The sequence below is a fragment of the Streptomyces sp. NPDC092952 genome, assembly GCF_044754785.1.
Classification (GTDB): Bacteria; Actinomycetota; Actinomycetes; order Streptomycetales; family Streptomycetaceae; genus Streptomyces.
This window is the reverse complement of sequence record NZ_JBIVPT010000005.1, coordinates 506,246-562,017: the sequence shown is the minus strand read 5'-3', so window position 1 is coordinate 562,017 and position 55,772 is coordinate 506,246. Positions and strand designations below refer to the sequence as shown.

Sequence of the window (55,772 nt, the reverse complement as noted above, 5' to 3'; positions counted from 1 at the left end):
GCTGCACGCTCCAGCAGGGCGGCAGCGACCAGTGGGGCAACCTCACGGCGGGCCTCGACCTGATCCACCGCCTGGAGCCGGGCGCCGAGGTGCACGCGCTGGCGACGCCGCTGATGACGAAGGCGGACGGGACCAAGTTCGGCAAGACCGAGGGCGGGGCCGTCTGGCTCGACCCGACGATGACCACGCCGTACGCGTTCTACCAGTTCTGGCTGAACGTGGACGACCGGGACGTCTCCCGGTACATGCGGATCCTCAGCTTCCGCAGCCCTGCCGAGCTGGAGGAGCTGGAGAAGGTCACCGAGGAGCGTCCGCAGGCCCGGACGGCGCAGCGCGCGCTGGCCGAGGAGCTGACGACGCTGGTGCACGGCGCCGACCAGTGCGCGGCGGTCGTCGCGGCGTCGAAGGCGCTGTTCGGCCAGGGCGAGCTCGGCGAACTGGACGGAGCGACGCTGGCCGCCGCCCTGTCCGAGGTGCCGCACGCGCGCGTCACCGAGCTGGGCCCGCTGGTGGATCTGCTGGTGGAGGTCGGTCTGGCGCCGAGCAAGTCGGGTGCCCGCCGCACGGTGAAGGAGGGCGGCGCGTACGTGAACAACGTGAAGGTCGTCGACGGTGAGGCCGCGCCGGCCCGCGAGGAGCTGCTGCACGGGCGCTGGCTGGTGCTGCGCCGGGGCAAGAAGAACCTCGCCGCCGTCGAGGTCACCGGCTGACCCCGGACCCGTATCCGCCACGCCGCGGCCGGACGCCCTCGGAGGGTGTCCGGCCGCGGTGCGTGGTGGCGGAGGGTCAGGTTCTGCTCCGGTTGCCGCGGACCGCGGCCCATACCGCGTCCCCGACGGCGACGACGACGATCGCGCCGATGAGCTGGAGGAGGTGGCGGGTCCAGTCGATGCCCTTGGTGTCGTTGACGCCGATCCAGGTGGCGACGGTGTTGCCGAGCACGCTGCCGACGATGCCGCAGACGATCGTCAGCCAGATCGGGATCTTCTGTTTGCCGGGCAGGATCGCCTTGGCGATCAGACCGAGCACCAGGCCCACGATGATTGCCCACAGCCAGCCCATGTCCGCCTCCTCGCGGGGCGCGGCGTCGCGCCCGTACGGACCAGTCTCGGGCCGGGGGCGGAGGACCGCATGCCGGACGCGTCCGCGCGTGGGGCCCTGGTACCGAAATGTACGAACGTGCCCGCCCCGGCCTCGTGAGCGCCGGGGGCCGGGCGTACCGTGGTTGCGGTCCGGTCCGTGAGCGGCCGGAGCGGGTCCGCGGTTCCCCCTGTCCGGTCGGGGGAAGCCGGGGGAAGGGTGAGGGAGACATGGTGCGGAAGCGGAGCGACGGCGAGGTCTTCCGGATCACCGGGGCGCGGCAGGGGCTGGCGGACGATGTCCGCGGCAGGCAGCGGCGCTATGTGATCTCGATGTCCGTGCGGACGCTGTCGGTGGTCCTGGCCGCGACGCTGTGGAACGTCGAGCGGTACGTCGCGATCGTGGCGCTCGCGCTCGGGATGCTGCTGCCCTACGTGGCGGTGGTCATCGCCAACGCGGGCCGGGAGACTCCTCGTTCGCTCCCCTCGACCTTCATCCCGGCACCGATGCGTCCGGCGCTCGACGCGGCGCCGGTGCCCGGGGCGGCCGAATCCGGTTCCGAGGGTGACGGGACGCACGGCGGCGGGGCACCGGCCTGAGCATGGGCCGCCCCGCGGATGACGGCCAATGCTCAAGAAATGCTCAGATCAATCATGAAGTTACGGTGCACCGCACCCCGGTCTGCGTGACATACTTCGAAGCGCGCTCCGCATCCCCCGTCGGAGCGACGGACTGACGCCGGGCAGCTCCCCCCGTGGCTGCCCGGCGTCGCCTTTTTCCTGGTGGTGCGGGGTCCGACATTAGGGTTGAGTCCGTGAACTCCCCTGAGAACGCGGCCGAGAGCGCCGCCGCCGCGCCCATCTGTTCCGCCAAGGGCTGCCGGGCCGACGCGGTCTGGGTGCTCGCCTGGAACAACCCGAAGGTGCACACCCCGGACCGTCGCAAGACCTGGCTGGCCTGCGAGGAGCACCGGGAACACCTGTCGTCGTTCCTCGGTGTCCGGGGCTTCCTGAAGGAGGTCGTGACGCTGACGGAGTGGGAGGCCCGGGCGGAGAACGTCTAGGGCGTGAGCCCTATCCGCCGATCGCCGACATCGGCCGGTCGGGCTGGAGGAAGGACGGGTCGTCCAGGCCCGATCCGGCTTTCTTGCCCCACATGGCGAGCGTCCAGATCCGGGCGATCTCCTCGTCCGGCGCGCCGGAGCGCAGGGCGCCGCGCAGGTCGGTCTCCTCGCGGGCGAAGAGGCAGGTGCGCACCTGGCCGTCGGCGGTGAGCCGGGTCCGGTCGCAGGCCCGGCAGAAGGGGCGGGTGACGGAGGCGATGACGCCGACCCGGTGGGGGCCGCCGTCGACGGTCCAGCGCTCGGCGGGGGCGGAGCCGCGGGCCCCGGCGTCCTCCTCGGTGAGGGTGAAGCGGGTGCGCAGCGAGGCGAGGATGTCGCCCGCCGTGATCATTCCGTCGCGCTTCCAGCCGTGCTGGGCGTCGAGCGGCATCTGCTCGATGAAGCGGAGCTCGTAGCCCTGCTCCACGGCCCAGGCGAGCAGGTCGGGGGCCTCGTCGTCGTTGAGGCCCGGCATCAGGACGCTGTTGACCTTGACGGGGGTGAGGCCGGCGTCGCGGGCGGCTTCGAGGCCGGCCAGTACGTCGTGGTGGCGGTCGCGGCGGGTGAGGGTCTTGAAGACGTCGGGGCGCAGGGTGTCCAGCGAGACGTTGACCCGGTCCAGGCCCGCGGCTTCGAGCGCCGCCGCCGTGCGCTTCAGGCCGATGCCGTTGGTGGTGAGGGAGAGCCGGGGGCGGGGGTCGAGGGCCGCGCACCGCTCGACGATGGAGACGAGCCCGGGGCGCAGCAGCGGTTCGCCGCCGGTGAAGCGGACCTCGGTGATGCCGAGGCGGGTGACGGCGATGCGGACCAGCCGGACGATCTCGTCGTCACTGAGCAGGTCGGGCTTGGCCAGCCACTGGAGCCCCTCTTCCGGCATGCAGTAGGTGCAGCGCAGGTTGCACCGGTCGGTCAGCGAGACGCGCAGGTCGGTGGCCACCCGGTCGTAGGTGTCGATGAGCATGTGGTCCCCCTCCCCCGTTCGCGGTCGCGGGTACCGGCCCCCGCCCGCTCCGGCCGGTATCTCCGGCCGGTCCTTCCGAGCCTACGCGAGAGCGGCTCCGCGGGTGGGGCCCGTTTGGCACGAGGAGGGCGCGGCCGTGTCGTAGGGATCTACGACACGGCCGCGGAGCCGGGTTCCCGCAGGTCGCGGCCCGGGTCAGTGCGCTCCGACGCCGGTGAGGGACTTGACCTCCAGCTCGGCGTACTTGCCCCGGTCGGGCTCCTCCTTGGAGAGCAGGGAGCCGATCCAGCCGAGCAGGAAGCCCAGCGGGATGGAGATAAGGCCGGGGTTCTCCAGCGGGAACCAGGCGAAGTCGACGCCCTTGAACATCGAGGTCTTCGGGTTGCCGGAGACGACCGGGGAGAACAGCACGAGGATCACCGAGCTGGCGAGGCCGCCGTAGATCGACCAGAGGGCGCCCTGGGTGGTGAACCGCTTCCAGAAGAGGCTGTAGAGGATGGTCGGCAGGTTGGCGGAGGCGGCGACGGCGAAGGCGAGGGCGACCAGTCCGGCGACGTTCATGTCGCGGGCGAAGGCGCCGAGGACGATCGCGACGGCGCCGATGAGGACGGTGGCCCAGCGGGCGGCCTTCATCTCCTCCTTCTCGGTGGCCTTCCCCTTGCGGATGACGTTGGCGTAGATGTCGTGGGCGAAGGAGGACGAGGAGGCGAGGGTGAGGCCGGCGACGACGGCGAGGATGGTGGCGAAGGCGACGGCCGAGATCACGGCGAGCAGGACGGCGCCGCTGGTGGAGCCGACGCCGCCGAGGTATTCGGCGAGCTGCGGGGCGGCGGCGTTCCCGGCCGGGTTCTTGGCCTTGATCTCGTCGGGGCCGATCAGGGCGGCGGCGCCGAAGCCGAGCGCGATGGTCATCAGGTAGAAGGCGCCGATGATGCCGATGGCCCAGTTGACCGACTTGCGGGCGGCCTTGGCGGTCGGGACCGTGTAGAAGCGGATCAGGATGTGCGGCAGGCCGGCGGTGCCGAGGACGAGGGCGATGCCCAGGGAGAGGAAGTCCAGCTTGGAGGTGCCGGTGGCGCCGTACTTGAGTCCGGGCTCCAGGAACGCCGCTCCGTGGCCGCTCTTCTCGGCGGCGGTGCCGAGCAGGTCGGAGATGTTGAAGTCGAACTTCAGCAGCACCAGGAAGGTCATCAGCAGGGCGCCCGCGATCAGCAGGACGGCCTTGACCATCTGCACCCAGGTGGTGCCCTTCATGCCGCCGATGGTGACGTAGACGATCATGAGGACGCCGACGAGGGAGACGATGAGGATCTTGCCGGCGTCGCTGGTGATGCCGAGCAGGAGGGAGACCAGGACGCCCGCGCCCGCCATCTGGGCCAGCAGGTAGAAGATCGAGACGACGATGGTGGAGACGCCGGCGGCGGTACGGACCGGGCGTTGGCGCATCCGGTAGGCGAGGACGTCGCCCATCGTGTAGCGGCCCGAGTTGCGCAGCGGTTCGGCGACCAGGAGCAGGGCCACCAGCCAGGCGACGAGGAAGCCGATGGAGTAGAGGAAGCCGTCGTAGCCGAAGAGGGCGATGGCCCCGGCGATGCCGAGGAACGAGGCGGCGGACATGTAGTCGCCGGAGACCGCGAGCCCGTTCTGGAAGGCGGTGAACTGGCGGCCGCCCGCGTAGAAGTCGGCGGCGCTGCGGGTCTGGCGGCCGGCCCAGACCGTGATGGCCAGGGTGGCGGCGACGAAGACGGCGAAGAGCGTGATGATCAGCGGCCGGTGCTCGGTGGTCGAGGAGGCGGCGAGCTGGAGGACGGTGTGCGAGGGATGTGCGGCGCTCATGCGTCGGCCTCCATACGGGACTTGATCGCCTCGGCCTTGGGGTCGAGCTTCGCCGCGGCGTGCCGCGAGTAGAACCAGGCGATGAGGAAGGTGGTGACGAACTGGGCGATGCCGAAGACGAAGGCGACGTTGATGTTGCCGAACACCTTGGTGCCCATGAAGCCGCCCGCGTAGTTGGACAGCAGCACGTAGAGCAGGTACCAGAGGACGAACGCGATGGTCAGCGGGAAGGCGAACGAGCGGTACGAGCGGCGCAGTTCGCCGAACTCCTCGCTCTCCTGCGTCGCGAGGAACGCCTCGGTCGTGGGCCGGTCGGGGCCGGCCTCCCCCTGGGCGGCCTCGGGCGGCGGTGCATCGGTAGCCACGGAATCTCCTCGCGACGCGGGTACGGGTGGTGTCGGACGACGGCGGGTCTCACAGGAGGGTCCGGCGGCGGGCGGAACGGGTGTCGGCGCGCCTTCCCCGACGAACGGCACGGAGGGCGCGGCGCGGCGGTTCACCGGACCGCGTACTTCTCCCGCACGATGTTCGACACCCGTCCGGCCGAATCAGGACGTCCCTACTCATTGATGAGCGGGCATGATCAGCGATAACTTCACTGGTCATGTACGCGACCGGGTGCGCCCGCGTCCGGTCGCCCGGTACGGATGATGTGGAGACCCCATGGCTCATCTGCGTTCCAGACGGACCCGCGCGCTCACGTTGCCCGTCGGACTGGCGCTCACGGCCTCGCTCGGCTTCCTGCCCGCGAACGCCGCCTCCGCCGCCCCCGTGGACGCGCCGTCCGCGGCCGCGGTGTCGACGGACGGCCCGAAGCTCTCCTACGTGGTCAACACGCGAAGCGGTCCCGGGACCGTCAAGCAGGTGACGAAGGCGATATCCCAGGCCGGCGGCACGGTCGTCGCCTCCTACGACAAGATCGGCGTCATCGTCGTCCACACGCAGAACCCGGACTTCGCGCAGACGATCCGCCGGGTCAAGGGCGTCGACTCCGCGGGGGCCACCCGCACCAACCCGATCGTCCCGCAGGCCACCACGGACACCGGGGCCGAGCAGCCGCTGACCGCCGCGCAGGCGAAGGCGGCGGCGGCCGGGGCGACCGCGGACCAGGACCCGATGGAACCCCTGCAGTGGGACATGCCCGCGATCAAGGCGGACCAGGCGCACAAGAAGACGCTGGGCAGCAGCAAGGTCACGGTCGCGGTCATCGACACGGGCGTCGACGACACCCATCCGGACCTGGCCCCGAACTTCGACCGGGCGGCGTCCGCCAGCTGCGCCTCCGGCGCAGCGGACACCTCGGACGGCGCCTGGCGCCCGAAGGCCGGCGAGAGCAACCACGGAACGCATGTCGCCGGGACCATCGCGGCCGCGAAGAACGGCATCGGCATCACGGGCGTCGCGCCGGGCGTCAAGCTGGCCGCCATCAAGGTGGCGAACCCGGACGGGTTCTTCTACACCGAGTCGATCGTCTGCGGCTTCATGTGGGCCGCCGAGCACAAGATCGACGTCACGAACAACAGCTATTACACCGACCCGTGGATGTTCAACTGCAAGAACGACGCCGACCAGGGCGCCCTGGTCGAGGCCGTCGCACGGGCCACCCGGTACGCGGAGCGCAAGGGCGCGGTCAACATCGCCTCGGCCGGCAACAGCGCCTTCGACCTGGCCTCCGACGCGATCGAGGACACCACCAGCCCGAACGACTCGACGCCCGGTTCCCGGACGATCGACCCGTCCGAGTGCCTGGACATCCCCGCGCAGCTGCCGGGTGTCGTGACGGTCTCCGCGACCGGCGCCAAGGGCCTGAAGGCCTCGTACTCGAACTACGGGAACGGCGTCATCGACGTGTCGGCCCCGGGCGGTGACTCGACGGTCTACCAGACGCCCGCCCCGCCGGCCACCAGCGGCCTGATCCTCTCCACGCTGCCCAACGGGCAGTACGGCTACAAGGCCGGTACGTCGATGGCCTCGCCGCACGTCGCGGGGGTCGCGGCCCTCATCAAGTCGACGCACCCGCACGCCTCGGCCGCCGCGGTGAAGGCGCTGCTGCTCGCAGAGGCGGACGCCACCGAGTGCGGTGCCCCGTACGACATCGACGGCGACGGCACGATCGACGCCGTCTGCGAGGGCGGCAAGAAGAAGAACGGCTTCTACGGTGCCGGTGTGGTGAACGCGCTGAACGCGGTCCGCTGGTAGCGGTACGCCCTGACGCGGCGGGAGGGACCGGAGCATGCGGCCGGTCCCTCCCGCAGTCGTTTCCGGCCTCCCTACCGCCGTCCGCCGTCCCGGCCGGGGGCACTTCCCCGAGATGGCACCCAGTGCCATAGTGACCGGATGGTGATGACACGGAAGTCCGGTACGGAGCAGGCGTGGACGGCGCTCGGCGGTGATCCCGCGCTGCTCGAACGGGTCGGGACGGACGGCCCCGAGGGGCTGCTGCCGTCCCGGCTGCCGGTGCGGGAGCTGGCCCGGTCCGCCGTCGCGGTGTGCTCCCTGGCCGCCGCCGAACTGGCCGCGCGCCGCACCGGGCGTCCGGTGGGCCGGGTCGTGGTCGACGAGGCCGCGGTGGCCACGGCGTTCGTCAGCGAACGCCATCTGCGGATCGACGGGCGCGCGCCGGTCTCCTTCGCCCCGCTGTCCCGGTTCTGGCCCTGCGCCGACGGCTGGGTCCGCACCCACGCCAACTACCCGCACCACCGGTCCCGGCTGCTCGGCACCCTGGGGCTGGCGCCGGACGCCCCGGACGGGCTCGCGGTGGAGGCCGTCGCCGCGTCGTTCGCGGGGCGCCGGGGCGAGGAGATCGAGCGGACGGTGTACGCGGCGGGCGGTCTCGCCGTGGCCGCCCGTACCCCCGGGCAGTGGGCAGCCGGTCCGCAGGGCGCCTCGGTCGCGGCCACCGGGCTGGTGGGCCGGGAGCGGCTCGACGACGCACCGGCGCGCGGGGCGGCGGCGCTCACCGGCGATCCGCTGCTGCCCGCCGCCGGGGTGCGGGTCCTCGACCTCAGCCGGGTGCTCGCGGGGCCGGTCGCCACCCGTACCCTCGCGCTGCTCGGCGCGGACGTGCTGCGGATCGACCCGCCGCGTTTCCCGGAGAGCCCGGACGCGCACGCCGACACCGGGTTCGGGAAGCGGTCGGTGGAGCTGGACCTGGCCGCACCGGCGGGGGCCGCCGCCCTCGACCGGCTGCTGTCCGGGGCGGACGTGGTGGTCACCGGCTACCGGCCCGGGGCGCTGGACCGGTTCGGGCTGACGCCCGGTGAACTGGCCGCGCGCCGACCGGGCGTGGTGGTCGCGCGGCTCTCCGCCTGGGGGACGGCCGGCCCGTGGGCGGGACGGCGCGGCTTCGACAGCCTCGTCCAGGTGGCCACCGGCATCGCGGCGGTGGAGGCGGGGGACGGGGAGCGGCCGGGCGCGCTGCCCGCCCAGGCGCTCGACCACGGCACCGGCTACCTGCTGGCCGCCGCCGTGCTGCGGGCGCTGACCGAGCAGCACGACACGGGCGGCTCCCGGCTGGTGACGCTCTCGCTGGCCCGTACCGCCGGCTGGCTGCTCGGCGAACTGCCCGCCCCGGCCGCCCGGGAGGGCACGGGGGCCGCCTACGAGCCGGAGCGGTGGCTGACGGAGACCGGCAGTCCGCTGGGCCGGCTGCGGCACGCGGTGTCACCGGTCGCGTTCGAGGGCGGCCCCGCCGGCTGGTCGCGGCCGCCCGGCCGCCTCGGGGCCGACACCGCCGACTGGCTCACGGGCTGACGGGCTCCGCCGTCCCCTCCGCCGTGCGCCCGGCCGCCGGCCGGGCGCCCAGCACCCCGACGGTCAGCAGGAACTGGGCCGCGAGGTAGGTGGACATGACCCAGAAACCGGGGGCGGGCAGCTGCGGCCAGTCGGCGATGCCGGTGGCGATCAGCGTGTCGGAGAGCAGGAAGAGCGCACCGCCGACGGCCGCGTACCGGCCGAGCGTGCCCGCCCGGTAGGCCATCGCCGCGAGCAGCAGGCTGTAGCAGGTCATCGGAACACGCAGCCCTTCCGGCAGCCCGCTCCACAGCAGTGCGACGACGGTGGCCAGGACGACCGCGTACCCGGCCCCGACCGGCACCGAGGAGCGGGCCCGCCCGAACAGCCACAGGTAGCAGACGTGGCCCACGGCGAAGGAGCCCATCCCCACGAGGAAGCCGAGGTCCGAGTCGAACAGCAGGAAGGTGTCGCCGCCCCAGCCGAACAGCAGCGCGGCGACGAGCAGCCGGGGCCCGCGCCGGGCGACGGCGTACCCGGCCAGCAGCGGCATCAGCAGCGGCTTGGCCGTCTGGTGCGCGGCCGGGAGGTCGGCGAGCACCCCGACGAGGTCGACGGCCGAGGCCACCAGGAAGGCGACGAGCAGCGGGCGTACCAGACGCTCCCGCAGGTCGGGGGCGGTGTCGGTGGTCATCCGGCGGTCTCCTCGGGGGCGGGGGCGGTACGAGCGGTGGCGGTGGCCGGCTGCCAGCCGGGGCCCCGGAAGACCCGTCCGGCCCGCTCGCCCCAGCTGCCCGCCGCCCGCACGTCACGGGCGATCGCGGCGTACTCGTGGGTGGCGACCCGGAGCGGGTTGAAGGTCCCGATGTTCTTGGTGAGGCCGAAGACGGGCCGCTCGGTCTCGGCGGTGAACGAGCCGAAGAGCCGGTCCCAGACGATCAGGATGCCGCCGAAGTTCCGGTCCAGGTAGCCGCCCTGCGAGGCGTGGTGCACCCGGTGGTGGGACGGCGTGTTCAGTACGTACTCGAAAGGCCGGGGCAGCTTGTCGACGCGTTCGGTGTGCACCCAGAACTGGTAGACGAGATTGGCCGAGGAGCAGAAGGCGAGCGCCGCCGGATGGACCCCGCACGCGATCATCGGCAGGTAGAACGGCCAGACGGTCAGCGAGGTCCAGGGCTGGCGCAGCGCGGTGGAGAGGTTGAACTTCCGGCTGGAGTGGTGGACCACGTGGCAGGCCCAGAGGATACGGATCACATGGTGTCCGCGGTGCGACCAGTAGTAGAAGAAGTCCTGCGCGAGCAGCATCAGCAGGATCGTCCACCACAGCACGGGTACGCGGAGCGGGGTCAGTTCGTAGACCGCCGTGTAGATCGCGACGATGGGGACTTTCCACAGCAGGTCGAAAACGAGACTGCCCAGCCCCATGGTGATGCTGGTGACGGTGTCCTTCGCCTCGTACCCGGCGGTCTCCTCGTCCGGGTGGAAGTGGTGCAGGGCCATTTCCAGGACGGTGAGCAGGACGAAGGCCGGTATGGACCAGAGCACGACATCGGGCAGGTTCGGCGGCATGCCTGCACCGTAGAGCCGCAGGTCGGCCGGGGACTAGAGGTGGTTACCAACAAGTATGCGAGACAAGCTGTCAGCAGTCTTTGGAGGCTTCCGCCAAGAAGGGCCGCCCACGCGTCGTACGATCCCTCCGTCAGGGTGTCCGGCGGGGGAGGGAACGCGCTTGTCCGGTCTGGAAGTTGCCCTGCTCCGGCTGGCGACGACGGTCGCTTCCACGGTGGCCAGGTCGCTGCTCGTGAAGAAGCCGGGCGCGGGGCTCGTCCCGGACCCGGTGCGCCCGCTCCCCCGCCCGGCGGCCCCGGACCGGCTGGCCCGGGTCCTCGGCGACCGGCTGGCGGAGTCGTACGCCGGGCTGCCGGAGCACGAACGGCTGGCGGCGGTGGACGCGGTACGGGACGCCTTCGCGGCGGCGGGCGGGCCGACGCCGGAGCGGCTGTTCGCCGTGGACCTCGATCCGGAACGGCTGGCCGCCGAACTGCCGCCGCCCGACGCGGGCCTGTCGGAGCGGGCGGCCGGGCTGTACGGGGAGCTGCTCGTCCGGTGCTGCGCGCATCTGGTGGAGCAGCTGACCGCCGACCCGTCCTTCCTGGCGCGCGCGGCGGTGGAGCAGACCCGCGCGACGGCCCGGACGCGGGAGCTGGTCGCGGACGTACGGGACCGGGTCGGCCCGCGCCCGGACGCCGCCGCGCTGGAGTTCGAGCAGCGGTACGCGCGGTTCATGGCCACGTCGCACGGCCGGATGGGGCTGTTCGGGCTGACGCTCGGGCGGACCGCCGCCGAGTGGCCGCTGGAGACGGCCTACATCAGTCTGACGGTGAGCGGGGGTGCCGTCCGGCACCACGACGGGCTGGACCACCCGGTCGCGGTGACGGTCTCCGTGGAGCAGGCCCTCGCCGGGACGGACCGGCTGCTGCTGCGGGGCCCGGCCGGTTCGGGCAAGAGCACCCTGGTGCAGTGGCTGGCGGTGAACGCCGCCCGCCGCACGTTCGGCCCCGCCCTGGCGGAGTGGAACCGCTGCGTGCCCTTCGTCCTGCGGCTGCGCGCGTTCACCTCGGACGATGCGCTGCCCGTACCGGACGATTTCCTGCGCGCGACCGGGGTCCCGCTGCACGGCGCGGCGCCCGCCGGGTGGGCCGACCGGCTGCTGACCGAGGGCCGGGCACTGGTCCTGGTCGACGGGGTGGACGAGGTCCCGATGCGGCAGCGGCGGCGCACCGAGAAGTGGCTGAAGGACCTGATCACGGCGTACCCGGAGGCCCGGTACGTGGTGACGACCCGGCCGTCGGCGGTGCCGGAGAGCTGGCTGTCCGGTCCGGGTCTCGGTTTCGAGCCGCACGCGCTGCTGCCGATGAGCCGGGAGGACATCCGCCTGTTCGTCGAGCACTGGCACGCGGCGGCCCGCACGGAGTGCCCCTCCCCGGAGGAGCGCGAGCAGCTCGATGTGTACGAGGCCTCGCTGCGGCGCGCGGTGGGCACGCGCCGCGACCTGGCACGGCTCGCGACGAACCCGCTGATGTGCGCCCTGCTGTGCGCGCTGAACCGGGACCGGCGGATGCAACTCCCGCGAGCCCGGAAGGAGTTGTACGACGCCGCCCTGGACATGCTGCTGGTCCGCCGGGACACCGAGCGGGACATCGCCGGGGTCGAGGGCGTCGACCTGACCCGCGAGGAGCAGACGGCGCTGCTGCAACGCCTCGCGTACTGGCTGATCCGCAACGGCCAGGCCGAGGCCGACCGCACCGAGGCCCAGGAGATGGTGGGCGAGTGGCTGACGGCCATGCCCCAGGTACGGGGCGGCGCCGGGGCGGTCTTCGCCCATCTCCTCATCCGGAGCGGCCTGTTGCGCGAACCGGCACCGGGCGCGGTGGGGTTCGTGCACCGGACGTTCCAGGACTACCTGGGCGCCAGGGCGGCGGTGGAGGCCCGCGACTTCGGCGTACTGGTGAAGCACGGACACGACGACCAGTGGCACGACGTGATCCAGATGGCGGTGGGCCACGCCCGGATGGACGAACGAACCCTGCTTCTGAGCAAGTTGTTGCACCGCTCCGAGGAGGAGCCGGAACAGCGGCACCGTCTGGTGCTACTGGCGGCGGCGAGCCTGGACCACGCACCGGAGTTGCATCCCGCTGTGCGCTCCGAGGTCCAGGCGCGGACGGAGAAGTTGCTGCCGCCCCTGGCCCCCGGGGACGCCGACGAACTCGCCAAGGCGGGTGAGCTGGTCCTGGACCTGCTGCCGAAGCCCGGCACCCTGAGCGCGGGCACCGCCGCCGCGATCGTGCGGACGGCGTCACTGGTCGGAGGAGATGCCGCGTTCGAGGTGGCGGCCGGATTCAAGGAGGACGAACGGCCCGAGGTCTCCCGCCAGCTCACGGAGGGCTGGGGGGCCTTCCCAGCCGAGGAATACGCCAGGGAGGTACTCTCCGCCGGTTCCTGGACCACGTCGTACCTGTACGTGCGCAGAGCCGATCAGCTCGACGCACTGCATCACACGCGCCGCGCCCGGCGGGTACACGTGAGCGGCGACCATGCCGATCTCACCCCCCTCCTCCGACTGGACGCCCCGGAAGCGCTCTTCCTGTACGCCAACGATGCGCTGACCGACCTCTCTGTCCTGGCCTCCATTCCCTCACTGACCGACGTTGGGCTCAGCCTCTGTTCGCAGGTGAAGGACCTGGGCCCGCTGGCCGGCCCCGGGTTGAGAAGCCTCCTGCTGCACGAGATCGACTCCGATGTGTCACTCCAGCCACTGCGCGACATGACGGGACTCGAGGACTTCACGGCCCAGCATCCTCTGCTCGTCGAGAGCGCGGGCGAACTGCCTCTCGGGCCTCAACTCGTCAACCTCGGATTCTCCCGCCAGGCCCGGTACCTGAGTCTCGACGGCATCGAGCGCTGGCCGCATCTGGACTCGCTCACGATCGGGGGCCGGACCCAACTCCACCAACTGGAGAGGCAGCCGTCCCTCGCCACGCTCACGGGGCTGGGAGTGCACGAGGTGGATCACTTCGACCCCCGGCTGATTCTCACCCTCACCGGTCTGCAACGGCTCTTCCTGTTCCGCTGCGGCGGCGTCGCCGATCTGACTCCACTGCGCGAACTGCCCGGCCTCAGCTCGCTCCGGCTGAGTCACTGCGCCCAGGACGCTTCCCCGATCGATCTGAGCCCGCTGGCCGATGCCGAGCACATCACTCTCACACTGCTGGGCGACACCCGGGTCACCGGCACCGACCGCTTCCCGCCCGAGCGCATCGTGCGCCTCGCCTGACGGGACTCACACCCCCACCGCCCCCAGCAACTCCCCCGCCGCGTAGGTGACCGCCATCGCCACCGCGCCCCCCGCCATGTTCCGCAGCACCGCCGGGCCGATCCGGGCCTCCCCGAGGCGGGCGCTCCACCAGCCGGTGAACGCCAGGGCCGCCAGCACCGAGACCACGGTCACCGGGAGGCGCAACGTTGACGGCGGGAGCACGATCGCGAGGAGGGGCAGCAGGGCACCGACCGTGAAGGCGAGGAAGCTGGCGCCCGCCGCGTGCCAGGGGTTCGTCAGCTCGTCCGGGTCGATGCCGAGTTCGACCTCCGCGTGGGCGCGCAGCGCGTCGCGTTCGGTGAGCTGGACGGCGGCCTCGCGGGCGATGTCGTGGCTCAGCCCCTTGCCCTGCAGGAGGCCGGTCAGCTCTTCGAGTTCCGCCTCCGGGGTCTCCTTGAGCTCGCGTTTCTCCGTCGCGAGGGCGGCCTGCTCCGAGTCCCGCTGGGTGGAGACCGAGACGTACTCCCCCGCGGCCATCGACATGGAGCCGGCCAGCAGTCCGGCCAGGCCCGCCGTGAGGAGGGCGCCCCGGTCGCCGGTGGCACCGGCGACGCCGACCACCAGGCCAGCGGTGGAGACCACACCGTCGTTGGCGCCGAGGACCGCGGCGCGCAGCCAGTTCAGCCGTGCGCCGAGTCCGTTGCCGTGCGGTTCGTGGTGTCCCCGGGTATCCGTCACCCGGGGATGGTCTCACCCCGGGCGGCGCGTCGGGGGGTACCGGCCCGGTCGCCCCGCGGGGTGTCGCGCGGCGGGGCGGCCGCCGGGTCCGGCCGTTCCCGAATAGGAGACTGTCAGTGGCGGCCCGTATTCTCTGTGACCATGCTCGACGACCGCCAGACCGCAGCACCGTGGCCGACCGCCTACCCGCAGGGGTACGCGGTCGTCGACGTGGAGACCACCGGACTCGCCCGGGACGACCGGATAGTGTCCGCCGCCGTCTACCGTCTGGACGCGCAGGGCGATGTCGAGGACCACTGGTACACCCTGGTCAACCCCGAGCGTGATCCCGGCCCGGTCTGGATCCACGGGCTGACCAGCGACGTGCTGGAGGGCGCTCCGCTCTTCCCGGAGATCGCCGCACAGCTCTCGGAGCGGCTCGCCGGGCGGGTGCTCGTCGCGCACAACGCGGCGTTCGACTGGTCGATGCTGGCCCGGGAGTACGCGCGGGCCTCGGTCGTCGCCCCCGTCGAGCAGCGGCTGTGCACGATCGCGCTCGCCAAGGAGCTGCGGCTGCCGCTGCCCAACCACAAGCTGGAGTCGCTCGCCGCGCATTTCGGTGTCGTGCAGCAGCGCGCCCACCACGCGCTGGACGACGCCCGGGTGCTGGCCGAGGCGTTCCGGCCGAGTCTGCACGCGGCGGCGCGGGACGGGGTGCGGCTGCCGCTGCTGGAGTGCCGGCCGCTGACCGAGTGGTCGGAGTCGCCGGTCACCCCGAGGGTGGGCTACCAGTCCTCGTACGGTCACGGCAGCTGGCGCACCTCGCGCAAGCGCCCGCCGTGCCCGTACCCCAACCCCGGGCGGTACGAGAAGGAGAAGCCGCTGATGCAGGGCATGCGGGTGGCGTTCTCCGGTGACACCTCGATAGACCGCGAGCTGCTGGAGGACCGGGCCGTGGAGGCCGGGCTGCATGTGGCGACGAGCGTCTCCCGGCTGACCAGCCTGCTGGTCACCAACGACCCGGACGCGGCGACGTCGAAGACGGTCAAGGCCAAGTCGTTCGGCACCCCGATCCTGGACGAGAGCGCCTTCACCCACCTGTTGCGCGACGTGGCCCCGGCGTCGGGCCGGCCGGCCGCTCCGCCGTCGGCGGCCGCGCCGTCATCGGAGTGAACCGGCGCGACTCGCCCGCCCGCCGCTCGCCCGTCGCCGTCCTCCCGTCCCACCCTGTGGCGCATGGCACGTTGTGAGGTTTGCGGAAACGACTACGGCATGTCCTTCGAGGTGCACGCGCAGGGCGCGGTGCACGTCTTCGACTGCTTCTCCTGCGCCATTCACCGGATGGCGCCCATCTGCGAGCACTGCCGGGTCCAGATCATCGGCCAGGGCGTCGAGGTCGACGGGCACTGGTTCTGCGGGGGTCACTGCTCCCGCGCCGAGGGGCAGGTGGGCATCATCGACAAGGTCTGAACCGACAAGGTCCGAGCGGCGCCCCTCCCGCCCCGCGCCCGCTTCCCCCACCCCTGCGCACGGCGCCCCACGACGCGGTTGTACGGTCGTGGGGTGTACCGCTTCCTGTTGACCCGGCAGTGGCTGGCTCTCGCCCTGCTCGTCCTCGTCCTGATTCCCACGATGGTCGAGCTGGGCTTCTGGCAGTTGCACCGGCACGAGCACAAGGTCGCGCAGAACGCCCTGATCTCCCGCAACCTGAAGGCGAAGCCGGTCCCGGTCGCCTCGCTCACCTCCCCGGGTCACACCGTCCCGCGCTCCGACTACTGGCGGACGGTGACGGCCACCGGTACGTACGACAGCGAGCACGAGGTGGTGGTGCGCCGCCGGACCGCGGCCGACGGCCGGATCGGCGTCCATGTGCTGATCCCCTTCGACCTCAAGGGCGGCGGCACCGTCCTGGTCAACCGCGGCTGGGTGCCTTCCGCCGACAGCCAGAGCGCCTTCCCCGACGTCCCGCTCGTCCCCGAGGGCGAGGTGCGGATCACCGGACGGCTCAAGGCCGACGAGACGACCAGTGCCAGCGGCATCAAGGACATCTCCGACCTTCCGGACCGTCAGGTGATGCTGATCAACAGCGCCCAGGAGGCCGAGCGGATCTCCCGGCCGGTGTTCGGCGGCTACATCGAGCTCACCGCACCCGAGCCCCTCGGCGGCCTCCCGGAGCTGATCGAGGCGCCGGACGACGGCTCGATCGGTCCGCACATGGCGTACGCCGTGCAGTGGTGGCTCTTCGCCGCCGGTGTCCCGGTCGGTTACGTGGTCCTGGCCCGCCGCGAGAAGCGCGACCGGCTGGAGGCCGCGGCGAAGGAGGCCGCCGGGGAGCACCCCGTCGAGCCGGAGTCGCCGGAGAAGCCGGAACCCGCCACGGCCTGAGGTCCGGCCCGCCGCGCCGGTGGTGTCCGCCGGATGCCGGGCACGGCGTCCCGGCCGGGTGACCCCTGCCGTCCGGGTCTGCTTAACCGGGCGCGGCGCCGGGAACACGGCAGTACGTGACCCCACTCATCGAGGACTACGCCCTCATCGGCGATCTCCAGACGGCCGCCCTGGTCGGCAGAAACGGTTCTGTCGACTGGTTGTGCCTGCCCCGCTTCGATTCGGGTGCCTGCTTCGCCGCGCTGCTCGGCGACGAGGAGAACGGCCACTGGCGGATCGCCCCGCGCGGCGCGGAGGTCTGCACCCGGCGCGGCTACGCGGGTGAGTCCCTGGTCCTGGAGACCTTCTGGGAGACCCGCACCGGCACCGTCAAGGTCATCGACTTCATGCCGCACCGGGACAGGGAACCCGAGGTGATGCGGATCGTCGAGGGCGTCAGCGGCACCGTCGAGATGGGTTCGGTGATCCGGCTGCGCTTCGACTTCGGCTCGGTGGTGCCGTGGATGCGCCGCTCGAAGGGGCACCGGGTGGCGGTCGCCGGACCGGACTCCGCCTGGCTGCGGAGCGAACCGCCGGTCAAGACCTGGGGCCAGCAGTTCTCCACCTGTTCGTCGTTCACCGTCGCGGCGGGCGAGAAGGTGGCGTTCGTCCTGACCTGGCACCCCTCGCACTCGCCCCGCCCCGAGCTGGTCGACCCGTACGAGGCGCTGGAGACGACGCTGTCGGACTGGACCCAGTGGTCGGCGCGGTGCAGGTACCGGGGCCCCTACCGGGAGGCGGTGATCCGCTCGCTGATCACGCTGAAGGCGCTGACCTTCGGCCCGACCGGCGGCATCGTGGCGGCGCCCACCACCTCGCTGCCGGAGGAGATCGGCGGCGTACGGAACTGGGACTACCGCTTCTGCTGGCTGCGGGACTCCACCCTGACCCTGGGCGCCCTCCTCTCGGCCGGCTACCTGGAGGAGGCCGCCGCCTGGCGGGACTGGCTGCTGCGGGCGGTCGCCGGGGACCCGGCCGACCTCCAGATCATGTACGGGCTCGCGGGCGAGCGCCGGCTCCCCGAGGCGGAGCTGCCGTGGCTGGCGGGCTACGAGAACTCCGCCCCGGTCCGGATCGGCAACGCGGCGGTCCGCCAGCGCCAGCTCGACGTGTACGGGGAGGTCATCGACTCGCTGCGGCTCGCCCGCGAGGCGGGTCTGGACGACAAGCCGCACGCCTGGAACCTCCAGCTCAGTCTGCTCGGCTTCCTGGAGTCGACCTGGCGCGAACCGGACGAGGGGCTGTGGGAGATCCGCGGCCAGCGCCGGCACTTCGTGCACTCCAAGGTGATGGCCTGGGTCGCCGCCGACCGCGCCGTACGCACCCTGGAGGGCGATCCCTCGCTGTCCGGTGACGCCGACCGGTGGCGGACCATGCGGGACGCGGTGCACCGGGAGGTGTGCGAGAAGGGGTACGACCCGGTGCGCAACACCTTCACCCAGTCCTACGGCTCCCGGAACCTGGACGCCGCGACCCTGCTGATCGCCCGTTCCGGATTCCTGCCGCCGGACGACCCCCGGCTGGCCGGGACGGTCGACGCGGTCCGGGCCGAGCTGGGCCGCGGCTGCCTGTTGCGCCGCTACAGCACCGACGGCGCCTCGATCGACGGGCTGCCCGGCAGCGAAGGAGCCTTCCTGGCCTGCTCGTTCTGGCTGGCCGACGCGCTGGTCATGACCGGGCGGAAGGCGGAGGCCGAGGAACTCTTCGAGCAGTTGCTGGAGCTCCGCAACGACGTGGGGCTGCTCGCCGAGGAGTACGACACCGCCGCCCGCCGCCAGCTCGGCAACTTCCCGCAGGCGTTCAGCCACATCGGTCTGGTCGGCACCGCCATGGCGCTGGCCGGTGAGGACACCCTGGAGCCGGACGCGGCAGGATAGGGGCATGGATCTTGGACTGAAGGACCGTGTGTACATCGTCACCGGAGCGACCCGGGGGCTGGGCAACGCCACGGCGCGGGTGCTCGCCGCCGACGGCGCGAAGGTGATCGTCACCGGCCGTGACGCGGGACGCGCCGAGGAGGCCGCCGCCGAGCTGGGGCCGGACGCGGTGGGGCTGGCCGCCGACAACGCCGACCCCGACTCCGCGCGACGCCTGGTGGAGGCGGCACACGAGCGGTTCGGCCGGCTGGACGGCATTCTGATCAGCGTCGGCGGCCCGGCCCCCGGGTTCGTCGCCGACAACACCGACGAGCAGTGGCAGTCGGCCTTCGAGTCGGTGTTCCTGGGGGCGGTGCGGCTCGCCAGGGCCGCGGCGGCGGTGCTCGGCGAGGGCGGGGTGATCGGCTTCGTGCTCTCCGGTTCCGTGTACGAGCCGATCGCCGGGCTCACCATCTCCAACGGGCTCCGCCCCGGTCTCGCCGGTTTCGCCAAGTCGCTCGCCGACGAGCTGGGTCCCCGGGGCATCCGGGTGGTGGGCGTGCTCCCGGCCCGGATCGACACGGACCGGGTGCGGGAGCTGGACGCCCTGTCGGGCGACGCGGAGGCGGCCCGGGCGGCCAACTCGGCGCGGATTCCGCTGCGCCGGTACGGCACCCCGGAGGAGTTCGGCCGGACCGCGGCGTTCCTGCTGTCGCCCGCGGCCTCGTACCTAACCGGCATCATGCTGCCGGTCGACGGCGGCTCCCGGCACGGCTTCTGAGAGCCTGTCGGGTGACCTTCGACCGATGGGCGGACGCGGTCTGGTGCGTGCGATTCCAAGGCGCCGGGATCGCGCGTGCCAGGCCGCGTCCGCCAGGTCAGAGGCCGCCCGACAGGCTCTGAGCCACCGCCCGCGTGCCGGGGATGGTCAGCTCACCCGCTCGGCGCGGTGTCCGACCGCCCTCAGCCGCACCTCGGCCGGCAGCTCGGCCAGTCCCGCCGAGTCGCGGGCGTGGGCCAGCGTCTCGTCGGTGAAGCGGCCGAGCACCTCGTCCGGGGCCGCGTGCGGCTCCATCAGCAGGGCGATCCGGGCCCGTGGCGCGGACCGCCTGCCGGTCAGCGCGACCTGGGCGTGGGCCACCCCCTCCAGCGCCCCCGCCTCTGCGGCGACCGCCCCCTCCAGGGCCCGGCCGCGCAGCAGCGCCCCCTCGCCGTCGCCGCTGTCCACCAGCACCTCGGCGAGGCGGGCGCGGCGCGCCTGGGCCAGCAGCCACCACAGGGCGAGGACGACCACGACGGCGAGGACGGCGATGACCGTGGGCCACCACCAGCCCTCCCCGCGCCAGCGGTTCCGGTCGGCCACGGAGAGCAGCACGTCGCCCTTGCCCCGCCAGGGCCACCAGGACGGTACGGCGAGTCCGGTCCCGGCGGCGAGGACCGCGCCCCCGCCGCAGACCAGCACCAGGCCGGCCAGCCCGAGCAGCACCCGGTTGACGGTCCTGAGCATCGACGTCACCCCTTCTTCGCCGGTCGGCGCACCCGCACGGTCAGGCTCGACGGCCCGGCCAGCCCCAGCTCCGTGACGCCGGTCCGGAGCACGGCCTCCAGATCGGCCCGTACGTCGTCGAGTGCGCGGAAGTGCGACACGGCGTGCACCGCCGCCCGGCGCCGGCCCATCCGGACCCGCACCGACTGCACCCCGGCGATCTCGACGGCCCGGTCGCGCAGCACCAGGGCGGCGGCGGAGCGGTCGAGGGCGGCCCGGACGCCGGGGCGGTCGCGGCGCATCGGCAGCAGGGCGCGCAGGCCGGGGGTGGCGGCCAGCAGGAGCAGCCACAGACCGATCAGCACGGCGAGGGCGGCGGCACCGAGCAGCCAGGTATCGGCGAGCGGACGCTCGGCCAACTGGTCGGCGAGGACGCGGCGCCACCGCATCGCGGGGCGGCCGGCCCGTACCGACGCCACGTCGTAGAGCAGCAGCCCGCTTCCGCCGAGGACCACGAGCGCGAGGAGCGCCGCGGGGATGCGGCGCGGCGACCAGAAGCGGCCGGCCCGGCCGCCCGCCGCCCGTCGCGCGGGGGCCGGTTCACGGGCGGTGGACGAGGAGGACCGGTCGAGCTGGAGGACCTCGCCCCGCCCGGTTCCGGCCGCGTCGGGGGACGGTGTGCCGTGCCCGGGCGCTTCGGGTCCGGTCACCGGATCCACCCCCGTGCCGCGGCGCCCGCTCCGGTCGGATGCAGCCGTTCGACCTGTACGGCCACCTCGGGCACGTCCATTCCCGCCAGGGCCTCCACCCGTTCGACGACCCGGCGCCGCACCGCGCCGCACCGGGGGCCGATGTCGCAGGGGTAGCCGAGCTCCAGGCTCACCCGGACGCGGGCGGTGTCCCGGTGCACGGTGACCGTGGCACGGGGTGCGGCGCATCCCTCGGGCGGCCGGCCGACCGCCTCCTTCGCCGCCTGCGCGGCGAGCTTCGCGATCACCCGGTCGGCGATCCGGGTCTCGCCCCGCTCCCCCGCGGCGATCCGGGCGCCCGCCTCCGGCACGGCCGTCACCGCCGTCGGTCGTCGCGGTCGCGACTCCGGAAGAAGTCACCGGGCTCCAGATCGCCCTCCAGGAGGCGGCCGGCGACGAAGCCGACCGCTCCCAGGGCCGCCACCAGCAGGAAGGCCCCGAATCCGCCGAAGTACCCGGCGAATCCGAGCGCCATGCCGGCCACCATGCCGACTACCGCCATGCTCATCGTGCGCTCCTCGACTGTGCGGCTCGGCCGGACCTACTGAAGACGTGGCTCGGGCTGGTCGTCGTCATCGGGTTCGTCGGGCAGCTTCACGTCGCTGACCGCGATGTTGACCTCGACGACCTCCAGACCGGTCATCCGCTCGACGGCGGCGACCACGTTCTCCCGTACGTCACGGGCGACCTCGCCGATCGAGACGCCGTAGTCGACGACGATCTCCAGGTCGAGCGCGGTCTGGACCTCGCCGACCTCCGCCTTGACACCCCGGGTGACGGATTTGCCGCCGCCCGGTACCCGGTCGCGCATCGCGCCGAAGGTCCGGGAGAGGCCGCTGCCCATCGCGTGGACGCCGACCACGTCGCGGGCCGCCATTCCGGCGATCTTCTCGACCACCCCGTCGGAGATGGTCGTACGGCCGCGGGTGGCGGGTGCTCCCTGGCCTCGCTTGGTGAGCGGGCTCGATTCCTTGTCGGGGTTCTCGGGCCGGTTCCGCTGCGTGGTTTCGGTCATCGCCATGTTTCCCTTCAGGGCAGAATGTGCCTCTTTGCCCACACTAGGGGCGGTTGCCCGGTCGCGCGCCATGGGTGCGGCAGGCCGGGGAAGGGACGACGGGCGACGGCCCGCGCGGAGAACGCGGAACGCGGAACGGAAAGCGGAGGGCGGAAACGGGTGCGGGGCGGATCCGGAGTACGGATCCGCCCCGCGGGGCCGGTTGCGGCCGGGGTTCAGTCGGAGAGACCCGCCAGGTCGCGCAGCCGGCGGCCCTGCGCGGCGCGCTCGGCGACCCGCTGCTCCTCGTAACCGCGCGTGACGGCACCGGCCAGCAGCGCCTTGGTCTCCACCACGGCGTCGCGCGGGGCGGCCAGCAGCGCGCCCGCCAGGTCCCGGGCCGCCGCGTCCAGCTCACCGGCGGGCACCACGAGGTTGGCCAGGCCGGTGCGCCCGGCCTCCTCGGCGTGCACGAAGCGGCCGGTGGCGCAGATCTCGAGCGCGCGGGCGTACCCCACCAGGTGCACCAGGGGGTGCGTACCGGTGAGGTCGGGCACCAGGCCGAGACTGGTCTCGCGCATGGCGAACTGCACGTCCTCGGCGACGATCCGCAGGTCGCAGGCGAGGGCGAGCTGGAAGCCGGCACCGATCGCGTGCCCCTGGACGGCCGCGATCGACACGAGGTCGTTCCGGCGCCACCAGGTGAACGCCTCCTGGTACTCGGCGATGATCGCGTCGAGCTTGTCCTGCGAGCCGCGCGCCATGTCGAGGAAGGACGGCTCACCGTCGAACCCCTCGGGGGTGAACGCCTGCCGGTCCAGCCCCGCGGAGAAGGACTTGCCCTCACCACGGAGCACGACGACCCGCACACTGCCGGGCAGGGCCCGACCGGCCTCCGTCAACGCCCGCCACAGAGCGGGAGACTGGGCGTTGCGCTTGGCCGGATTGGTGAGGGTCACCGTGGCGACCGCGTCGTCGACGGTGAGTCGTACGCCGTCCTTGTCGAGCACGGGGTCGAGCGAGGTCATGGGGCGCCTCCGGATCGGTTCAGTCGGCATGCGGAGCTAAGTGACTGAACAGTAACCACCCGGTCGGCATCGCTGCCGACCGGGTGGCACCACCGAACCGATGAGCCCCGGGACGGGCCTGCGGCCTGCCCCGGCTCAGAGCCCGTCGGGGTGGACTCCGGCCGCCCGGCCAGAGGTCACCCGACGCGCTCAGGGCCGTCAGGCCGTGGTGGCCTTCTTGCCCCGTGTCGCTCCGCCGCGTCCCCGCAGCGTCACTCCGGACTCGCTGAGCATCCGGTGGACGAATCCGTAGGAGCGGCCGGTCTCTTCGGCCAACGCCCGGATGCTCGCACCGGAGTCGTACTTCTTCTTCAGGTCTGCCGCGAGCTTGTCGCGCGCGGCGCCGGTCACCCGGCTGCCCTTCTTCAGAGTCTCGGCCACCCGTGCCTCCTCATGGGAAGTGCGCTCTGGACTTCTCATGATCACCCCTCGGGGGCTTCCTGGCCAGCCATTCGGCAAGGTCCGTGCGCGCGCGTTCGCGGCCGGACGGGGGCCGGACCCGCCGGGAACCCCGTATTCCGTGGGGTTGTGGGGGCAGCCGGGACGCGGTCCGGGATGAATCGGCAGGTCAGGGCCGTCCGGGCGGTTCGGCCCGCCATACGGGTGGGCCCGGCGGGTTTCCGCCGGGCCCCGCGACCGGGTACGAGACGCCCTCACGCAGATGATGGATCACGCGTAGGCCGAATGATCCAGACAGGGGGGACCGGGCCGGGCGGCGGGCCGGATCAGGCCAGTGCGACCAGGTCCCGGTAGTCCGCGCCCCACAGGTCCTCGACCCCGTCCGGCAGCAGGATGATGCGCTCCGGCTGGAGGGCCTCGACCGCCCCCTCGTCGTGGGTGACGAGGACGACGGCGCCCTTGTACGTGCGCAGCGCGCCGAGGATCTCCTCGCGGCTGGCCGGGTCGAGGTTGTTGGTCGGCTCGTCCAGGAGCAGCACGTTGGCGGAGGAGACCACCAGGGTGGCCAGGGCGAGGCGGGTCTTCTCGCCGCCGGAGAGGACCCCGGCGGGCTTGTCGACGTCGTCGCCGGAGAAGAGGAAGGAGCCCAGCGTCTTGCGGACGTCGACGAGGTCGAGGTCGGGCGCGGCGGAGCGCATGTTCTCCAGGACCGTGCGGTCCGGGTCGAGGGTCTCGTGCTCCTGGGCGTAGTAGCCGAGCTTGAGGCCGTGGCCCTCGACGATCTTGCCGGTGTCGGGCTTCTCGGCGCCGCCGAGGAGGCGGAGCAGGGTGGTCTTGCCCGCGCCGTTGAGGCCGAGGATGACGACCCGGGAGCCCTTGTCGATGGCGAGGTCGACATCGGTGAAGATCTCCAGCGAGCCGTACGACTTGGAGAGCCCCTCCGCCATCAGGGGGGTCTTGCCGCAGGGGGCGGGCTCGGGGAAGCGGAGCTTGGCGACCTTGTCGGAGACGCGGACCGCCTCCAGCCCGGAGAGCAGCCGCTCGGCGCGCTTGGCCATGTTCTGCGCGGCAACGGTCTTGGTGGCCTTGGCACGCATCTTGTCGGCCTGGGAGTTGAGGGCCGCGGCCTTCTTCTCGGCGTTCTGCCGCTCGCGCTTGCGGCGCTTCTCGTCGGCCTCGCGCTGCTGCTGGTAGAGCTTCCAGCCCATGTTGTAGATGTCGATCTGCGAGCGGTTGGCGTCGAGGTAGAAGACCTTGTTGACCACCGTCTCGACGAGCTCGGCATCGTGGGAGATCACGATGAAGCCGCCGCGGTAGTTCTTGAGGTAGTCGCGCAGCCAGGCGATCGAGTCGGCGTCGAGGTGGTTGGTCGGCTCGTCGAGCAGCAGGATGTCGGCGTCCGAGAAGAGGATGCGGGCCAGCTCGACGCGGCGGCGCTGACCGCCGGAGAGCGTGTGGAGCGGCTGGCCGAGCACCCGGTCGGGCAGGCTGAGCGCGGCGGCGATGGTGGCGGCCTCGGCCTCGGCGGCGTATCCGCCCTTGGTGAGGAACTCCGTCTCCAGCCGCTCGTACTTCTTCATGGCCTTCTCGCGGGTGGCGCCCTTGCCGTTCGCCATCCGGTCCTCGTTCTCCCGCATCCTGCGCAGGATCTCGTCGAGGCCCCGGGCGGAGAGGATGCGGTCGCGGGCCAGCACGTCGAGGTCGCCGGTGCGGGGGTCCTGCGGGAGGTAGCCGACCTCGCCGGAGCGGGTGATCGTGCCGCCGACGGGACTGCCCTCGCCCGCGAGGCACTTGGTGAGCGTGGTCTTGCCCGCTCCGTTGCGGCCGACGAGACCGATGCGGTCGCCCTTGGCGATGCGGAAGGAGGCGGACTCGATGAGGATGCGGGCGCCGGCACGCAGCTCGACGCCGGAGGCGGTGATCACGGTAATACTCCAGGGCGGTTGGACGGCTTACGGGACGAGGGCGGAGATGTCTCGACGCCGCTAATGCACAAGGAGAATTGCCATGCGGCCATTCTACTGGCGGTGTGCAACTGCTTTTCCTCGTGCTTCCCGGCCGCTGCCGGGGGGCGGCCGTCGCGTGGCCGGAAAGGCGGCGCAGCGTGACCTGTCCGATACTCGGCGGAGGCGGGACCACAGCGCGGAGCGGAAGGCGGGGCCATGCAGTTCGACGACGACGCCGGTCTGGACACGTCCGAGGTCCAGGACGCGCGCGGCAGCCGGATCCCGGGCGGCAGGGCCACGGTGGGCGGCGGCGTCGTCGGGCTCGTCGCGCTGCTGCTGGGGCTGTTCTTCGGCCTCGGCCCCGAGGAGCTCGGGCTTTCGTCGGGCGGGCCGGCCACGGCGCCGACCTCGTCCACCGCCGCCCAGGTGGAGCGGGACTGCCGGACCGGGCGGGACGCGAACACCCGGGAGGACTGCCGGATCGTGGCGGTGGTCAACAGTGTGCAGGACTACTGGGAGCAGGAGTTCCGGCAGCGCGGAGCCGCGTACACGCCGTCCCGGACGGTCCTGTTCAGTGACCGGATCAACACCGCGTGCGGCGCCGCGAGCTCGGCGGTCGGGCCGTTCTACTGCCCCGGTGACCGGCAGGTCTATCTGGACCTGGGCTTCTTCGACGAGCTGCGGACGAAGTTCGGCTCCAGCGGCGGCCCCTTCGCCCAGGCCTATGTCGTCGCCCACGAGTACGGCCACCATGTGCAGGACCTGATGGGGACGCTCCGGCGGGCGCAGGACGGCCGGACCGGCGCGAACAGCAACGCGGTCCGGGTGGAGCTCCAGGCGGACTGCTACGCCGGGATCTGGGCCCACCACGCGACGACCACGCCCGACGCGTCGACCGGGCGCCCGCTGATCACCTCGCTGACCACGGCGGACGTCCGGGACGGGCTCGACGCGGCGGCCGCGGTCGGTGACGACCGGATCCAGGAGAAGTTCCAGGGCCGGGTCACCCCGGAGTCCTGGACGCACGGCTCGGCCGCCCAGCGTCAGCAGTGGTTCACCACCGGCTACCGCGACGGGGACCTCGCCTCCTGCGACACCTTCCGCTGAACAACGCCGGGGCGGGCCCGAGAGTGCTCGGGCCCGCCCCGGCGCGGCAGGGTCAGGCTCCGCCGGTGTGCACCTGGAACGCGGCCCGGCGCACCGCCTTGGCCAGCGCCGGGTCCGGGTGGGCGGCGGCCAGCGCCACCAGTACCTGCACGGTGCGCGGATGGCCGACGGCCCGTACCTCCTCCAGGAGGGCCGGGACCGTGCCCTGGACGGCGGAGTCGAGGTGGCGGACCAGCAGCCCGGTCTCGCCGTGGTCGGCGACGGCCGCCGCAGTGTCGACCCAGAGCCAGGTGGCCTCCTCGCGGCTGAGGACGTCGGGTGCGTCCTCGGGGTCGGTGCCGTCGTACTCGGCCAGCCAGAGCAGCGCGTAGGGGCGCAGCGAGGCGTCGGCGAGAACGGCGCGGACCTCGGGCTCGGCGGGGGCGCCCACGACCCGGAGCGCCTCGAAGGCCAGCCCGCGCAGGAGGGCGTCCTCGCCCCGGGCCACGTCGAGGAGTTCGGCGACGGCGCTGCCGACCGGGCGGGCGGCCAGCCAGGCCCGGTACTCGTCGCGGGCCGGGCCCGGGGTGAGCCTCGCGCAGCCGAGCAGCATGTCGGCGGCGGACTGCTCGATGTTCCCGGCCGGGCTCTGGGCGGCGACGCAGATCTGCTCCAGCTTGACCCAGACCGCCCAGTTGCCGAGCGGGGTGAGGGTGGCGTGTCCGGTGCCGAGGGTGAGCGCGCCGACGGCGGCCAGCCCTTCGAGGGCCCAGTCGAGCAGGGCGGCCGGGTCGGCGGGCGGGGCGGGCTCGGCCGGTCCGGGCAGGGGCTGCGGCCCGTACGGCACCTCGCAGCGCTCCTCGCGGAGTTCGGCGACGCGCTGGGCGAGCAGGTCCAGCAGGGCGGGGACGGTGACCGGGCCCGCCGAGAGCTGGAGGAGGGAGAGGACCTGGGGCACCGCCTCGACGGCCTCGGCGGCGGCCGTGGACTCCAGGCCCGCGGGCGCCGGATGGACGAGCGACCAGGCGTCGAAGAGCGCCACCCAGCCGCGGAGCACGGCGGAGTCGTCGCGGTCCCAGGCGCGCAGCCGCCAGCCGGGGCGTGCGGTGTCGCCGTGCAGTTCGACCAGGCCGGCGAGCCTGGCCCGGTCCCAGCCGGAGCGCACCTGTGCCGGGGACAGTTCGAGGGCGGCGGCGGCGCGTTGGAGCGCCTGGGCGGCCAGCGGTGGCGCGCCGGGGGTCGCGCCGTCGGCGGCCCACCGGGCGATCCGTACGGCGTCGGCGAGGGCGGCCCTGGCCTGGCGGGCCAGTTCCGACCGGGGTGGGGTGCCCTCGGGCGGGCGGGGGGCCGGCCTGGTGCGCCGGGTGGTCACGGCCTTGCGGGCGGTGGCAAGGGGTCGCGGGCGGACAAGTCGCAGCCTGGAGTCGCGCGGGTTACGGGACGTCACGGGGAGCAGTCTTGCCCCTGACGGCCCGAAAGCCCAAACGGAACCCGAATTCCCGGGGCGGCGATCCCGGTCCGGGCCTGGGACAATGAGGGGTTTTCCCCCTCCCATCCGGTCACATCGAGGGGGTCCGGGGGCGCCTGACGGATCTCGCGCCGGGCGGACCGGAAGCCCCCGTCCGGGGCCGGTGCGCGGGGAGGGCGGGCCGCCCTCCCCGGCCGGGTCACATCAGGGGGACCAGGAAGCGGCGCAGGGTCTCCTCGTAGCGGGCCGGGTCGGCGTTCCACATCGCCGCGTGCGGTGCCTGCGGGACGGTGTGCAGGGCGATCAGGTCGGGGCGGCGGGCGGCGAGGTCGCGGGTCGGCCGCCAGGGGGCGAGCTGGTCGTCCGGGCCGTGGAAGACCAGGGTGGGGGCGCGCAGGGACCGGGCGACGGACTCGTCCAGCAGCCGGCCGCCGTGCAGCCCGGTCTGGCCCTCGGCGGCGCGCTGCGCGAGCGGCAGCAGGAAGGCCGGGACGCCGCGGGCGACGGCCAGGGCGCGCAGGGTGGCGGTCCAGTCCAGGACCGGGGAGTCCAGGACGAGCCCGGAGATCCGGTCGCGCAGGGCGGAGTCGACGGCCGCGTGCAGCGCCATCGAGGCGCCGGTGGACCAGCCGTGCAGGACGACGTCGCGGGCGCCGCGGCGCACGGCGAAGCGGATCGCCGCGTCCAGGTCGCGCCATTCGGATTCGCCGAGGTGGACCAGGCCGTCGGGCGAGCGCGGGGCCCCGGCGTCGCCGCGGTAGGCGAGGTCGAGCACGGGCAGCCGCAGCCCGTTCAGGAAGCCCATGAGTTTCATGGGGTGTTCCCGGGTGGTGCCGAGGCCGTGCACGGTGATGACCCAGGTGTCGCGGGGGCCGGGCAGGAACCAGGCGGGCAGGGCGCCGAGTTCGCCGGGGATCTCGACCTCCTCGTACGCGAGGCCGAGGGCGCGGGAGGGGTCGCCGCTGAACAGCTGCGGGGTCACCCGGACCTTGTCGCCGGGCTCCAGGGTGCCCCGGTCCACGCGTTCCAGCCGGCGGACGACGGTGTCGGGGGCGGAGTGGGCGTTCTCGATCACCGGCCCGACCACGGCGTGGACGTCGTCCCCGACCAGTCCGTACGTGCCGGGGCGCAGGGCGGTGAAGGAGCGGGTGAGGGTGACCTGGCCGGCCGCCGTGGCGTGGACGGTGAGCCGGCGGTCGGCGGGGAGCGGGCGCCCCGCGGGGGCCCGCAGGGCGACGTCGCTGGCGTACCGGCCGGCCGCGACCGCCGCCGCGCCGGCGCCGAGGACCGTGGTGACGGCTGCTGCCGTGATCGTTGCCGGGCGCACGGCCCCAGTCTCGTGGCGGCGGGGGCGCGCTGCCAGCGGACGGGGCCGTGCGCTGGGCCGGTCGGGTCAGCCCGGCTGTCCGTATCCCTTGAGCGCCTCGCCCACCTCGTCCAGCTGGTCCGGGGTGAGCAGGCTCGGGGTGTGTCCGGGGACGGAGCTCGCGGCGAGCCAGAGGCGGCAGAGCCATTCGAGCTGGGCGGTCCGGTCGTACGCCTGGTCCAGGGTGGCCCCGTAGGTGACGGTGCCGTGGTTGCGGAGCAGGCAGCCGGTGCGGTCCCGGAGCGCGGTGAGCATGTACTCGGCCAGTTCGGGGGTGCCGTAGCGGGCGTAGGCGGCGACGCGGACGGGGCCGCCGAGCATGGCGGCGGCGTAGTGGACCGGGGGGATCTCGGCGACGAGGGTGGAGACGGCCGTGGCGTGCACCGCGTGGGTGTGGACGACGGCGGCGGCGTCCGTGTTCCGGTAGACGGCGAGGTGGAGCGGGAGTTCGCTGGTCGGGACCAGGTCGCCGAAGAGGCGGTTGCCTTCCGGATCGACGCCCACGGCGTCCTCGGGGCGCAGCCGGTCGTAGGGCACTCCGCTGGGGGTGACCAGGATGGTGGAGCCGACCCGGGCCGACACGTTCCCCGACGTCCCGACGACGAGCCCTTCGACCGCCGTCCGCCGCGCGGTGGCGACGACCCCGTCCCAGGCCTGTCCGATCGCGTCGCGTTGCTGATCGCTCATGCGCCGAAGCTGATCGCTCATGTGCAGATCCTGTCAGCCCTGGGGAGCGATGGGTACACGGCCGGGCGGACCGAGGCCTTCCACTCTTCCGGGGGAACGCGCCCCGAGCAGAAACGGAACGCTGTGACTCCGGTTGGAGTCACCACAGTGCCCTCCCCAGTTCATCTTCCGTTTACCCAGGTTGCCTACGGTCCACATGCCAATGACGTCGAACGATTGCCTGGGTAAATGGAACACATCACGCTGCTCCTCGCGATTGTGATCGTGACAGCTCTAGTGTTCGATTTCACGAACGGTTTCCACGACACCGCGAACGCGATGGCGACCACCATCTCGACCGGTGCACTCAGACCGAAGACCGCGGTGGCCATGTCCGCCGTTCTCAATCTCGTCGGCGCGTTCCTGTCGGTGGAGGTCGCCAAGACGATCTCCGGCGGGATCGTCAACGAGGACGGGTTGCGCACAGAAGTGATCTTCGCGGCACTCGTCGGCGCCATCCTGTGGAATCTGCTGACCTGGCTGGTCGGGCTGCCCTCCAGCTCGTCGCACGCCCTGTTCGGCGGCCTGATCGGCGCGGCCGTGATGTCGGCGGGCTGGTCGTCGGTCAACGGCGGCACCGTCGTCACCAAGGTGCTGCTCCCCGCGGTCGCCGCCCCGATCGTCGCCGGTCTCGCCGCGCTGCTGGCCACCCGGCTGACGTACCGGATCGGCGGGAAGATCCGCGACGAGGCCCAGGAGAAGGCCACCGCCAAGGGCTACCGGGCCGGCCAGATCGCCTCGGCCGGGCTGGTCTCCCTCGCCCACGGCACCAACGACGCGCAGAAGACCATGGGCATCATCACGCTGGCCCTGGTCACCGGCGGGGTCCTGCACCCCGGGGCCAACCCGCCGGTCTGGGTGATCGTCTCCGCCGGTCTGGCCATCGCGCTCGGCACCTACCTGGGCGGCTGGCGCATCATCCGCACCATGGGCAGCGGCCTCACCGACCTCAAGCCGCCGCAGGGCTTCGCCGCCCAGACCAGCGCGGCCACGGTCATCCTGGCCTCCTCGCACCTCGGCTTCTCGCTCTCCACCACGCAGTCGTGCTCCGGCGCCGTGATGGGCGCGGGCCTCGGCCGCCAGGGCGGTGTGGTCCGCTGGTCCACCGCCACCCGGATGTTCGTCGCCTGGGGCCTGACCCTGCCGGCCGCCGGTCTGGTCGGCGCGGGCGCGGAGCTGCTCACCAAGCAGGGCACCTGGGGCGTCGTCGTCGTCGCGGCCCTGCTGATCCTGGGCTCCGGCTCGATCTGGCTGCTCTCCCGCCGCAAGCCGGTCGGCCACGACGACGTCGCCCCGGCGGGCGCCGAGGCCCCGGCCCCGGTCCCCGCCGAGCCCGCCGGTGTCGTCACCACGGCCATCGCCGCCGTCAGCCCGCCGCCCACCACCGCGGCCCAGGCCGCCGCCCCGGCCGCGGTCGTCGTGACCGCCGTCCCGGTCACGCCCAAGGCCCCTCAGGACCCGGCGCAGCCCGCCGCCGTCTGACCGGTCCCGCACCGACCGTCTAAGGAATCAGCATGAAAATCGACTGGGCAGCCCTCGGCTCCGTCTTCGGTGTCTCCCTCGTGGTCACCGTCGCGCTGGTGGGCCTCTTCACCCTGGGCATCGTCGGCCTCTCCAAGCAGGCCGAACCGGCGGCGCAGGGCGGCTCCGGCGGCTCGCCGCTGCTGGCCCGCGCCGGCGCGTACGCCTGCTTCGCGCTCTGCGCGGCGGCCGTCGGGTACGGCATCTTCCTGATCGTCGCCTGACCCGCCCCGCGCGCCCCGCATCGGGCCGGACACCCCCGGGTGTCCGGCCCGATGTGCGTCTCAGCACACTGCCCCGCCGCAGGTCAACGGCAGGTTGACGGGCCTTCGCGGGGCATGGTGGACTGCCGGAGCCAATTACGGCGACAGCAGAGGAAGCCGGTGCGAATCCGGCGCGGTCCCGCCACTGTCACCGGGGAGCGGTCCCCCACACCGGACGTCACGGCGCGCGCGAGCGGGCTGGAAGGCCGGGGGCCCCGCGGATCCGGGAGCCAGGAGACTCTCGTCGCCGGTCACGTCGAACCAGGGCGCGGACCCTGAGTGAGGACATATCGCCATGCCCGGCCGCCGTGCGCCCGCCGTCCCAGGCCCCGATGCCTTCCGTACGAGAGTCCGCCGCGGCGCGACGGCCGGCTGAGCCGTGCGAGCCGACCGCATCTTCGCGTACGGCGCCACCGCCGGTCTCCTCGGCGACCTGCTGCTCGGTGACCCCCGCAGGGGCCACCCGGTCGCCGCCTTCGGGCGGGCCGCGGCGGGCGTCGAGCGCCGCCTGTGGCACGACCACCGCGGCTGGGGCGCGCTGCACACCCTGATCTGCGCCGGAGCCGCCGTGGGCGGCGGTGCGCTGGCCGCCCGCGCGGTACGCCGCAGCCCCGCCGCCTCCGTGGCGCTGACCGCCGCCACCACCTGGTCCGTCGTCGGCGGCACCTCCCTGGGCCGGGAGGCGCGGGCCATCGGCGGCGCGCTGGAGGCCGGTGACATCGCCCTGGCCCGGGAGCGGCTGCCGCATCTGTGCGGGCGCGACCCGCAGTCCCTGGACGGGCCGCGGATCGCCCGCGCCGTGGTGGAGTCCGTGGCGGAGAACACCTCGGACGCCGTGGTCGGCGCCCTGGTGTGGGGAGCGGTGGGCGGGGTCCCCGGGCTGGCCGGGTTCCGGGCCGTCAACACCCTCGACGCCATGGTCGGCCACAGGTCGCCGCGGCTGCGCCGCTACGGCTGGGCCTCGGCCCGCCTCGACGACCTCGCGGGCTGGCCCGGCGCCCGGCTCACCGCCCTGCTCGCGGTGGCCGCCGGGGGACGCCCCCGGGACGCGCTGCACGCCTGGCGGGCCGACGCCGCCAAGCACCCCAGCCCGAACGCGGGCCCGGTGGAGGCCGCGTTCGCCGGGGCGCTCGGCGTACGGCTGGGCGGGACCCTCGCGTACGGCGGCCGGGTCGAGCACCGCCCGGTGCTCAACGGGGAGCGCGGCCGGGCCGTGGAGGGCGCGGACATCGAACGCGCGGTGCGGCTGTCGCGGCGGGTCGGCGCGCTGGCCCTCGGCGTGTGCGTGGCGGGGCGGCTCGGCGCCGGCCTCGCCGCACGACGGATCGCCGCTCGGCGGACCGGTACCGGACGGAGGAGCGCATGAGCGGCGGACTGCTGGTCGCCGGAACCACCTCGGACGCGGGCAAGAGCGTCGTCACCGCGGGCATCTGCCGCTGGCTGGTGCGCCGGGGCGTGAAGGTCGCGCCCTTCAAGGCGCAGAACATGTCGTTGAACTCGTTCGTCACCCGCGAGGGCGCCGAGATCGGGCGCGCCCAGGCCATGCAGGCCCAGGCCGCCCGCGTCGAGCCGACCGCGCTGATGAACCCGGTCCTGCTGAAGCCCGGCGGCGACCGCTCCAGCCAGGTCGTCCTGATGGGGAAGCCGGTCGGCGAGATGAGCGCGCGCGGCTACCACGGCGGCCGCCAGGAGGCCCTGTTCGGCACGGTCACCGACTGCCTGGAGCAACTGCGGGCCACGTACGACGCGGTGATCTGCGAGGGGGCGGGCAGCCCGGCCGAGATCAACCTGCGGCGCACCGACATCGTGAACATGGGCATCGCGCGGGCGGCGGACTTCCCGGTGGTGGTGGTCGGCGACATCGACCGGGGCGGCGTCTTCGCGTCGTTCTTCGGTACGACGGCGCTGCTGGCCCCCGAGGACCAGGCGCTGGTCGCGGGCTACCTGGTGAACAAGTTCCGCGGTGACGTGTCGCTGCTGGAGCCCGGTCTGGACATGCTGCGCGGGCTGACCGGGCGGCCGACGTACGGGGTGCTGCCCTTCGCCCACGGGCTCGGCATCGACGAGGAGGACGGGCTGCGGGTCTCGCTGCGCGGGGCCGTGCGCGAGTCGGCCGTCGCGCCGCCGCACGGCGAGGACGTGCTGCGGGTCGCGGTGTGCGCGGTGCCGCTGATGTCGAACTTCACGGACGTGGACGCGCTGGCCGCCGAGCCCGGGGTCGTCGTCCGGTTCGTGGACCGGGCCGAGGAGCTGTCCGACGCCGACCTGGTCGTGGTGCCCGGCACCCGGGGCACGGTGAAGGCGCTGGCCTGGCTGCGGGAGCGCGGCCTCGCCGACGCGCTGGCGCGGCGCGCGGCCGCGGGCCGGCCGGTCCTCGGCATCTGCGGCGGCTTCCAGCTGCTGGGCGAGCGCATCGAGGACGAGGTGGAGTCCCGGGCCGGCCGGGTCGAGGGCCTCGGCCTGCTGCCCGTGCGCGTCCGCTTCGACCGGGAGAAGACCCTGGCCCGGCCGGTCGGCGAGGCGCTCGGCGCGCCCGTGGAGGGGTACGAGATCCACCACGGGGTGGCGGACGTGCTCGGCGGCGAGCCGTTCCTGGACGGCTGCCGGGTGGGGGCGGTGTGGGGCACCCACTGGCACGGCTCGCTGGAGAGCGACGCGTTCCGCCGCCGCTTCCTGGCCGAGGTGGCACGGGCCGCGGGCCGGCGTTTCGTCCCCGCCCCCGACACCTCCTTCGGCGCGCTGCGCGAGGAGCAGCTGGACCGGCTCGGCGACCTGATCGAGGAGCACGCCGACACCGACGCGCTGCTCCGGCTCATCGAGTCGGGCGCGCCGCCGGGGCTCCCGTTCGTCCCGCCCGGGGCGCCCGGCGGCGCCCGGCCCCATGTCCGTACATCCGCAGAAGACGCAGGAGGGACCGCCCAGTGAGTACGCATTTCCCGTTCACCGCCGTCGTCGGGCAGCAGGACCTGCAGCTCGCCCTGTTGCTCAACTCCGTCTCGCCGGCCATCGGCGGGGTGCTGGTACGGGGCGAGAAGGGCACCGCGAAGAGCACCGCCGTACGCGCGCTGTCGGCGCTGCTGCCGCCGGTGGACGTCGTGTCGGGGTGCCGGTTCTCCTGCGACCCGGCGGCGGCCGATCCGGCGTGTCCGGACGGCCCGCACGAGCCGGGGGCCGGTGTGCCGCGGGACGCCCGGATGGTGGAGCTGCCGGTCGGCGCGTCGGAGGACCGGCTCGTGGGGGCGCTCGACATCGAGCGGGCGCTCGCCGAGGGCGTGAAGGCGTTCGAGCCGGGGCTGCTGGCCGACGCGCACCGGGGCATCCTCTACGTCGACGAGGTCAACCTGCTCCACGACCACCTGGTGGACCTGCTGCTGGACGCGGCCGCCATGGGCGCGTCGTACGTGGAGCGGGAGGGCGTCTCGGTCCGGCACGCGGCGCGTTTCCTGCTGGTCGGGACGATGAACCCGGAGGAGGGCGAGCTGCGGCCGCAGCTGCTGGACCGGTTCGGGCTGACCGTGGAGGTCGCCGCGTCCCGGGAGACCGGCCAGCGGGTCGAGGTGGTGCGGCGGCGGCTGGCGTACGACGACGACCCGGCGGGTTTCGCGGCCGGCTGGGCCGGTGAGGAGGAGGCGCTGCGGGCGAGGATCGCCGCCGCGCGGGCGCTGCTGCCCGCGGTGGTCCTCGGCGACGCGCCGCTGCGGCAGATCGCCGCGACCTGCGCCGCCTTCGAGGTCGACGGGATGCGCGCGGACATCGTGATGGCGCGGACGGCCACGGCGCTGGCCGCCTGGGCGGGGCGTACGGAGGTGCTCGCCGAGGACGTGCGGCAGGCGGCGCTGCTCGCCCTCCCGCACCGGCGGCGGCGCAACCCCTTCGACGCGCCGGGGCTCGACGAGGACAAGCTGGACGACACGCTGGAGCAGAACGGCGGGGACGACGACCCGGACCCGGACGGCCCCGGCGGTGGCGGCCGGCCGCCGCAGGACGACGGCCCCGGCACGCCGCCGGACCCCGGGCGGGGTGCCGACGACACGCCCGACCCCTCCGTACCGGAGCAGGACCGGGGCCGCGAACAGGGCCAGGAGCAGGGCCGGCCGTCCGGGGGCGGCGAGCAGCGCCCGGTGGGCGCCACCGAGCCGTTCCGTACGAAGATGCTGAGCGTCCCCGGCCTGGGCGAGGGTGCGGCGGGGCGGCGCTCCCGGGCCCGTACCGAGCACGGGCGCACCACCGGCGCGCGACGCCCGGAGGGTGCCCTGACCAAGCTGCACCTGGCCGCGACGGTCCAGGCCGCCGCCCCGCACCAGCGGGCGCGCGGCCGGTCGGGGCGCGGGCTGGTGGTCCGGCGGGACGATCTGCGGCAGGCGACGCGGGAGGGGCGCGAGGGGAACCTGGTGCTCTTCGTGGTCGACGCCTCCGGGTCGATGGCGGCCCGGCAGCGGATGGCGGCCGTGAAGGGCGCGGTGCTGTCGCTGCTGCTCGACGCTTACCAGCGGCGGGACAAGGTCGGGCTGGTCACCTTCCGGGGCCGGGACGCCGAGCTGGTGCTGCCGCCGACGTCGTCGGTGGACGCGGCGGCGGCCCGGCTGGAGCTGCTGCCGACCGGTGGGCGCACCCCGGTCGCGGCCGGGCTGCTGAAGGCCCATGAGGTGCTGCGGGTGGAGCGGCTGCGCGATCCCTCGCGCCGTCCGCTGCTGGTCGTGGTGACCGACGGGCGGGCGACCGGGGGCCCCGGGCCGGTGGCGCTGGCGTCCCGGGCGGCGCGGCTGCACGCCGCGGAGGGCGTCGCGTCGGTCGTCGTGGACTGCGAGTCGGGGCCGGTGCGGCTCGGGCTCGCGGCCGAGCTGGCCCGGGATCTCGGCGGCACCGCCGTGACCCTGGACGAGCTGCGGGCCGACGCGATCACCGGACTCGTCAAGGGCGTCCGGGAAGCGGGCAAGAGGGACATCACCAGGAGGGCCGCGTAATGCCGCAGGGACAGCCGACCACCGTGCCGGACGACGGGCTCACCACCCGTCAGCGCCGCAACCGGCCGCTGCTGATGGTGCACACCGGCATCGGCAAGGGGAAGTCGACGGCGGCCTTCGGGATGGCGCTGCGCGCCTGGAACCAGGGCTGGCCCGTCGGGGTCTTCCAGTTCGTCAAGTCGGCGAAGTGGAAGGTCGGCGAGGAGAACGCGCTGAAGGTCCTCGGAGCGAGTGGCGAGGGCGGCTCCGTCGCCTGGCACAAGATGGGCGAGGGCTGGTCGTGGGTCCAGCGCGACGGCCAGCTGGACAACGAGGAGGCGGCGCGCGAGGGCTGGGAGCAGATCAAGCGCGACCTGGCCGCCGAGACGTACCGGCTGTACGTCCTCGACGAGTTCGCGTACCCGCTGCACTGGGGGTGGGTCGACACCGCCGAGGTGGTCGAGGTGCTGCGCGCCCGTCCCGGCAACCAGCACGTGGTGATCACCGGCCGCAACGCGCCGCCCGAGCTGCTGGACGCGGCGGATCTGGTGACCGAGATGTCCAAGGTCAAGCACCCGATGGACGCCGGTCAGAAGGGTCAGCGGGGCATCGAATGGTGAGCTCCACCCCGGGGGTCCCCCGGTGAACGTGCCACGTCTGGTGATCGCCGCGCCCGCCTCGGGCAGCGGCAAGACCACCGTCGCGACGGGGCTGATGGCGGCCTTCGCGGGGCGCGGCCTGGCCGTCTCCCCGCACAAGGTCGGTCCCGACTACATCGACCCCGGCTACCACACACTGGCCACCGGGCGGCCGGGGCGCAATCTCGACGCCTACATGTGCGGCCCCGGCCTGGTCGCCCCGCTGTTCGCGCACGGGGCGGCCGGGTGCGACCTGGCGGTGGTCGAGGGCGTGATGGGGCTGTACGACGGGGCGTCGGGCCAGGGCGAACTGGCGTCGACCGCCCAGGTTTCGAAGCTGCTGCGGGCGCCCGTGGTGCTGGTCGTCGACGCGTCCTCGCAGTCCCGGTCGGTGGCGGCGCTGGTGCACGGCTTCGCGTCGTGGGACCCGCGGGTGCGGATCGGCGGGGTGATCCTCAACAAGGTGGGTTCGCAGCGCCACGAGGAGCTGCTGCGGGACGCGCTGGACGAGTCGGGGCTGCCGGTGCTGGGGGTGCTGCGGCGGGCCGAGGGGGTGGCGGTGCCCTCGCGCCACCTGGGGCTGGTGCCGGTGGCCGAGCGGCGCGGCGACGCGGTGGGCGCGGTCGGGGCGATGCGCGAGCAGGTGGAGGCGGGGTGCGACCTGGAGGCGCTGATGGCGCTGGCCCGGTCCGCGCCCCCGCTGCCGGACGGGGGATGGGACGCGGCGGAGGCGGTCGGCAGCCGCGGCGGTCCGGTCGTCGGGCGGGGCGGGGCGGCCCCGGTGGTCGCGGTGGCCTCCGGTGCGGCGTTCACCTTCTCGTACGCCGAGAACACCGAGCTGCTGGCCGCCGCCGGGGCCGAGGTCGTGCCGTTCGACCCGCTGCGCGACGAGAAGCTGCCCGAGGGGACCCGGGGGCTGGTCGTCGGCGGGGGCTTCCCCGAGGTGTACGCGGCCGAGCTGTCGGCCAACGCGGCACTGCGGGAGGCCGTCGCGGGGCTCGCCGGGTCCGGGGCGCCGGTGGCGGCCGAGTGCGCGGGGCTGCTGTACCTGGCGCGTTCGCTGGACGGCCTGCCGATGTGCGGCGTCCTGGACGCGGAGGCCCGGATGTCGAAGCGGCTGACGCTGGGCTACCGGGAGGCGGTGGCGGTCTCGGACAGCGTGCTGGCGGCGCCCGGCACCCGGGTGCGGGGCCACGAGTTCCACCGCACCGTGCTGGAGCCGGGCGCCGGTCCCGAACCGGCCTGGGGCATGCACCTGCCGGAGCGGCGCGTCGAGGGCTTCGTACGGGGCGGGGTGCACGCCAGCTATCTGCACACGCACTGGGCCCCGGAGCCGGGGATGGCCCGCCGGTTCGTCGAGCGGTGCGCGAGGTGACGGGCGGACGCTCAGTCCGCCAGGCCCACCACCAGCCAGATGAAGCCCACCCCGGCCACCGTGCACAGCAGGGTGGAGCGGGCCGGGTGCTCGTGGTGCGCCTCGGGAAGGATCTCGGCGGCGGCCAGATAGAGCAGGGCGCCGCCGAAGAAGCCGAGATAGCAGCCGAGGAGTTCCGCCGGAAGGGTGAACAGCAGGGTCGTCGCGGCACCGGCCATCGGCGCCAGGGCGTCCGCGAACAGCATGAGCAGGGCCTTGCGGCGGGCGTTCCCGTACAGGCTGGTGATCGTGTACGTGTTGAAGCCGTCGGCGAAGTCGTGGGTGATGACGGCGAGCGCCACGGTGGCGCCCATGCCGGCGCCCACCTGGAAGGCGGCGCCGAGCGCGACGCCGTCCATCAGGCTGTGGCCGACCATCGCGGCCGCCGCCGTGAGCCCGACCTGCGGCACCCGTTCCTCGCCCGCGCCGTGCGCCGCCCGGCGCACCGCGAGCAGCCGCTCGACGAGATGGGCGACGAGGAAGCCCCCGACGAAGAGCAGCAGGGCGGCCGGCACCCCGAAGACGGGCCCGCCCGCCGCCTCGACCGCCTCCGGCAGCAGGTCCAGGCCGACCACGCCGAGCATCAGCCCGCCGGCGAACCCGAGCACCAGATGGCGGCGGTCGGTGACGCGCTGGGCCACCCAGCCGCCCAGCAGGGTCATCAGGAACGCGCCGAACGCGACGAACACCGCCATGGGCTCTTGCTAGCCGATCACCCCCGGTACGCGCATCTCAGCGCCGCCTGATCCCCGCCCCGGATCTCCCGCCCCTTCCGAGAGGAACCGTTCCATGTCCGAAGCCGTCGGCGCCGCCGCGGTGTTGCCGTCCGCGCCGCTCACCGTCGGGGTCGGCGCCTCCCGGGGCGCGCCCGCCGAGGAGATCCTCGGGCTGGTCCGGGACGCCCTGCGGGAGGCCGGGCTCTCCCCGCTGGGCGTCACGGAGCTGGCGACCGTGGACAGCAAGGCGCAGGAGCCGGGCATCGTCGCCGCTGCGCAGGCGCTCGGGGTGCCGTTGCGTACGTATCCGGCCGAGGAGCTGGCCCGGGTCGCGGTGGACGGCCGGTCCGGTGCGGCGCTGGCCGCCGTGGGGACGGCCTCGGTGGCGGAGGCCGCCGCGCTCGTGGCGGGGGGCGAGCTGCTGGTGCCGAAGCGGAAGTCGGCGCCCCGGGGTCGGGTGCCGATGGCGACCTGCGCGGTGGCCCGCCGCGCCCCGGACGCCGCCCCGTACGGCACCGCGCCGGACCCGCACGATCTGCGTCACCACGGCGACGCGGAGGTACGGGGCGAGGACCTGACCGATCTCGCCGTCAACGTACGGGCCGGCACTCCCCCGGTCTGGCTGCGGGAGCGGATCGCCGCGTCGCTGGCCTCGCTGGCCGCGTACCCGGACGGCCGGGCGGCGCGGGCGGCGGTGGCGGCCCGGCACGGGCTGCCGGTGGAGCGGACGCTGCTGACCTCGGGGGCGGCGGAGGCGTTCGTGCTGCTGGCGCGGGCGCTGCCGGTGCGCCGCCCGGTGGTGGTCCATCCGCAGTTCACCGAGCCGGAGGCGGCGCTGCGTGCGGCCGGGCACCGGGTGGAGCGGGTGCTGCTGCGGGCCGGGGACGGCTTCCGGCTGGACCCCTCGGCGGTGCCCGAGGAGGCGGATCTGGTGGTGGTCGGCAATCCGACCAATCCCACCTCGGTGCTGCATCCGGCGGCGCTGCTGGAGCGGCTGGCCCGGCCCGGCCGGTTCCTGGTGGTCGACGAGGCGTTCATGGACGCGGTGCCGGGCGAGAGGGAAGCACTCGCGGGGCGCATGGACATCCCGGGGCTGGTGGTGCTGCGGAGCCTCACCAAGACCTGGGGGCTCGCGGGGCTGCGGATCGGCTACGTACTGGCGGAGCCGGGGACCGTCCGCGTGCTGGCACGGGCGCAGCCGCTGTGGCCGGTGTCGGCCCCGGCGCTGACGGCCGCCGAGGCGTGCGTGGAGCCGCGGGCCCTGGCGGAGGCGGCGGAGGCGGCGGAACGGATCGCGGTGGACCGGGACCATCTGGTGGCGGGGCTGCGGGGCGTCGACGGGGTGCGGGTGGTGGAACCGGCCGAGGGGCCGTTCGTCCTGCTGCGGCTGGAGCGGGCGGCCGAGGTGCGGGAGCGGCTGCGGGCGCTGGGCTTCGCGGCGCGGCGCGGTGACACGTTCCCCGGGCTCGGCCCCGAGTGGCTGCGGCTGGCGGTGCGGGACCGGGCCACCACCGACCGCTTCCTCGCGGCGTTCGGCCGGGCGGTGCGGATGCCGGGCGCGGCGGCGGGCTGAGGGGCCGCCGCGCCCGGTGTTCCGGTGCGGGTGCGGGGTGCGGGGTCAGCCGCGGGCGCGGGCCCGGCGCCTGGTGAGCATCACCGCCCCGCCGCCGGCGGCCAGCAGCACGGCGGCGCCGCCCGCGATGTACGGGGTGGAGGAGGAGCTGCCGGTCTCGGCGAGGCTGGTGTCGCCGGCCGGGGCGTGGCCGGTGCCGGTCTGCGGCTTCACCCCGTCGCCGCCGGTGCCGCTGTCGCCGGAGCCGCCGGTGCCGTGGTGGCCGCCGGTCGATCCGGACGTGGCGCCGCCGCTGGTGGGTCCGCCGCTGGAACTGCCGTTGCTGGAGCCGCTGTTGTCGCCGCCCCCGGTGGTCGCCCCGCCGTTGCCGCCGGAACCTCCGTTACCGCCGGAGCCCCCGGTGCTGGAGCCCCCGGTGCTCGTACCGCCGTTGCTCGTGCCGCCGGTGTTCCCACCGTCCGGCTTCGGGGTCTCGCAGGTGGCCTCCACCAGCGTGACCTCGCCCTGGACCTCGGCGACGTTCAGGTTGAGCGGGTTGACGGAGACCTTGAGGCGCAGCGCGGTCGCGGCGGCGGTGCGCGAGGTGGTGTCCGTCTTCGAGAGGTCGAGGGTCACCTCGCCGACGCCCGGCACGGCGACCCGGGTGGTGCCGCCCGCGCCGAGCTCGATCCGCTTGCCGAGGACCGTCACGTGCCCCAGGACGTTCGACTCGGCGACCGGCTTGCGGCCCGCCTCGCAGACCGCCCTGGACGTGACCTTCTCCACCTCGATCAACGAGAGCGCCCGCAGCCCGGGGACGTGGACCCGGGCCTTGACCACATTGCTGTAGCCCTCGGCGCGGTGCCGGTCGGCGGTGGCCTTCGCGGTGGCCACGTCGGCGGCGAGGAGGCTGACCGGCCGGTTGCCGTCCACCCCGTCGACCCGGACGCGCAGCGCGGTGCTGTCCGCGTCGGCGGGCGCCTGCACCGCGTTGAGCGAGGTCCTGAGCGGTACGTCGACCGTCTTGTTCAGGAGCGAGACGTCGAGCGAGGCACGGAGCACGGCCGCGCTCGCCTTCCCGCCGCCGGTGGCCGTGGTGGTCGCGGGCTCGGCCTGGGCCGGAACGGCGGCCAGCAGGGCGACGGGAGCGACGGCGACGGCCAGGGCGGCGAGTCGGAAGGTGTTGCTGTTCAAGGTGGTGGAACCCCCACATGAGACATGGAGCCACCGGCGCCCTCCCATGGGGGACATGGAGGGTTCCGGCGGCCTCGACCCCGAAAGCTTTACGCACTGAGGGTGAACTCGCGGATACCTGACGTGAGTTCACCCCAAAGGGGGGTTTCCGCGCCTGTATTCGAATATCTCGGTACGTGCGTTCCTCCGCCTCACCCGATCCGCCGAGCGCGGACGGCGCGACCGTCGAACACGCCGGTGCACGCACCGACAGGCACGGACACGCACAAGAAAGGATCAACGACGACAGCCGCATTCCGGTCACGGCCCGTCAACCCGGCGACCCCGGCGGCGATCCGGCGGCTGTCCGGCGGCGGGGTCGCCCCGTCAGCCGATCACCCGCCCGTTCAGCACCACCCGGCGCGGCGCGGCGAGGACCCGTACGTCCGCCCGCGGGTCCTCGTCGTACACCACCAGGTCCGCCGGAGCGCCCTCCTCCAGACCCGGCCGCCCCAGCCACCGCCGGGCGCCCCAGGTCGTCGCGGAGAGCGCGTCCAGCGGCGGGATGCCCGCCTTCACCAGCTCGGCGACCTCGTCCGCCACCAGCCCGTGGGCGAGCACCCCGCCCGCGTCGGTGCCGGTGAAGACCGGGATCCCGGCGTCGTACGCGGCGCGGACCGTGTCGTAGCGCCGCTCGTGCAGCCGCCGCATATGGGCCGACCAGCGGGGGAACTTGGCCTCGCCGCCGTCCGCGAGCGCGGGGAAGGTGGCGATGTTGACCAGGGTGGGGACGATCGCGACGCCGCGCTCGGCGAAGAGCGGAATGGTGTCCTCGGTGAGACCGGTGGCGTGCTCCACGCAGTCGATCCCGGCCTCCACCAGATCGCGCAGCGAGTCCTCGGCGAAGCAGTGCGCGGTGACCCGGGCGCCGAGCCGGTGCGCCTCGGCGATGGCCGCCTCGACCGCCCCGCGCGGCCAGCAGGCGGTCAGGTCGCCCACGCCCCGGTCGATCCAGTCGCCGACCAGCTTCACCCAGCCGTCACCGCGCCGCGCCTCCTGCCCGACGTACGCGACCAGCTCGTCCGGCTCGATCTCGTGGGCGTAGTTCCGGGTGTACCGGCGGGGCCGGGCGATGTGCCGGCCCGCCCGGATGATCTTCGGCAGGTCCTCGCGGTCGTCGATCCACCGGGTGTCGGCCGGGGAGCCCGCGTCCCGCAGCAGCAGCGCGCCCGCCTCCCGGTCGGCCAGCGCCTGCCGCTCGCTGGTGGCCGCGTCCACGGCGCCGTGGAGGTCGAGTCCGACATGGCAGTGCGCGTCCACCAGGCCCGGCAGCGCCCAGCCGGTGACGGTCACCGCCCCGTCGGCCCCGGCCGGCCTCTCGTACGTGATCCGGCCGCCCTCCACCCAGAGTTCGTCCCGGACGTCCTCGGGGCCGACGAGCACCCGCCCCTTCACGTGCAGCACCTGCGAAGCCTTGTGATCACTCATGGGCAGCACTGTACGAGGCGGCCTCGGGGGCCCTCGGTACGCTTCGACGAGAGAACCGTCCGCACGCGCCACCGCGCGCCGAACCGATCCGACCCGAAGAGAGCACCGCCGTGACCCACCCCTTCCTCGACCTCGCCCCGCTCACCGCCGCGCGCTTCGCGGCCATCGAGCAGCGGGTCGCCGGCCTCCTCGCCACCGAGCAGGACGTCGTCATCATGCAGGGCGAGGCGCTGCTCCCGCTCGAAGGCTGCATCCGGGGCGGCGCCCGGCCCGGTACGACCGCGCTGAACGTGGTGACCGGCCCGTACGGGCAGACCTTCGGGAACTGGCTGCGGGACTGCGGCGCCGAGGTGATCGACCTGGCGGTGCCCTTCCACACGGCGGTCACCGCCGACCAGGTCGCGCGGGCGCTGGCCGAGCACCCGGGGATCGACTTCGTCTCGCTGGTCCACGCGGAGGCGGCGACCGGCAACACCAACCCGGTCGCCGAGATCGGCGAGGTGGTCCGCGCGCACGGGGCGCTGTTCATGCTGGACGCGGTCGCCTCGGTGGGCGCCGAGCCGCTGCTGCCGGACGCCTGGGGCGTCGACCTCTGCGTGATCGGCGCGCAGAAGGCGATGGGCGGCCCGGCCGGGGTCTCGGCGGTGTCGGTGAGCGCGCGCGCCTGGGAGCGGATCGCCGCCAACCCGCAGGCGCCGCGCCACTCCTACCTCTCGCTGCTGGACTGGAAGGAGCGGTGGATCGACGGTGGCCGCAAGGCCCTGCTGCACGCCCCCGCCCAGCTGGAGATGCTGGCCCTGGAGGCGTGCGTGGAGCGGATCGAGGCCGAGGGGCTGGACGCGGTGATGGCCCGGCACGCCTCTGCGGCGGCGGCGACCCGGGCGGGCGCGGTGGCGCTCGGCGGCGGCCTCTCCCCGTACGTGCACCTGGCCGGGGAGGCGGCGCCGGTCGCCACGACGCTGCGCGCCCCCGAGGGCGTGGACGCCGCCGGGCTGGTCGCCCGTGCGCTGGCCGCCGACCCGTCGCTGCCGCTGATCGCGGGCGGCGGCGCGCTGTCCAAGGAGATGATCCGGGTCAACCACTACGGCGTGGACGCGACGCGGGGCGCCGTGCTCTCCTCGCTCGCCGCCCTGGGCTCGGCGCTGGCCGACACGGGCCGCCGGGTCGACCTCGAAGCGGCCAGCAAGGCCGTCGCGGAGGCGTGGCCGAACGCGTGACCTCGCGGCTCCTCCCGTGAAGTGCCAGCTCCGGGCGGGTCGTTGACCCCTCGGTCCCTGGCGGGCGCCGAGCCCCGGTGCGTACTATGTGGGGCCTGATCACGAGCCCCGGCATCCCGGAAACCGGGGGCCGGGGCGGTGATCGGCCAGGTACACCACGGACCCACGGGAGATGCGCCTATGCGTTGTGGAGTAGAACTGACCGCCTATCTCGTCAACGAGTCGCGCGCCAGGATGCCCGACCTCGCCGAGGACCCACTGGCAGCCGCCTGGATCCCGGAGAGCGACCGGCCGGCGGTGCGCGAGCTGTGGGCCGAGTTCGCCGGCACCGTCTACCCCCACGACGACCTGGTCGTCTCCCTGCGCGGGAGATTCATCGCGGACACCCTGGCCCGCGCGCTGGAGAAGGACCCGGACACGGTGCTCGTGGTCTGCGGGGCCGGATTCTCCTCGTACCCCTGGCTGCTGCCGTTCCGGACCGCCATCGAGGTGGACCTGCCGGACATGATCGCCGCCAAGCAGGCCCGTGCGGCGGAGCTGGTGGCGTCCGGGGCGCTGCCGGAGCGGGACGTCCACCACCACGCCGCCGACCTCGCCGGGGCCGCCTCCCGCGAGGAGCTGGCCGCCCTGGTCCGCAAGGCGGCCGACGGTCGCCCGGTCGCCTACGTGGCCGAGGGGCTGGTCTTCTACCTGCCGCCGGACGAGGCGCGCGCGGTCGTGGGCCTGGGGGCCGAGTTCGGCCGGTGCGCGGTCACGGCGGTCAGCTACTGGCCCGCCGCGGCCGCCGGGAGCCAGGTCCTCGCCGACCAGCGGAAGTGGTTCCGCAGCCGGTCGGTGCCGGAGGACGCCTCGTACCTGACCCACCACGGCCTGACCGAACTGCTCGGCGACGGGATCGAGGACTGCGGCCCGGAGGACCTCCAGCGGCGCTACCTCGGCCGGATCGACGTGCCCGAGTCCGAGCTGATCCCCGAGTACGTGGCGGTGTCCTGGCACAACTCCGCGCGTGGCGTCCCCGGGCAGGGCGTTCCGGGACGAGCCACCGGGGCGACGCGTTGAGACAGGTGCTCCACCTGCAGAGCAGGGCGTATCCGGTGCACCACAACTCCCCGCCCCTGGAGATCGACTCCTTCCCGGTGCCGGGGCACGGCACGTTGCGCCCGGTCGCCGGCGAGCTCGGAACGCTCGGGTACAACCCGGACCACACCATCGAGCTGGACCTGAAGGAGATCATCACCGAGCTGATCACCCTGCCCGGCACGGAGATCGTCGGCTGCCACGCCCGGATCCTCAGCGCCGGCAGCATCCTGGTGACGTACGCGCTGCGCCACGAGGCCGATCTGCGGCAGCTGCCGCTCGCCGAGCTCGACACGTTGGACGCCCACGTGAACACCCTGCTCCGCGACGCGGACGGACCGGTCCTCAGCGCGGTGCTGACGGCCGCGGCGGCCTGCGGGATGGTGCGGGGGCTGGCGCTGCGGCCGGACCTGGCGGGCAGTGGTGTCGCCGCGCCGGTGGACCGCCAGTCCGCCCGGTACAACTGCCACTTCGTCACCGAGGACCCGCCGTGGTCGTCCGATCCGCGGCTGCCGGAGTTCAGCCCGGGGCCGCACTGCCGGATCCTGCTGCCGTACACGTACGCCTGGGACCGCGACCCGGAGACCCCGCTGCCCGAGCTGCGGACGATGACGGAGCCGACGGACATCGCGACGGCGCAGCAGTCCCTGCTGGTGGGCGCCCTGCTGGGCGGGAAGCGGATCCTGGTCGACCTCGCGAGGGCCGGGGCCCCCACGACCGATGTGCACGCGTTCCGGCGCTTCCTGGACGGGGTCTGGTCCGACTACCACCACCTCGACGGCTACCGCATAGAGTCCGCCCAGGGCCCGCGGGCCACCTATCTGGCGGCCCGTGAGTCCATCGGCCTGGACAACACCCAGGAGCGGACCGACAAGCTGCTCGGCTACGTCGGCAACTCGCTGCTGGCCGCGGCCTCGCAGCGGACCGAGGCGCTCGACACCCGGCTCAACCGGGTCGCCGCCACGCTCGCCATGGTCGCGGCGGCCTCGTTCAGCCTGGACGCGGCGGTGTTCCTGCTGCCCGAGTCGGCGTCGCTGGCTCCCCGGGTGGGAATCCTCAGCGGGCTGATCGGGCTGACCGGGATCGGCATCCTCGCCCTGTTCCTCCCCGGGCGCCGTCATCGCAGGATCGTGGCACCGCAGTTGCTGCCGCGTCAGCGCAGGACCGCACCCGCTCCCGCGCCCGTCCCCGAAGGCCGGTCCGTCGATCCGGCCCCGCAGGGGTAATCCGCTGTACCTCCCGAGGTCCGGGCGGAGAAAGTGGGCCCATGACCTCATTCGTACGCCACATCACCATCGACTGCGCCGACGCCTACACCCTGGCCGGATTCTGGGCCGGGGTGCTCGGCGCCCCGGTCAGTGCCGACGACTCCCCCGGTGACCCGGAGGTGGCCGTCGAATCGCCCGACGGAGCACTGCTGTTCATCACCGTGCCGGAGGCCAAACGCGTCAAGAACCGGGTCCACCTGGACATCCAGCCGAAGGACCGGACCCGGGACGAGGAGGTCGAGCGGCTGCTCGCGCTGGGCGCCACGCTCGTGGCCGACCACCGCAGGCCGGACGGCCGGGGCTGGGCGACCCTCGCCGACCCGGAGGGCAACGAGTTCTGTGTCGAGCTCGGTCCGGCGGAGCGCGCCGCCCTGACCGGGGCCAGGCTGCCGGTCACGGCGGACGACGTGACGGAGGTGGTGCGGCTGGCGGCCGAGGCGCTCCGGGGTGCCCCGGCGGACCGCTGGGACGCGCCGGCCGGGACCCTGGAGTGGACCTGCTGGGAGACGGCGGAGCACATGAGCGACGACCTCTTCTCGTACGCGGCCCAGCTCGGCCCGCAGCGGCCGCCGCTGGACGACTACGTCCCGTACCGCTGGGGCGCCGACCGCGAGGGCGGTCCGCGGAACGCGGTCTTCGCGGACCGGGCGGCCGGGCCGGACGGGCTGCTGTGGACGCTGGAGGCGAACGGCGCGATGCTCGCCGCGATGGTGCGTACGGCCCCGGCGGAGCGGCGCGCGTTCCACTCGTACGGGACCTCCGACCCGGAGGGCTTCGCCGCGATGGGAGTGGTGGAGACCCTGGTGCACATGGACGATCTCGCCGCCGGTCTGGGCGTGGCGTGGAACCCGCCGGCCGCGCTGTGCGACCGGGCCCTGGCCCGGCTGTTCCCGGACGCCCCGGCGGACGCGGACCGGTGGGCCGTGCTGCGCTGGGCCACCGGCCGCGCCGAGCTGCCCGGCCACCCGCGCGTCACGGCGTGGAAGTGGCGGAGCGCGCCGCTGGACGGGACCGTGTAGGGGCCTCAGCCGGCGAGCACGTCCAGGACCCGGTCCACGTCGGCCTCCGTGTTGTACACGTGGAACGACGCGCGCAGGTTCCCGGCCCGGTTCGACACCACGATCCCGGCGCGTTCGAGGTCCGCGCCCCGGTCGCCGAGGCCGGGCACGGCCACGATGGGCGACCGGCCGGGCACCGGCTCGTGGCCGAGCCGGACCAGCCCGGCCCGCATCCGCGCCGCGAGCCCGGTGGCGTGGGTGTGGACGGCCTCCGTCCCGATCTCCGCCAGCAGCGCGAGGGACCGTTCGGCGCCGTGGTACGCGAGGAAGGCGGGCGGGGCGTCGAAGCGGCGCGCGGTCCGGGAGAGCCGTTCGACCGGGCCGTAGACGCTGTCCCAGGGGTCTTCGGCGGCGCTCATGGCGGCGTGGAGCGGCGGCAGTCCGGGCTGCGCCTCCTCGGTGACGGTGAGGTAGGAGGTGCCGCGCGCACCGAGCAGGAACTTGAAGCCGCCGGTGACGGTGTAGTCGTACTCGCCCGCCTCCAGCGGCAGCCAGCCGGCCGACTGGGTGGCGTCGACCAGGGTCCGGGCGCCGTGGTCGGCGGCGGCCGCGCGTATCGCCTTCAGGTCGGCGGTACGGCCGTCGGCCGACTGTACGGAGGAGAGGGCGACCAGCGCGGTGTCCGGCCCCACCGACTCGGCCACCCGCTCCAGCGGCACATAGCGCGTCCGGAGGTCGCCGCGGACCGCGAACGGACCGACGACGGAACTGAACTCACCCTCCGGCGCGAGGACTTCGGCCCCCGGCGGCAGAGAGGCGGCGATCATCCCGACGTGCACGGAGACGGAGCCGCCGACCGCGACCCGGTCGGCGTCGACCCCGGCGAGGCGGGCGAAGCGCTCCCGGGCGGCCTCCACGACCGCGAAGTCGCCGGAGCCGTCGGTACGCCCTGAGGAGAGCGTCCCGGCCAGCTCCGTCACGGCGGCCAGGGACCGCCGGGGCAGCAGCCCGCAGGAGGCGGTGTTGAGGTAGGTCTTCGTCGGCGCGAACTCGTCGTCCACGAGGGTGCTGAGCGAGGCATCATCCATGCGCCCAGCCTGCGGTCCCCCCGGCCCCCGGTCAATCACGGACGGCCGGGGGCCGGGAGGGGGACGCCTCGTCACCGCTCCCGGGGCGGGCCCTCAGGGGCGCGGGACCTCGCAACTGCCGTCGGCGTCGCAGGCCGCCGCGTCCCCGCCGAGCGCGGTGAGCGGGCGGTCCTTCCACGCCTGCTCCAGCGCCTGGGCGAACACCTCGGCGGGCTGGCCGCCGGAGATGCCGTAGCGCCGGTCGAGCACGAAGAACGGCACCGCGTTGGCCCCCAGCTCGGACGCCTCGCGCTCGTCGGCCCGCACCTCGGCCGCGTACGCCTCCGGGTCGGCGAGCACGGCCCGCGCCTCGGCCCCGTCGAGCCCGGCCTCGACGGCCAGCTCGACCAGCACCTCGTCGTCGTAGACGGACCGCTCCTCGGCGAAGTTCGCCCGGTAGGCGAGGTCCAGCAGCGCGTCCTGACGGCCGCGGGCCCTGGCGAGGTGGAGCAGCCGGTGGATGTCGAAGGTGTTGCCGTGGTCGCGGCCCTCGGTGAGGTAGCCGAGCCCCTCGGCCCGGGCGTTGGCCGCGACGTTCTCCTCCATGCCCCGCGCCTCCTCGGGGGTGCGGCCGTACTTCTGCGCCAGCATGTCGATCACCTGCGCGGTGTCGCCCTTGGCCCGCCCGGGGTCGAGCTCGAAGGACCGGTGCACGACCTCGACCTGGTCCCGGTGGGCGAATCCGGCCAGCCCCTTCTCGAAGCGGGCCTTCCCGATGTAGCACCAGGGGCAGGCGATGTCGCTCCAGATCTCGACGCGCATGTCTCTTCTTCTCTCGTTTTCCTCGTACCACTGCCCGAGCAGCGCGGAGCCACCCTCCGCTCCCGTCGACAACACGGGAACGGAGGTCCTCATTCCCTTGCTGGGGAACGCCCCTCGGGCCGAGGTGCGACGCGGGGCTCTCCGAGGACGAACGCCGCCGCTCCGCAGCTCAGGCGCCGTCGGGCGGGACGGGGGTGGCCTGGTGGTAGTACATCCGCCACACCGTGGACGTGCCCCGCCTGCGCCAGAGTGAGGTCCGCAGTGCGCGGTCCCCGCCGAGCATGGTCTCGTAGGTGAGGTGCACCAGCCCGGGTGCCAGCAGGGCACCGGAGAAATTCGAGGGCTCGTAGTGCGGACCGCTCGGCGTCGAGCAGTCCATCTCGGGCAGCGCGGCGAGCATCTCGTCGTACGTCCACCGCCGTCCCGAGGCGCCGACCTCGAAGAACTCGGGGTCCAGCAGCTCCTGGGCGAGCGAGCGTGACATCCGTACGCTGGGGTCCATCAGACGCAGCTCGCCCGCGATCGCCTCGCGTACCTCATCCGTCTCTTGGCTCATCCCGGCATCCTTCCCGGGACAGCCCGGTCCCACAACCGGGTTTCCCCGCACGGTCCACGGCCGAGGGCGTCCCGCCGGCACCGGTTCAGCCCTCGTCCTCGCCCTCGTCGAGTTCCGTGATCGGCCGGTCGGAGACCACGGCCACGAGGATCATCGGGGCGTCACCGTCGCACTGGTTGAGGGAGACCGCGGTCCACCGTCCGCCGACCGGGCCCCACACCACCAGGTCGCCCAGGCAGTCCGCGTCGCAGAGCGCCTGGTAGAGCGGCGGCAGGGGTTCGCCCGCCATGTTCCGGAAGATCGGGACCCGCATGCCCGCCGTGCGGTGCGGGCCCCACCGGCGGTCCAGCTCGGCGACGAGCCCGGCGAGCCGGTCCGAGGCGGCGGCCTCGGCGGCCGCCCACTCGGTCCCGTACACGCCCACCAGGTCGTCGCTCCGCCAGAGGGGCTCGATCCGGAAGCCCTCACCTGTCGTCGCGCTCCACTCGCCGGTCTCCGGCTCCCCCTCGCCGGACGTCGGCCCGGTGGCCGGGAGCGGCGTGGCGAGGAGGCGCTCGACGCGGGAGACCGACCCGGCGGGCGGGGCGGGTGTCACGACTCCCGGCGGCCGTCGACCCGGCGGGGCAGGCCCAGCGGGTTGTCCTCGTGGAGCTCGGGCGGGAGCAGGGCCTCGGGGGTGGTCTGGTACGTGATCGGGCGCAGCCAGCGTTCGATGGCGGTGGCGCCGACCGAGGTGGAGGTGGAGGTGGACGACGGGTAGGGGCCGCCGTGGTTCTGCGCGGGGGCGACGGCGACGCCGGTGGGCCAGCCGTTGACGAGGACCCGGCCGGCCAGCGGGGTGAGGGCCGCGAGGAGCGCGGGGGCCTCCGGGTCGGTGCCGGTGGCGGTCTGGAGGGTGGCGGTGAGGTTGCCGGGGAGGCGGGAGAGCACGGCGGTGATCTCGTCCTCGGAGGCGTAGCGGGCGACGACGGTGACCGGGCCGAAGCACTCCTCCAGCAGCTCGTCGTGCGGGCCCTCGGCGGCCAGGAGTCCGGCCGGTACGGTGAGGAAGCCGGCCGCGACGGTGTGCTCCCCGCCCGCGCCGGGGGTGACCGGGGCGTCGACGCCGGGGAGTCCGGCCCGGGTCCGGACGCCCGCGAGGAAGGCGTCGCGCATCCGGTGGTCGAGGAGGACCGCGGCCTCGGTGTCGCTGACCGCGTCGGTCAGGGTCTTCAGGAGCCGGTCGCCGCTCTCGTCCGCCGGGGCCAGGACGAAACCGGGCTTGGTGCAGAACTGGCCCGCGCCCATGGTCATCGAGCCCGCCAGCCCGGCGCCGATCTCCTCGGCGCGCTCGGCCGCGGCCGCCCCGGTGACGACGACGGGGTTGAGGGAGCCCAGTTCGCCGTGGAAGGGGATGGGGCGGGGGCGGGCCGCCGCCGCGTCGAACAGGGCCCGGCCGCCGCGCACCGAGCCGGTGAACCCGGCGGCGGCGACGAGCGGGTGGCGGATGAGCTCGACGCCGGCCTCGAAGCCGTGCACCAGGATCAGCACGTCCTCGGGCAGGCCGACGCGGGCGGCCGCCCGGCGCAGCACGGAGGCGCACAGTTCGGAGGTGGCGGGGTGGTCCGGGTGGGCCTTGACGACGACCGGGCAGCCGGCCGCGAGCGCGCTCGCGGTGTCGCCGCCGGGGACGGAGAAGGCGAGCGGGAAGTTGCTGGCCGCGTAGACCGCGACGACACCCAGCGGGATCTTGTAGCGACGCAGGTCGGGCCAGGGCGGGGTGCGGCCGGCGTCCGCGTGGTCGATGTGGACGTCGAGGAAGGCGCCCTCCTCGACGACCTCCGCGAAGGACCTCAACTGGGCTGCGGTGCGGGCGAGTTCGCCGGTGAGCCGGGCCGGGCCGAGCGCGGTCTCCGCGTCGGCGGCCTCGATGACGTGCTCGCCGGCCTCGGTGAGCAGTTCGGCGGCGGTGCGCAGGAACGCGGCGCGCCGGGTGCGGTCTGCGAGGGACTCCCGTACCGCGTGGGCGGCCCGGACCGCGCGGTCGATCTCCTGCACGGTAGCCTCCACCGCTACCTGCTCACGCGGGTTCCCCGTGCGGGGGTCGACGCTCCAGACTGGTGCTGCTGCCACCGTGGTTCCTTCCGCTCACTGCCGCACATCGGAGATTGTTCGGTATTCTGAACAGAGTTCTGAATCGTGAATATGAAGTGACTCTATTTCCGGGCGCTCGGTGTTGGCAAGGAGCCCCGGTCCAAGCGGCCCCGAGGCTCCGGCGACGGGCCGGAACCAGTGGCTGGAAGGGGTGCGGGGCGATGTCGGTCGGTGAATCCGGCGGAGCACAGGTCAAGTCCGCCGTACGGACGGTGGAGCTGCTCGAATACTTCGCGGGGCGGCCCGGCATGCATTCGCTCGCCGCCGTGCAGGAGGCCGTCGGCTACCCGAAGTCGAGCCTCTACATGCTGCTGCGCACCCTGGTGGAGCTGGGCTGGGTGGAGACGGACGCGACGGGCACGCGGTACGGGATCGGCGTACGGGCCCTGCTGGTCGGCACCTCGTACATCGACGGCGACGAGGTCGTCGCGGCCGCCCGGCCGACGCTGGACCGGCTCTCCGACGACACGGCGGAGACCATCCACCTGGCCCGGCTCGACGGGACGAACGTGGTGTACCTCGCGACCCGGCAGTCCCAGCACTACCTGCGTCCGTTCACCCGGGTCGGCCGTCGGCTGCCCGCGCACTCGACCTCGCTCGGCAAGGCGCTGCTGGCCACCCACAGCGACGAGCAGGTGCGCAAGCTGCTCCCCGAGACACTGCCCGCGCTGACCGAGCACACCATCACCGACCGCGAGAAGCTCATCGAGGAGCTGCACCTGGTCCGCGAGCAGGGGTACGCGGTGGACCGCGAGGAGAACACCCTCGGTCTGCGCTGCTTCGGCGTCGCCGTCCCGTACCGGACCCCCGCCCGGGACGCGATCAGCTGCTCGGTGCCGGTCGCCCGGCTCACGCCCGCGCACGAGCAGATGGTGAAGGACGCGCTGTTCGACGCCCGGGACCGGCTGGCCCTCGCCACCCGGCGGCTCTGAGCCGTACCAGCCCTACCGGCCTCATCCGCCGGGGAAGCCGCCGCGCCCGGACATCCCATGAGAAAGCGGTGAGAACCGCCTCGGCCGGGAACGGTGCGTGAGGTCCGGCTCGTCCCTCCGGTGGGATGAACAGAACCATCAGGCGAACCTCGGTCTTCTGCCTGCTCCTGGTCCTCGCCCTGCTGATGCGGGCGACCTGGGTGCAGGCGTATCAGGCAAAGGCGCTCGCGGACGACGACCGAAACCGGCGGAACACCATCGCGCAGTACGCGCAGCCGCTCGGTGACATCATCGTGGCCGGAAGCCCGGTCACCGGATCGAAGAGGACGGTGGGCAGCGACCTCGCGTACAAACGCACCTACAAGCAGGGCGAGCTCTACGCGGCCGTCACCGGCTACGGCTCGCAGGCGTACCGGTCCACCCAGCTGGAGGGGATCTACAGCCATGTGCTGGACGGCACCGACGACCGGCTGAAGAACCCGCTGGGCGCGCTGACCCGGAAGCAGGAGGAACCGGGCGACGTCCTGACGACGATCGACCCGGACGTGCAGAAGGCGGCGTACGAGGCGCTCGGCGACGACAAGGGCGCGGCGGTCGCGATCGACCCGGCGACCGGCCGGATCCTGGCCATGGTCTCCACGCCCTCCTACGACCCGTCGACGATCAGCGGGACGACGGACGGCACGGCCTGGAAGAAGCTCCAGGCCGACCCGGACATGCCGCTGATCAACCGGGCGATGCGGCAACCGCTGGCCCCGGGCTCCACGTTCAAGCTGGTGGTGGCCGCGGCCGCGCTGGAGAACGGGCTGTACGGGTCGGTCGACACGCCCACCGACAGCCCCAACCCGTACACGTTGCCCGACACCAGCACGGTGCTGCGCAACGAGAGCGCGACGGCGCCCTGCGAGAACGCGACACTGCGCGTCGCGCTCCAGTACTCCTGCAACAACGTCTTCGCGAAGGCGGCCGTCGATCTCGGCCAGGGCAAGGTACGGGCGATGGCCGAGAAGTTCGGCTTCAACACGGAGAAGCTGGACGTGCCGGTACGGGCGTCGAAGAGCGTCTACCCGACCGGCATGGACCGGCCGCAGACCGCGCTCACCGGCATCGGCCAGTTCGAGGTGACCGCGACGCCGCTGCAGATGGCCATGGTCTCGGCCGCCCTCGCCAACGGGGGCGAGCTGGCCGCGCCGCACATGGTGTCCTCGGTGACCGACGGCGACGGCGACCCGCTCCAGGAATACCCGGACGGGGACACCCGAAGGGTCGTCTCGGCCTCCACCGCCGAGCAGTTGCGCAGCGCCATGGTGACCGTCGTCGAGGAGGGCACCGGCACCAACGCCAGGATCGCCGGGGCCGAGGTCGGCGGCAAGACCGGCACCGCGCAGAACGGCGTGGGCAACAGCAACACCCCGTACGCCTGGTTCACCTCCTACGCGAAGGACCGGTCCGGCGGCAAGGGGGTCGCGGTCGCCGTGGTCGTCGAGGACTCGGGCGCGGCGCGCTCGGAGGTCAGCGGCAACGGCCTGGCGGCGCCGATCGCGCAGAAGACGATGAAGGCGGCGCTGGCGGGCTGAGCGGGGACGGCCGGTGGACCGGGCCGGCGGGGGCGGCTGACGGGCGCCCCCACCGGCCCGGCGTTCTCATCCGCGAGGGCGGAGACCGGCCAGTGCCGGGGCGACGGCCGCGAGGTCCGGGTCGGAGGCGAGCCCGGCGTGGTAGAGGCGGAGCTGGTTCGCCCCCAGCGAGGCGGCGTGCGCGGCGTCCCGCTCCAGGGTGGCGGGGCTGCCGCCCATCCCGGTGACCACGGAGAAGTTGGCCGCGAGCACCCCCTGCCGCCCGGTGAACGGGCCGAGCACCGCCTCGCGCGCCGCGTCGTCGCCGGTGCAGGGCAGCACCACGCCGTCCGCCACCGAGAGGATGTGCGCCGGGTCCACGCCGGTGTTCGCGCCGGTGCGGTGGGGTTCGGGGTCGGCGTGCAGCAGCACCTGGAAGCCGGGTTCCGCCGCCGCCCGTACGGCCGCGACGACGTCCTCCTGGAGCGTACGGGCCACCTCGCCGCGCCACCGGAGGGTGGTGGCGGCGGGATCGGCGCCGAGGAGGTGCTCGATGCCCGCGCGGCCGGCCGCCCCGGAGCCGGAACCGGCCCAGACCGGTTCCAGCGCGGTGCGCACGGCCGCGGC

53 protein-coding genes and 1 riboswitch (2 of these 54 running past the window's edge) are annotated in these 55,772 nt (G+C 73.8%); of the genes, 26 read left to right on the top strand and 27 right to left on the bottom strand.

What is annotated here, in order from left to right; all coding sequences use genetic code 11:
• Positions 1-710, top strand: the 3' portion of a protein-coding gene (tyrS, locus tag ACIQGQ_RS16550) for a tyrosine--tRNA ligase (RefSeq protein ID WP_366299726.1). The gene continues 556 nt to the left of window position 1, outside the view; only the last 710 of its 1,266 coding nucleotides appear in the window; its start codon lies beyond the left edge, outside the window; its stop codon occupies positions 708-710.
• A 76-nt stretch (positions 711-786) separates the two neighbouring features.
• On the opposite strand, the gene ACIQGQ_RS16545 is transcribed toward tyrS, so the two are convergent.
• Positions 787-1,062 carry a GlsB/YeaQ/YmgE family stress response membrane protein gene (locus ACIQGQ_RS16545; RefSeq protein ID WP_402395953.1) on the bottom strand — a complete coding sequence of 92 codons (276 nt, stop codon included), beginning with the start codon at positions 1,060-1,062 and terminating at the stop codon, positions 787-789.
• 248 nt (positions 1,063-1,310) lie between these two features.
• Between ACIQGQ_RS16545 and ACIQGQ_RS16540 the strand changes: the two genes are divergently transcribed.
• On the top strand, positions 1,311-1,679 hold the full coding sequence (locus ACIQGQ_RS16540) for a DUF3099 domain-containing protein (RefSeq protein ID WP_402395950.1): 369 nt from the start codon (positions 1,311-1,313) through the stop codon (positions 1,677-1,679).
• Between the two features lie 215 nt (positions 1,680-1,894).
• The gene (locus ACIQGQ_RS16535; RefSeq protein ID WP_402395948.1) at positions 1,895-2,143 is read left to right on the top strand and encodes a hypothetical protein; all 249 of its coding nucleotides are present in this window, start codon (positions 1,895-1,897) and stop codon (positions 2,141-2,143) included.
• A 10-nt stretch (positions 2,144-2,153) separates the two neighbouring features.
• On the opposite strand, the gene moaA is transcribed toward ACIQGQ_RS16535, so the two are convergent.
• The 3 genes from moaA to ACIQGQ_RS16520 form a co-directional block, all read right to left on the bottom strand.
• The gene (moaA, locus tag ACIQGQ_RS16530) at positions 2,154-3,143 is read right to left on the bottom strand and encodes a GTP 3',8-cyclase MoaA (protein WP_402395945.1); all 990 of its coding nucleotides are present in this window, start codon (positions 3,141-3,143) and stop codon (positions 2,154-2,156) included.
• 195 nt (positions 3,144-3,338) lie between these two features.
• Complete coding sequence (locus ACIQGQ_RS16525) at positions 3,339-4,979, bottom strand: cation acetate symporter (protein WP_402395942.1); 1,641 nt, start codon at positions 4,977-4,979, stop codon at positions 3,339-3,341.
• A complete protein-coding gene (locus tag ACIQGQ_RS16520) occupies positions 4,976-5,344 on the bottom strand; it encodes a DUF485 domain-containing protein (protein ID WP_402395940.1) in 369 nt (122 codons plus the stop codon). Before ACIQGQ_RS16520 ends, ACIQGQ_RS16525 begins: the two co-directional genes overlap by 4 nt.
• A gap of 298 nt (positions 5,345-5,642) precedes the next feature.
• On the opposite strand from ACIQGQ_RS16520, the gene ACIQGQ_RS16515 reads away from it, so the two are divergent.
• Together ACIQGQ_RS16515 and ACIQGQ_RS16510 are read left to right on the top strand one after the other, a co-directional pair.
• Entirely contained in the window at positions 5,643-7,178 is a 1,536-nt protein-coding gene (locus tag ACIQGQ_RS16515) for a S8 family serine peptidase (protein ID WP_366299688.1), read from the top strand.
• A 138-nt stretch (positions 7,179-7,316) separates the two neighbouring features.
• Positions 7,317-8,732, top strand: coding sequence for a CoA transferase (locus tag ACIQGQ_RS16510; RefSeq protein ID WP_402395937.1), 1,416 nt, complete (start codon positions 7,317-7,319; stop codon positions 8,730-8,732).
• Here ACIQGQ_RS16510 and ACIQGQ_RS16505 read toward each other — a convergent pair.
• Both ACIQGQ_RS16505 and ACIQGQ_RS16500 read right to left on the bottom strand, forming a co-directional pair.
• Positions 8,722-9,405: a lysoplasmalogenase gene (locus ACIQGQ_RS16505; RefSeq protein ID WP_402395935.1), complete on the bottom strand. Its 684-nt coding sequence runs from the start codon at positions 9,403-9,405 to the stop codon at positions 8,722-8,724. The genes ACIQGQ_RS16510 and ACIQGQ_RS16505 overlap by 11 nt on opposite strands.
• On the bottom strand, positions 9,402-10,280 hold the full coding sequence (locus tag ACIQGQ_RS16500) for a sterol desaturase family protein (protein WP_402395933.1): 879 nt from the start codon (positions 10,278-10,280) through the stop codon (positions 9,402-9,404). The genes ACIQGQ_RS16505 and ACIQGQ_RS16500 overlap by 4 nt, the downstream gene beginning before the upstream one ends.
• A 160-nt stretch (positions 10,281-10,440) precedes the next feature.
• Between ACIQGQ_RS16500 and ACIQGQ_RS16495 the strand changes: the two genes are divergently transcribed.
• Complete coding sequence (locus ACIQGQ_RS16495; protein ID WP_402395931.1) at positions 10,441-13,545, top strand: NACHT domain-containing protein; 3,105 nt, start codon at positions 10,441-10,443, stop codon at positions 13,543-13,545.
• Positions 13,546-13,551: 6 nt separating this feature from the next.
• Here ACIQGQ_RS16495 and ACIQGQ_RS16490 read toward each other — a convergent pair whose 3' ends face one another.
• Positions 13,552-14,265 carry a VIT family protein gene (locus ACIQGQ_RS16490; protein ID WP_402395928.1) on the bottom strand — a complete coding sequence of 238 codons (714 nt, stop codon included), beginning with the start codon at positions 14,263-14,265 and terminating at the stop codon, positions 13,552-13,554.
• Between the two features lie 135 nt (positions 14,266-14,400).
• Here ACIQGQ_RS16490 and ACIQGQ_RS16485 point away from each other — a divergent pair, with 135 nt between their 5' ends.
• The 5 genes from ACIQGQ_RS16485 to ACIQGQ_RS16465 all read left to right on the top strand — a co-directional run bounded on the left by ACIQGQ_RS16485 (position 14,401) and on the right by ACIQGQ_RS16465 (position 19,305).
• The gene (locus ACIQGQ_RS16485; RefSeq protein ID WP_402395925.1) at positions 14,401-15,417 is read left to right on the top strand and encodes a DEDDh family exonuclease; all 1,017 of its coding nucleotides are present in this window, start codon (positions 14,401-14,403) and stop codon (positions 15,415-15,417) included.
• A gap of 63 nt (positions 15,418-15,480) precedes the next feature.
• Positions 15,481-15,714: a hypothetical protein gene (locus ACIQGQ_RS16480; protein WP_352280294.1), complete on the top strand. Its 234-nt coding sequence runs from the start codon at positions 15,481-15,483 to the stop codon at positions 15,712-15,714.
• A gap of 93 nt (positions 15,715-15,807) precedes the next feature.
• Entirely contained in the window at positions 15,808-16,629 is an 822-nt protein-coding gene (locus ACIQGQ_RS16475; RefSeq protein WP_402395922.1) for an SURF1 family protein, read from the top strand.
• A gap of 116 nt (positions 16,630-16,745) precedes the next feature.
• The gene (locus ACIQGQ_RS16470; RefSeq protein ID WP_402395919.1) at positions 16,746-18,545 is read left to right on the top strand and encodes a glycoside hydrolase family 15 protein; all 1,800 of its coding nucleotides are present in this window, start codon (positions 16,746-16,748) and stop codon (positions 18,543-18,545) included.
• A 4-nt stretch (positions 18,546-18,549) separates the two neighbouring features.
• The gene (locus ACIQGQ_RS16465; RefSeq protein ID WP_402395917.1) at positions 18,550-19,305 is read left to right on the top strand and encodes an SDR family oxidoreductase; all 756 of its coding nucleotides are present in this window, start codon (positions 18,550-18,552) and stop codon (positions 19,303-19,305) included.
• A gap of 147 nt (positions 19,306-19,452) precedes the next feature.
• Here ACIQGQ_RS16465 and amaP read toward each other — a convergent pair whose 3' ends face one another.
• From amaP to ACIQGQ_RS16425, 8 genes are all read right to left on the bottom strand, one after another.
• Entirely contained in the window at positions 19,453-20,031 is a 579-nt protein-coding gene (amaP, locus tag ACIQGQ_RS16460) for an alkaline shock response membrane anchor protein AmaP (RefSeq protein WP_402395914.1), read from the bottom strand.
• A 5-nt stretch (positions 20,032-20,036) separates the two neighbouring features.
• Positions 20,037-20,720 (bottom strand): DUF6286 domain-containing protein, encoded by a 684-nt coding sequence (locus tag ACIQGQ_RS16455; protein ID WP_402395911.1) that lies wholly within the window; start codon positions 20,718-20,720, stop codon positions 20,037-20,039.
• Positions 20,717-21,070, bottom strand: a complete 354-nt coding sequence (locus tag ACIQGQ_RS16450) for a hypothetical protein (RefSeq protein WP_402396054.1) — start codon at positions 21,068-21,070, stop codon at positions 20,717-20,719. The genes ACIQGQ_RS16455 and ACIQGQ_RS16450 overlap by 4 nt, the downstream gene beginning before the upstream one ends.
• A 5-nt stretch (positions 21,071-21,075) precedes the next feature.
• Positions 21,076-21,267, bottom strand: a complete 192-nt coding sequence (locus tag ACIQGQ_RS16445) for a hypothetical protein (RefSeq protein WP_366299715.1) — start codon at positions 21,265-21,267, stop codon at positions 21,076-21,078.
• A gap of 33 nt (positions 21,268-21,300) precedes the next feature.
• Positions 21,301-21,774, bottom strand: coding sequence for an Asp23/Gls24 family envelope stress response protein (locus ACIQGQ_RS16440; RefSeq protein WP_366299717.1), 474 nt, complete (start codon positions 21,772-21,774; stop codon positions 21,301-21,303).
• A 215-nt stretch (positions 21,775-21,989) separates the two neighbouring features.
• The gene (locus tag ACIQGQ_RS16435; RefSeq protein WP_402395906.1) at positions 21,990-22,781 is read right to left on the bottom strand and encodes an enoyl-CoA hydratase/isomerase family protein; all 792 of its coding nucleotides are present in this window, start codon (positions 22,779-22,781) and stop codon (positions 21,990-21,992) included.
• Positions 22,782-22,979: 198 nt separating this feature from the next.
• Entirely contained in the window at positions 22,980-23,201 is a 222-nt protein-coding gene (locus tag ACIQGQ_RS16430) for a helix-turn-helix domain-containing protein (protein ID WP_010987827.1), read from the bottom strand.
• A 344-nt stretch (positions 23,202-23,545) separates the two neighbouring features.
• Positions 23,546-25,144, bottom strand: coding sequence for an ABC-F family ATP-binding cassette domain-containing protein (locus ACIQGQ_RS16425; RefSeq protein WP_402395904.1), 1,599 nt, complete (start codon positions 25,142-25,144; stop codon positions 23,546-23,548).
• 237 nt (positions 25,145-25,381) lie between these two features.
• On the opposite strand from ACIQGQ_RS16425, the gene ACIQGQ_RS16420 reads away from it, so the two are divergent.
• Entirely contained in the window at positions 25,382-26,272 is an 891-nt protein-coding gene (locus ACIQGQ_RS16420) for a neutral zinc metallopeptidase (protein WP_402395901.1), read from the top strand.
• A 52-nt stretch (positions 26,273-26,324) separates the two neighbouring features.
• Here the strand turns inward: ACIQGQ_RS16420 and ACIQGQ_RS16415 are convergent, their stop codons facing one another.
• From ACIQGQ_RS16415 to ACIQGQ_RS16405, 3 genes are all read right to left on the bottom strand, one after another.
• The gene (locus ACIQGQ_RS16415) at positions 26,325-27,623 is read right to left on the bottom strand and encodes a hypothetical protein (RefSeq protein ID WP_402396052.1); all 1,299 of its coding nucleotides are present in this window, start codon (positions 27,621-27,623) and stop codon (positions 26,325-26,327) included.
• A gap of 295 nt (positions 27,624-27,918) precedes the next feature.
• Entirely contained in the window at positions 27,919-29,046 is a 1,128-nt protein-coding gene (locus ACIQGQ_RS16410) for an alpha/beta hydrolase (RefSeq protein ID WP_402395898.1), read from the bottom strand.
• A 66-nt stretch (positions 29,047-29,112) separates the two neighbouring features.
• Positions 29,113-29,772, bottom strand: a complete 660-nt coding sequence (locus ACIQGQ_RS16405) for a class II aldolase/adducin family protein (protein ID WP_402396048.1) — start codon at positions 29,770-29,772, stop codon at positions 29,113-29,115.
• 228 nt (positions 29,773-30,000) lie between these two features.
• Here ACIQGQ_RS16405 and ACIQGQ_RS16400 point away from each other — a divergent pair, with 228 nt between their 5' ends.
• From ACIQGQ_RS16400 to ACIQGQ_RS16370, 7 genes are all read left to right on the top strand, one after another.
• Positions 30,001-31,293, top strand: a complete 1,293-nt coding sequence (locus ACIQGQ_RS16400; protein ID WP_402395895.1) for an anion permease — start codon at positions 30,001-30,003, stop codon at positions 31,291-31,293.
• A 32-nt stretch (positions 31,294-31,325) separates the two neighbouring features.
• Complete coding sequence (locus ACIQGQ_RS16395) at positions 31,326-31,556, top strand: hypothetical protein (protein WP_366298874.1); 231 nt, start codon at positions 31,326-31,328, stop codon at positions 31,554-31,556.
• 148 nt (positions 31,557-31,704) lie between these two features.
• A riboswitch (cobalamin riboswitch) is annotated at positions 31,705-31,836 on the top strand.
• Between the two features lie 138 nt (positions 31,837-31,974).
• On the top strand, positions 31,975-32,961 hold the full coding sequence (locus tag ACIQGQ_RS16390) for a cobalamin biosynthesis protein (protein ID WP_402395892.1): 987 nt from the start codon (positions 31,975-31,977) through the stop codon (positions 32,959-32,961).
• Positions 32,958-34,520, top strand: a complete 1,563-nt coding sequence (locus ACIQGQ_RS16385) for a cobyric acid synthase (protein ID WP_402395889.1) — start codon at positions 32,958-32,960, stop codon at positions 34,518-34,520. Before ACIQGQ_RS16390 ends, ACIQGQ_RS16385 begins: the two co-directional genes overlap by 4 nt.
• Positions 34,517-36,559: a putative cobaltochelatase gene (locus tag ACIQGQ_RS16380; RefSeq protein WP_402395887.1), complete on the top strand. Its 2,043-nt coding sequence runs from the start codon at positions 34,517-34,519 to the stop codon at positions 36,557-36,559. The genes ACIQGQ_RS16385 and ACIQGQ_RS16380 overlap by 4 nt, the downstream gene beginning before the upstream one ends.
• Positions 36,559-37,158 (top strand): cob(I)yrinic acid a,c-diamide adenosyltransferase, encoded by a 600-nt coding sequence (cobO, locus tag ACIQGQ_RS16375; protein ID WP_402395884.1) that lies wholly within the window; start codon positions 36,559-36,561, stop codon positions 37,156-37,158. Before ACIQGQ_RS16380 ends, cobO begins: the two co-directional genes overlap by 1 nt.
• 22 nt (positions 37,159-37,180) lie before the next feature.
• Complete coding sequence (locus ACIQGQ_RS16370; protein ID WP_402395881.1) at positions 37,181-38,551, top strand: cobyrinate a,c-diamide synthase; 1,371 nt, start codon at positions 37,181-37,183, stop codon at positions 38,549-38,551.
• Positions 38,552-38,562: 11 nt separating this feature from the next.
• On the opposite strand, the gene ACIQGQ_RS16365 is transcribed toward ACIQGQ_RS16370, so the two are convergent.
• Positions 38,563-39,285: a ZIP family metal transporter gene (locus ACIQGQ_RS16365; protein ID WP_402395878.1), complete on the bottom strand. Its 723-nt coding sequence runs from the start codon at positions 39,283-39,285 to the stop codon at positions 38,563-38,565.
• Between the two features lie 94 nt (positions 39,286-39,379).
• Between ACIQGQ_RS16365 and cobC the strand changes: the two genes are divergently transcribed.
• Positions 39,380-40,879 (top strand): Rv2231c family pyridoxal phosphate-dependent protein CobC, encoded by a 1,500-nt coding sequence (gene cobC / locus ACIQGQ_RS16360; protein WP_402395875.1) that lies wholly within the window; start codon positions 39,380-39,382, stop codon positions 40,877-40,879.
• 45 nt (positions 40,880-40,924) lie between these two features.
• On the opposite strand, the gene ACIQGQ_RS16355 is transcribed toward cobC, so the two are convergent.
• Positions 40,925-42,052 carry an SCO1860 family LAETG-anchored protein gene (locus ACIQGQ_RS16355; RefSeq protein ID WP_402395873.1) on the bottom strand — a complete coding sequence of 376 codons (1,128 nt, stop codon included), beginning with the start codon at positions 42,050-42,052 and terminating at the stop codon, positions 40,925-40,927.
• Between the two features lie 366 nt (positions 42,053-42,418).
• Positions 42,419-43,519 carry an amidohydrolase family protein gene (locus tag ACIQGQ_RS16350; protein WP_402395870.1) on the bottom strand — a complete coding sequence of 367 codons (1,101 nt, stop codon included), beginning with the start codon at positions 43,517-43,519 and terminating at the stop codon, positions 42,419-42,421.
• 110 nt (positions 43,520-43,629) lie between these two features.
• Between ACIQGQ_RS16350 and ACIQGQ_RS16345 the strand changes: the two genes are divergently transcribed.
• The 4 genes from ACIQGQ_RS16345 to ACIQGQ_RS16330 all read left to right on the top strand — a co-directional run bounded on the left by ACIQGQ_RS16345 (position 43,630) and on the right by ACIQGQ_RS16330 (position 48,100).
• Positions 43,630-44,736 carry a pyridoxal-phosphate-dependent aminotransferase family protein gene (locus ACIQGQ_RS16345; RefSeq protein WP_402395868.1) on the top strand — a complete coding sequence of 369 codons (1,107 nt, stop codon included), beginning with the start codon at positions 43,630-43,632 and terminating at the stop codon, positions 44,734-44,736.
• A 180-nt stretch (positions 44,737-44,916) separates the two neighbouring features.
• Positions 44,917-45,795 (top strand): class I SAM-dependent methyltransferase, encoded by an 879-nt coding sequence (locus ACIQGQ_RS16340; RefSeq protein ID WP_402395865.1) that lies wholly within the window; start codon positions 44,917-44,919, stop codon positions 45,793-45,795.
• Positions 45,796-45,800: 5 nt separating this feature from the next.
• The gene (locus ACIQGQ_RS16335; RefSeq protein WP_402395862.1) at positions 45,801-47,039 is read left to right on the top strand and encodes a hypothetical protein; all 1,239 of its coding nucleotides are present in this window, start codon (positions 45,801-45,803) and stop codon (positions 47,037-47,039) included.
• A 41-nt stretch (positions 47,040-47,080) separates the two neighbouring features.
• Positions 47,081-48,100, top strand: a complete 1,020-nt coding sequence (locus tag ACIQGQ_RS16330) for a VOC family protein (protein ID WP_402395859.1) — start codon at positions 47,081-47,083, stop codon at positions 48,098-48,100.
• 5 nt (positions 48,101-48,105) lie between these two features.
• On the opposite strand, the gene ACIQGQ_RS16325 is transcribed toward ACIQGQ_RS16330, so the two are convergent.
• From ACIQGQ_RS16325 to ACIQGQ_RS16305, 5 genes are all read right to left on the bottom strand, one after another.
• Positions 48,106-49,167: an aminotransferase class V-fold PLP-dependent enzyme gene (locus tag ACIQGQ_RS16325; protein ID WP_402395856.1), complete on the bottom strand. Its 1,062-nt coding sequence runs from the start codon at positions 49,165-49,167 to the stop codon at positions 48,106-48,108.
• A 93-nt stretch (positions 49,168-49,260) separates the two neighbouring features.
• A complete protein-coding gene (locus ACIQGQ_RS16320; RefSeq protein WP_402395854.1) occupies positions 49,261-49,968 on the bottom strand; it encodes a DsbA family oxidoreductase in 708 nt (235 codons plus the stop codon).
• Between the two features lie 169 nt (positions 49,969-50,137).
• Positions 50,138-50,524 (bottom strand): DUF4440 domain-containing protein, encoded by a 387-nt coding sequence (locus ACIQGQ_RS16315; RefSeq protein ID WP_402395852.1) that lies wholly within the window; start codon positions 50,522-50,524, stop codon positions 50,138-50,140.
• Positions 50,525-50,609: 85 nt separating this feature from the next.
• On the bottom strand, positions 50,610-51,119 hold the full coding sequence (locus tag ACIQGQ_RS16310) for a hypothetical protein (RefSeq protein WP_402395849.1): 510 nt from the start codon (positions 51,117-51,119) through the stop codon (positions 50,610-50,612).
• A complete protein-coding gene (locus ACIQGQ_RS16305; protein WP_402395847.1) occupies positions 51,116-52,636 on the bottom strand; it encodes an aldehyde dehydrogenase (NADP(+)) in 1,521 nt (506 codons plus the stop codon). Before ACIQGQ_RS16305 ends, ACIQGQ_RS16310 begins: the two co-directional genes overlap by 4 nt.
• 182 nt (positions 52,637-52,818) lie before the next feature.
• On the opposite strand from ACIQGQ_RS16305, the gene ACIQGQ_RS16300 reads away from it, so the two are divergent.
• Both ACIQGQ_RS16300 and ACIQGQ_RS16295 read left to right on the top strand, forming a co-directional pair.
• The gene (locus ACIQGQ_RS16300; RefSeq protein WP_366298842.1) at positions 52,819-53,589 is read left to right on the top strand and encodes an IclR family transcriptional regulator; all 771 of its coding nucleotides are present in this window, start codon (positions 52,819-52,821) and stop codon (positions 53,587-53,589) included.
• A 125-nt stretch (positions 53,590-53,714) separates the two neighbouring features.
• A complete protein-coding gene (locus tag ACIQGQ_RS16295; protein WP_402395845.1) occupies positions 53,715-55,166 on the top strand; it encodes a peptidoglycan D,D-transpeptidase FtsI family protein in 1,452 nt (483 codons plus the stop codon).
• 66 nt (positions 55,167-55,232) lie between these two features.
• Here ACIQGQ_RS16295 and ACIQGQ_RS16290 read toward each other — a convergent pair whose 3' ends face one another.
• Positions 55,233-55,772 carry the 3' end of a hypothetical protein gene (locus ACIQGQ_RS16290; protein WP_402395843.1) on the bottom strand. 645 nt of this gene lie beyond the right edge of the window, so the window shows 540 of its 1,185 coding nt (coding positions 646-1,185); its start codon lies beyond the right edge, outside the window; it ends in the stop codon at positions 55,233-55,235.

Coding starts and splice junctions, on each gene's coding strand:
- ACIQGQ_RS16545 (WP_402395953.1), bottom strand. CDS start 1,062: ATGGGCTGGCTGTGGGCAATCATCGTGGGCCTGGTGCTCGGTCTGATC.
- ACIQGQ_RS16540 (WP_402395950.1), top strand. CDS start 1,311: ATGGTGCGGAAGCGGAGCGACGGCGAGGTCTTCCGGATCACCGGGGCG.
- moaA (WP_402395945.1), bottom strand. CDS start 3,143: ATGCTCATCGACACCTACGACCGGGTGGCCACCGACCTGCGCGTCTCG.
- ACIQGQ_RS16525 (WP_402395942.1), bottom strand. CDS start 4,979: ATGAGCGCCGCACATCCCTCGCACACCGTCCTCCAGCTCGCCGCCTCC.
- ACIQGQ_RS16515 (WP_366299688.1), top strand. CDS start 5,643: ATGGCTCATCTGCGTTCCAGACGGACCCGCGCGCTCACGTTGCCCGTC.
- ACIQGQ_RS16510 (WP_402395937.1), top strand. CDS start 7,317: ATGGTGATGACACGGAAGTCCGGTACGGAGCAGGCGTGGACGGCGCTC.
- ACIQGQ_RS16505 (WP_402395935.1), bottom strand. CDS start 9,405: ATGACCACCGACACCGCCCCCGACCTGCGGGAGCGTCTGGTACGCCCG.
- ACIQGQ_RS16500 (WP_402395933.1), bottom strand. CDS start 10,280: ATGCCGCCGAACCTGCCCGATGTCGTGCTCTGGTCCATACCGGCCTTC.
- ACIQGQ_RS16480 (WP_352280294.1), top strand. CDS start 15,481: ATGGCACGTTGTGAGGTTTGCGGAAACGACTACGGCATGTCCTTCGAG.
- ACIQGQ_RS16465 (WP_402395917.1), top strand. CDS start 18,550: ATGGATCTTGGACTGAAGGACCGTGTGTACATCGTCACCGGAGCGACC.
- amaP (WP_402395914.1), bottom strand. CDS start 20,031: ATGCTCAGGACCGTCAACCGGGTGCTGCTCGGGCTGGCCGGCCTGGTG.
- ACIQGQ_RS16445 (WP_366299715.1), bottom strand. CDS start 21,267: ATGAGCATGGCGGTAGTCGGCATGGTGGCCGGCATGGCGCTCGGATTC.
- ACIQGQ_RS16440 (WP_366299717.1), bottom strand. CDS start 21,774: ATGACCGAAACCACGCAGCGGAACCGGCCCGAGAACCCCGACAAGGAA.
- ACIQGQ_RS16435 (WP_402395906.1), bottom strand. CDS start 22,781: ATGACCTCGCTCGACCCCGTGCTCGACAAGGACGGCGTACGACTCACC.
- ACIQGQ_RS16420 (WP_402395901.1), top strand. CDS start 25,382: ATGCAGTTCGACGACGACGCCGGTCTGGACACGTCCGAGGTCCAGGAC.
- ACIQGQ_RS16405 (WP_402396048.1), bottom strand. CDS start 29,772: ATGAGCGATCAGCAACGCGACGCGATCGGACAGGCCTGGGACGGGGTC.
- ACIQGQ_RS16400 (WP_402395895.1), top strand. CDS start 30,001: ATGGAACACATCACGCTGCTCCTCGCGATTGTGATCGTGACAGCTCTA.
- ACIQGQ_RS16395 (WP_366298874.1), top strand. CDS start 31,326: ATGAAAATCGACTGGGCAGCCCTCGGCTCCGTCTTCGGTGTCTCCCTC.
- ACIQGQ_RS16385 (WP_402395889.1), top strand. CDS start 32,958: ATGAGCGGCGGACTGCTGGTCGCCGGAACCACCTCGGACGCGGGCAAG.
- cobO (WP_402395884.1), top strand. CDS start 36,559: ATGCCGCAGGGACAGCCGACCACCGTGCCGGACGACGGGCTCACCACC.
- ACIQGQ_RS16365 (WP_402395878.1), bottom strand. CDS start 39,285: ATGGCGGTGTTCGTCGCGTTCGGCGCGTTCCTGATGACCCTGCTGGGC.
- cobC (WP_402395875.1), top strand. CDS start 39,380: ATGTCCGAAGCCGTCGGCGCCGCCGCGGTGTTGCCGTCCGCGCCGCTC.
- ACIQGQ_RS16350 (WP_402395870.1), bottom strand. CDS start 43,519: ATGAGTGATCACAAGGCTTCGCAGGTGCTGCACGTGAAGGGGCGGGTG.
- ACIQGQ_RS16340 (WP_402395865.1), top strand. CDS start 44,917: ATGCGTTGTGGAGTAGAACTGACCGCCTATCTCGTCAACGAGTCGCGC.
- ACIQGQ_RS16330 (WP_402395859.1), top strand. CDS start 47,081: ATGACCTCATTCGTACGCCACATCACCATCGACTGCGCCGACGCCTAC.
- ACIQGQ_RS16325 (WP_402395856.1), bottom strand. CDS start 49,167: ATGGATGATGCCTCGCTCAGCACCCTCGTGGACGACGAGTTCGCGCCG.
- ACIQGQ_RS16320 (WP_402395854.1), bottom strand. CDS start 49,968: ATGCGCGTCGAGATCTGGAGCGACATCGCCTGCCCCTGGTGCTACATC.
- ACIQGQ_RS16315 (WP_402395852.1), bottom strand. CDS start 50,524: ATGAGCCAAGAGACGGATGAGGTACGCGAGGCGATCGCGGGCGAGCTG.
- ACIQGQ_RS16300 (WP_366298842.1), top strand. CDS start 52,819: ATGTCGGTCGGTGAATCCGGCGGAGCACAGGTCAAGTCCGCCGTACGG.
- ACIQGQ_RS16295 (WP_402395845.1), top strand. CDS start 53,715: ATGAACAGAACCATCAGGCGAACCTCGGTCTTCTGCCTGCTCCTGGTC.